The sequence below is a fragment of the Clostridium sp. 1001283B150225_161107_B6 genome (genome assembly GCF_015556325.1).
In the GTDB taxonomy this organism is placed as follows: domain Bacteria; phylum Bacillota; class Clostridia; order Lachnospirales; family Lachnospiraceae; genus Enterocloster.
Window position 1 is genome coordinate 115,343 of sequence record NZ_JADNMD010000014.1, and the last position, 57,671, is coordinate 173,013.

General features: G+C 52.7%; 49 protein-coding genes (2 of these 49 running past the window's edge). 2 read left to right on the forward strand and 47 right to left on the reverse strand.

The features are described from left to right. The 6 genes from clpB to I2H39_RS24550 all read right to left on the reverse strand — a co-directional run. Positions 1-1,070 carry the start of an ATP-dependent chaperone ClpB gene (gene clpB / locus I2H39_RS24525; RefSeq protein ID WP_138306300.1) on the reverse strand. It extends 1,522 nt beyond the left edge of the window, so 1,070 of the gene's 2,592 nt are visible here — the first part of the coding sequence; it begins with the start codon at positions 1,068-1,070; its stop codon lies off the left edge, out of view. Positions 1,071-1,317: 247 nt separating this feature from the next. Then, on the reverse strand, positions 1,318-2,151 hold the full coding sequence (locus I2H39_RS24530; RefSeq protein WP_195627740.1) for a hypothetical protein: 834 nt from the start codon (positions 2,149-2,151) through the stop codon (positions 1,318-1,320). Between the two features lie 143 nt (positions 2,152-2,294). Beyond that, a complete protein-coding gene (locus I2H39_RS24535) occupies positions 2,295-3,128 on the reverse strand; it encodes a purine-nucleoside phosphorylase (protein WP_195627741.1) in 834 nt (277 codons plus the stop codon). A gap of 74 nt (positions 3,129-3,202) precedes the next feature. After that, a complete protein-coding gene (locus I2H39_RS24540; RefSeq protein WP_138306297.1) occupies positions 3,203-4,225 on the reverse strand; it encodes a hypothetical protein in 1,023 nt (340 codons plus the stop codon). Positions 4,226-4,589: 364 nt separating this feature from the next. Continuing rightward, on the reverse strand, positions 4,590-5,975 hold the full coding sequence (locus I2H39_RS24545) for a polysaccharide deacetylase family protein (protein ID WP_138306296.1): 1,386 nt from the start codon (positions 5,973-5,975) through the stop codon (positions 4,590-4,592). Beyond that, a complete protein-coding gene (locus tag I2H39_RS24550) occupies positions 5,972-6,550 on the reverse strand; it encodes an HD domain-containing protein (RefSeq protein WP_138306295.1) in 579 nt (192 codons plus the stop codon). The genes I2H39_RS24545 and I2H39_RS24550 overlap by 4 nt, the downstream gene beginning before the upstream one ends. 210 nt (positions 6,551-6,760) lie before the next feature. On the opposite strand from I2H39_RS24550, the gene I2H39_RS24555 reads away from it, so the two are divergent. After that, positions 6,761-7,915 carry a hypothetical protein gene (locus I2H39_RS24555; RefSeq protein WP_195627742.1) on the forward strand — a complete coding sequence of 385 codons (1,155 nt, stop codon included), beginning with the start codon at positions 6,761-6,763 and terminating at the stop codon, positions 7,913-7,915. 128 nt (positions 7,916-8,043) lie between these two features. Here the strand turns inward: I2H39_RS24555 and I2H39_RS24560 are convergent, their stop codons facing one another. From I2H39_RS24560 to I2H39_RS24740, 37 genes are all read right to left on the reverse strand, one after another. Further along, positions 8,044-9,063 (reverse strand): TRAP transporter substrate-binding protein, encoded by a 1,020-nt coding sequence (locus I2H39_RS24560; protein ID WP_138306293.1) that lies wholly within the window; start codon positions 9,061-9,063, stop codon positions 8,044-8,046. A 72-nt stretch (positions 9,064-9,135) separates the two neighbouring features. Further along, entirely contained in the window at positions 9,136-9,621 is a 486-nt protein-coding gene (locus tag I2H39_RS24565; RefSeq protein WP_195627743.1) for a YcxB family protein, read from the reverse strand. Between the two features lie 105 nt (positions 9,622-9,726). Continuing rightward, positions 9,727-11,022 (reverse strand): TRAP transporter large permease, encoded by a 1,296-nt coding sequence (locus I2H39_RS24570; RefSeq protein WP_138306291.1) that lies wholly within the window; start codon positions 11,020-11,022, stop codon positions 9,727-9,729. After that, entirely contained in the window at positions 11,022-11,546 is a 525-nt protein-coding gene (locus I2H39_RS24575) for a TRAP transporter small permease (protein WP_138306290.1), read from the reverse strand. Before I2H39_RS24575 ends, I2H39_RS24570 begins: the two co-directional genes overlap by 1 nt. Before the next feature lie 72 nt (positions 11,547-11,618). Further along, complete coding sequence (locus tag I2H39_RS24580; protein WP_138306289.1) at positions 11,619-12,740, reverse strand: TRAP transporter substrate-binding protein; 1,122 nt, start codon at positions 12,738-12,740, stop codon at positions 11,619-11,621. Positions 12,741-12,930: 190 nt separating this feature from the next. Next, a complete protein-coding gene (locus tag I2H39_RS24585) occupies positions 12,931-13,722 on the reverse strand; it encodes a response regulator (protein WP_138306288.1) in 792 nt (263 codons plus the stop codon). 11 nt (positions 13,723-13,733) lie between these two features. Continuing rightward, positions 13,734-15,236 (reverse strand): sensor histidine kinase, encoded by a 1,503-nt coding sequence (locus I2H39_RS24590; protein WP_138306287.1) that lies wholly within the window; start codon positions 15,234-15,236, stop codon positions 13,734-13,736. Positions 15,237-15,444: 208 nt separating this feature from the next. Next, positions 15,445-18,546, reverse strand: a complete 3,102-nt coding sequence (gene glgB / locus I2H39_RS24595) for a 1,4-alpha-glucan branching protein GlgB (protein WP_195627744.1) — start codon at positions 18,544-18,546, stop codon at positions 15,445-15,447. A 69-nt stretch (positions 18,547-18,615) separates the two neighbouring features. Continuing rightward, positions 18,616-19,080: a methylglyoxal synthase gene (locus I2H39_RS24600; RefSeq protein ID WP_138306285.1), complete on the reverse strand. Its 465-nt coding sequence runs from the start codon at positions 19,078-19,080 to the stop codon at positions 18,616-18,618. Between the two features lie 16 nt (positions 19,081-19,096). After that, positions 19,097-19,993, reverse strand: coding sequence for a fumarylacetoacetate hydrolase family protein (locus I2H39_RS24605; protein ID WP_138306284.1), 897 nt, complete (start codon positions 19,991-19,993; stop codon positions 19,097-19,099). A gap of 122 nt (positions 19,994-20,115) precedes the next feature. Further along, positions 20,116-22,854 carry a cation-translocating P-type ATPase gene (locus I2H39_RS24610; RefSeq protein ID WP_195627745.1) on the reverse strand — a complete coding sequence of 913 codons (2,739 nt, stop codon included), beginning with the start codon at positions 22,852-22,854 and terminating at the stop codon, positions 20,116-20,118. Between the two features lie 210 nt (positions 22,855-23,064). Next, the gene (locus I2H39_RS24615; RefSeq protein WP_330641117.1) at positions 23,065-24,225 is read right to left on the reverse strand and encodes a M20/M25/M40 family metallo-hydrolase; all 1,161 of its coding nucleotides are present in this window, start codon (positions 24,223-24,225) and stop codon (positions 23,065-23,067) included. After that, a complete protein-coding gene (locus I2H39_RS24620; protein ID WP_195627746.1) occupies positions 24,122-26,149 on the reverse strand; it encodes an alpha-amylase in 2,028 nt (675 codons plus the stop codon). Before I2H39_RS24620 ends, I2H39_RS24615 begins: the two co-directional genes overlap by 104 nt. A 187-nt stretch (positions 26,150-26,336) precedes the next feature. Next, positions 26,337-28,184, reverse strand: coding sequence for an ABC-F family ATP-binding cassette domain-containing protein (locus tag I2H39_RS24625; RefSeq protein WP_195627747.1), 1,848 nt, complete (start codon positions 28,182-28,184; stop codon positions 26,337-26,339). A 12-nt stretch (positions 28,185-28,196) separates the two neighbouring features. After that, positions 28,197-28,952 carry an exodeoxyribonuclease III gene (locus tag I2H39_RS24630; RefSeq protein WP_138306280.1) on the reverse strand — a complete coding sequence of 252 codons (756 nt, stop codon included), beginning with the start codon at positions 28,950-28,952 and terminating at the stop codon, positions 28,197-28,199. Positions 28,953-29,029: 77 nt separating this feature from the next. After that, entirely contained in the window at positions 29,030-29,515 is a 486-nt protein-coding gene (locus tag I2H39_RS24635; protein WP_195627748.1) for an S-ribosylhomocysteine lyase, read from the reverse strand. A gap of 13 nt (positions 29,516-29,528) precedes the next feature. Then, a complete protein-coding gene (locus I2H39_RS24640; RefSeq protein WP_227147394.1) occupies positions 29,529-31,661 on the reverse strand; it encodes a YARHG domain-containing protein in 2,133 nt (710 codons plus the stop codon). Positions 31,662-31,744: 83 nt separating this feature from the next. Beyond that, a complete protein-coding gene (locus I2H39_RS24645) occupies positions 31,745-33,382 on the reverse strand; it encodes an ATP-binding cassette domain-containing protein (RefSeq protein WP_138306277.1) in 1,638 nt (545 codons plus the stop codon). Positions 33,383-33,596: 214 nt separating this feature from the next. Then, entirely contained in the window at positions 33,597-34,232 is a 636-nt protein-coding gene (locus I2H39_RS24650; RefSeq protein WP_138306276.1) for a hypothetical protein, read from the reverse strand. A 28-nt stretch (positions 34,233-34,260) separates the two neighbouring features. Further along, positions 34,261-34,410, reverse strand: a complete 150-nt coding sequence (locus I2H39_RS24655; protein WP_171042534.1) for a hypothetical protein — start codon at positions 34,408-34,410, stop codon at positions 34,261-34,263. Positions 34,411-34,547: 137 nt separating this feature from the next. Further along, positions 34,548-35,222, reverse strand: coding sequence for an AroM family protein (locus I2H39_RS24660; protein WP_171042533.1), 675 nt, complete (start codon positions 35,220-35,222; stop codon positions 34,548-34,550). A gap of 5 nt (positions 35,223-35,227) precedes the next feature. Next, positions 35,228-36,160, reverse strand: a complete 933-nt coding sequence (locus tag I2H39_RS24665; RefSeq protein WP_138306274.1) for a DUF1177 domain-containing protein — start codon at positions 36,158-36,160, stop codon at positions 35,228-35,230. Positions 36,161-36,177: 17 nt separating this feature from the next. Next, complete coding sequence (locus I2H39_RS24670; protein WP_138306273.1) at positions 36,178-36,834, reverse strand: aspartate/glutamate racemase family protein; 657 nt, start codon at positions 36,832-36,834, stop codon at positions 36,178-36,180. 5 nt (positions 36,835-36,839) lie between these two features. Then, positions 36,840-38,090 (reverse strand): ArgE/DapE family deacylase, encoded by a 1,251-nt coding sequence (locus tag I2H39_RS24675; RefSeq protein ID WP_171042532.1) that lies wholly within the window; start codon positions 38,088-38,090, stop codon positions 36,840-36,842. A gap of 20 nt (positions 38,091-38,110) precedes the next feature. Beyond that, on the reverse strand, positions 38,111-38,680 hold the full coding sequence (locus I2H39_RS24680; RefSeq protein WP_138306271.1) for a hypothetical protein: 570 nt from the start codon (positions 38,678-38,680) through the stop codon (positions 38,111-38,113). Between the two features lie 22 nt (positions 38,681-38,702). Beyond that, positions 38,703-38,891, reverse strand: coding sequence for a hypothetical protein (locus I2H39_RS24685; RefSeq protein WP_021892764.1), 189 nt, complete (start codon positions 38,889-38,891; stop codon positions 38,703-38,705). A gap of 23 nt (positions 38,892-38,914) precedes the next feature. Continuing rightward, a complete protein-coding gene (locus I2H39_RS24690) occupies positions 38,915-39,742 on the reverse strand; it encodes an energy-coupling factor transporter transmembrane component T (protein ID WP_138306269.1) in 828 nt (275 codons plus the stop codon). Then, positions 39,739-41,484, reverse strand: a complete 1,746-nt coding sequence (locus I2H39_RS24695) for an energy-coupling factor transporter ATPase (protein WP_195627750.1) — start codon at positions 41,482-41,484, stop codon at positions 39,739-39,741. Before I2H39_RS24695 ends, I2H39_RS24690 begins: the two co-directional genes overlap by 4 nt. A gap of 222 nt (positions 41,485-41,706) precedes the next feature. Next, positions 41,707-43,320 carry a PucR family transcriptional regulator gene (locus I2H39_RS24700; protein ID WP_195627751.1) on the reverse strand — a complete coding sequence of 538 codons (1,614 nt, stop codon included), beginning with the start codon at positions 43,318-43,320 and terminating at the stop codon, positions 41,707-41,709. A gap of 241 nt (positions 43,321-43,561) precedes the next feature. Beyond that, entirely contained in the window at positions 43,562-44,326 is a 765-nt protein-coding gene (locus tag I2H39_RS24705; protein WP_138306266.1) for an amino acid ABC transporter ATP-binding protein, read from the reverse strand. Positions 44,327-44,357: 31 nt separating this feature from the next. Continuing rightward, entirely contained in the window at positions 44,358-45,008 is a 651-nt protein-coding gene (locus I2H39_RS24710) for an amino acid ABC transporter permease (RefSeq protein WP_347563788.1), read from the reverse strand. A 109-nt stretch (positions 45,009-45,117) separates the two neighbouring features. Beyond that, positions 45,118-46,008 (reverse strand): amino acid ABC transporter substrate-binding protein, encoded by an 891-nt coding sequence (locus tag I2H39_RS24715; protein ID WP_138306264.1) that lies wholly within the window; start codon positions 46,006-46,008, stop codon positions 45,118-45,120. 173 nt (positions 46,009-46,181) lie between these two features. Beyond that, positions 46,182-46,877 carry a YjjG family noncanonical pyrimidine nucleotidase gene (locus I2H39_RS24720; RefSeq protein WP_138306263.1) on the reverse strand — a complete coding sequence of 232 codons (696 nt, stop codon included), beginning with the start codon at positions 46,875-46,877 and terminating at the stop codon, positions 46,182-46,184. After that, positions 46,852-48,168 carry a dihydroorotase gene (locus I2H39_RS24725; RefSeq protein ID WP_138306262.1) on the reverse strand — a complete coding sequence of 439 codons (1,317 nt, stop codon included), beginning with the start codon at positions 48,166-48,168 and terminating at the stop codon, positions 46,852-46,854. Before I2H39_RS24725 ends, I2H39_RS24720 begins: the two co-directional genes overlap by 26 nt. Positions 48,169-48,212: 44 nt before the next feature. Continuing rightward, positions 48,213-48,923 (reverse strand): MBL fold metallo-hydrolase, encoded by a 711-nt coding sequence (locus I2H39_RS24730; protein WP_138306261.1) that lies wholly within the window; start codon positions 48,921-48,923, stop codon positions 48,213-48,215. Between the two features lie 171 nt (positions 48,924-49,094). Next, positions 49,095-50,444, reverse strand: coding sequence for an MATE family efflux transporter (locus I2H39_RS24735; RefSeq protein WP_347563778.1), 1,350 nt, complete (start codon positions 50,442-50,444; stop codon positions 49,095-49,097). 175 nt (positions 50,445-50,619) lie between these two features. Then, entirely contained in the window at positions 50,620-52,170 is a 1,551-nt protein-coding gene (locus tag I2H39_RS24740; RefSeq protein WP_330641123.1) for an AbgT family transporter, read from the reverse strand. A gap of 322 nt (positions 52,171-52,492) precedes the next feature. Here I2H39_RS24740 and I2H39_RS24745 point away from each other — a divergent pair, with 322 nt between their 5' ends. Continuing rightward, positions 52,493-53,764 carry a dicarboxylate/amino acid:cation symporter gene (locus tag I2H39_RS24745; protein ID WP_347708605.1) on the forward strand — a complete coding sequence of 424 codons (1,272 nt, stop codon included), beginning with the start codon at positions 52,493-52,495 and terminating at the stop codon, positions 53,762-53,764. Between the two features lie 131 nt (positions 53,765-53,895). On the opposite strand, the gene I2H39_RS24750 is transcribed toward I2H39_RS24745, so the two are convergent. The 4 genes from I2H39_RS24750 to dtd form a co-directional block, all read right to left on the reverse strand. Next, positions 53,896-55,413: an AAA family ATPase gene (locus tag I2H39_RS24750; protein ID WP_195627753.1), complete on the reverse strand. Its 1,518-nt coding sequence runs from the start codon at positions 55,411-55,413 to the stop codon at positions 53,896-53,898. Between the two features lie 26 nt (positions 55,414-55,439). Further along, positions 55,440-56,840, reverse strand: a complete 1,401-nt coding sequence (locus I2H39_RS24755) for a VWA-like domain-containing protein (RefSeq protein WP_138306257.1) — start codon at positions 56,838-56,840, stop codon at positions 55,440-55,442. Then, positions 56,837-57,295, reverse strand: coding sequence for a DUF3783 domain-containing protein (locus I2H39_RS24760; RefSeq protein WP_195627754.1), 459 nt, complete (start codon positions 57,293-57,295; stop codon positions 56,837-56,839). The genes I2H39_RS24755 and I2H39_RS24760 overlap by 4 nt, the downstream gene beginning before the upstream one ends. 66 nt (positions 57,296-57,361) lie before the next feature. Further along, on the reverse strand, positions 57,362-57,671 hold the 3' portion of the coding sequence (gene dtd, locus I2H39_RS24765) for a D-aminoacyl-tRNA deacylase (protein WP_138306255.1). It continues 146 nt past the right edge of the window; 310 of the gene's 456 nt are visible here — the last part of the coding sequence; its start codon lies beyond the right edge, outside the window; it ends in the stop codon at positions 57,362-57,364.

The following is a 57,671-nucleotide window of genomic DNA, read 5'->3' on the forward strand; positions in this document are numbered from 1 at the left end:
TAGCGCTCCTTAAGCCCCCTCAGTATGGATATGGTATCCTCTACCGTTGGTTCGTCTACCATCACCGGCTGGAACCTTCTCTCCAGCGCCGCATCCTTTTCTATATACTGGCGGTACTCATTGAGGGTTGTGGCTCCGATACAGTGGAGTTCTCCCCTGGCCAGCATGGGCTTTAACATATTGCCTGCGTCCATGGAGCCCTCTGTCTTGCCCGCCCCCACAATGGTATGCAGCTCATCAATGAACAGGATAATCTGTCCGTCGCTCTTTTTCACCTCTTCCAGCACAGCCTTCAGTCGTTCCTCAAATTCACCCCTGTACTTGGCGCCTGCCACCAGAGCGCCCATATCCAGGGCAAACAGCTTCTTATCCTTTAATCCGTCCGGAACATCCCCGCGCACAATCCGCTGCGCCAGGCCTTCCACCACTGCCGTCTTACCCACGCCGGGCTCTCCGATAAGCACCGGATTGTTCTTCGTCTTACGGGACAGGATACGTATGACATTCCGGATCTCGCTGTCACGCCCAATTACCGGGTCCAGCTTCTGGTCCCTGGCCCGCTCCACCAGGTCATATCCGTATTTGGCTAACGTATCATAGGTCGCCTCCGGGTTATCGCTGACCACCCTCTGGTTTCCCCTTACAGTGGAAAGGGCCTGCAGGAATGTCTCACGGGTTATGTTATATAACTTGAATAACGCCTTGATATCCTTATTAGGATGCTTTAAAAGAGACAGGAAAAGGTGCTCCACAGATACATACTCGTCACCCATGGCCTTTGCCTCGTCCTCGCCGCTGATAAGCACCTTATTCAAATCGCTGCTGATGTAAAGCTGGCCGCCGCCGCTTACCTTGGGCAGGCGTTCCACTGTCTGCTTTGCCTCATTGGAAAACATATCTCCCTGAATCCCCATCTTGGTTATCAGCTTAAGAATCAGGCTGTCCTCCAGGGTCAGCAGGCTGTACAGAAGGTGCTGCTCATCAATCTGCTGGTTTCCATATTCATACGCCAGCTTCTCACAGTTCTGTACTGCTTCCATTGACTTCTGAGTAAATTTATTAATATTCATTACCCATTCCCCTTTCTTCTCTGCCGCTTCTGACCGGAATGCCTGTATGAATCCTCCGGGTACAGGGGCTTACGGAATTGTGCTTTGTCATCTTTGTTCTAGTCGTACTATAACACATGTTGTTAGCACTGTCAAGGGTCGAGTGCTAATTTTTTAAAGAAAAAAGAGCGCGCAAAATGGCGGGATAAAGAAGAAAAACCGCGGCACAGACTTCATTTGTCTGTGGCCGCGGCCATACGCATATTCTTTACTTCACGCCGGTTGCTGTGATTGTCTTGTCAGTAAGGGTTCCCTTGTAGATAATGGTTGCTGTATCCCCTATCTTCAGTTTATCAAACATGCCTTCCTTTCCCAGGAAAGTAAACAGGGTGTTTGCAGGGTCGGTTGTATCAATGACCACATAGTCCGCCCCAACTTCCGCCACCTTGCCGGAAAGAGTGTTGATTTTTGCGTCTTCTGAATCCATGGCATCCTCAGTCACAATTTTGGTTGCCACCGGCTTGTCGGTCTCATCTTCCAGGTCGCCGTAATAGGTAACATCGGCCTGTACGCCGGACTTGATGCCGTCCTTGGATACCTTCTGTGCAATCTTGGTATTAAATGTAAATGTTCCCTCGTCTGCAGCCAGGGTCAGGGTGTCATCGTCTGCCTTCTCAATGGTTCCGGTGATAATGGTATCCTCTTCAGCAGCTGCCTCTTCCGCTGCCTCTGCGGCGGCAGATGTGACGATGTCCACTGATTTTGCCTTCGTTGTATCTGCGGAAAGCTCTCCTGCATATGCCACCTCTACCTCATCGCCTTCTCCAATGGCATCCGCGCCTTCAACCTTGGCCTCAGATACATCAAACTTCACTTCCTTGCCTTCGTCATCCTTGACGGTAACCACGTTGTCTGTCACCTCTCCCACGAAGCCATAGAAGTACTGCAGTTCCATATCATCCTCTGCCTCTGCAGATTTTTCCGTTTCAGTCTGTGCTGCTGTAGTCGTTGGGGCTGCTGTGGTTTCTTTATTGCCGGAAGAACAGGCCGTCATCCCCAGTGCAAGCGCCAGGACTGCAACTGCTAAATAGTGTCTCTTCATAATAATCTCCTCTTTTCTGAATCATGCTATGTCATAAGATATGCCGGGACTGGCAGCATATTCCCCCTGCCGTCGTCCACGATACATATTACTACGAAAAACACTATTTTACTATGTCTTTTTCTTTAATTTTTCATAAAAGTTTAAAAAATCCCCATTTTTCCGATAGACTGGGATACCAGTTTTTTAAAGAGGGGGGCCATTTTATCCGATACCTCCTGGACCTCCTGATGGGACAGCGGGGCATCTGTCATGCCGCAGGCCAGATTGGATATACAGGAAATACCGCATATCTTCATGCCCATATGATTGGCAGCCAATGCCTCGCAGGCCGTGCTCATGCCCACTGCATCCCCTCCCAGTATCCTGCACATCTTTACCTCGTACGGGCTTTCGTAGGCAGGTCCTGTCAGCTGCACGTAGACTCCCTCCTGTATCCTGATTCCAAGCCCGGAAGCCGTGGAACGGATAATATCCCTCAGGTCTTCATCGTATATATGGCTCATATCCGGGAACCTTGGTCCCAGCTCCTCCAGGTTTGGTCCGATGAGCGGGGAGGGGACAAAGCAGGATATCTGGTCCTTGATGAGCATGAAATCCCCTGCCCCATAATCATAATTGATACCGCCTGCCGCATTGGTCAGAAAAAGGACCTTCGCACCCATAAGCTTCATCAGGCGGACAGGCAGGACCACATCTGACATGGGATATCCTTCGTAATAATGGACCCGTCCCTGCATCAGCACTGCCGGAACCCCATTTATGCAGGCGAACACAAACCTGCCCTTATGGCCGGGTACCGTGGATACAGGAAATCCCTCAATATCGCGGTAATCAATGGTTCCCTGGATTTCCAACTGCTCTGCGTAGTCCCCAAGGCCGGAGCCCAGCACCAGGGCCACCTTAGGTTCAAAGGGAATCTTAGCCTTTATGCTGTCATAGCAGTTTCTCAGCTTGTCATACACAGGATTTGTCATATCTGTTCTCCTTTTCTTGCGGGAGCTTAACCCTCCCTTGTTATGTGAAGTATATCATACCTGAACCATATGGCTCAACCTTTTATGCGGGGCAGGCACCTTCTTCTGTGCTCCCTCCGGTTCTGCCTGTACCACACTGCCAAAAGGGCCAGCAGACCCACGGTTATCCCTAAAAGCCCTGCTCCCACTGTTATGACAAAACCGCTTCGTACCCAATACCAGAGATTTCCTTCCCGGCCCTCATCCTGAGGCTCCGGTGCAGGTACATGGTCTGCTGCGGGTGACGCTGCCTGGGAAACTAGGGACACCGGCCTGTACACCATCTCCAGTTCTTGGGACCCGGGCTCTGTCCAGCCGACTTCCCCCTCGTATACAGCCTCATAATCCCTGAGAAGCTTTTGCCCTGATACAATGGCCTGGCGGCACACTCTTCCTGCCTCGTCCTCATAGGATTCCCCTGACCAGTCCGCTGTAAGAATACGGTAATCCAGCGGGGACAGGTCCATAAACTCCAGCAGCTGCCCTCCCATGGACACGCAGGTCTCCAGGACCGCATCCCCTGGTATAACCAGGGAACCCCCATGGTATTCGTCTGCCCCATAGGCGTGGAAGGTGACAGGCGCCAGGAAGCCCTCCTGCCATTCCTCCCCTATAATCCGGCTTTCCCTCAGAAAAAGGGTTCCCTCTGCCGGACTTCCCGATACATCCTCTTCCAGGAAAATGGACACAGGAATTCCTTCCGCCCCTTCCACGCCATTATATACTATCTTCCGTTCCATACTCCGGCTGACATACTGTCCCGGAACCGTTACTGTCTCCCAGTAATCCAGCAGGTACTCCTTTCCATCTCCGTCCCAATACCGTTCAGGCGGTTTTTGGATTTCTCCGTCTTCAGCTGTCTCCGCTGTTCTGGTAATCCGAAGTTCTGCACCATAATGGCCCCCTGCCGCCGGCTTCTGTGACGGCATGGCCCGTACACTGTCTGCCTGCCAGAAAACAGCTGCCGTCATTGCCGTCACTGCCAACACGGTCCTGCCTGCTTTTCCCCTTATACCTATCCGTCTGCTAAACGGTAATCCATTCCATCTGTCTGTCATAAGCATTCCTCCCGGCTATCCGCCATTTTACAAACTGCAGGAGAACAGAATACAAATCATATAAATATGTCAAGGTACATCAATTAAAACTGCCTGTTAAAATGGGAATCACGGGTTTCAGAAAGAAACCCCGTCTCTGTGCGGTGCACAGCCAGATGTCTGAAGAAAACAATCTGTGGTCTTATTATACATAACCTTAAGATAAGAATCAAGGGCATTTCCGATATTATTACACCTGTGCCAAGTCTCTCACCCCTAATCGGCCCCGTGCCTACACCACTGCAGCCGGATAAAAAGACGGCATCCCTTTTACTTAAGAAGGGATACCGTCTCAAACTTATCTGTCAATGCATCGTCAGCTGAATCATGGTCTGAACTGGCTGTACTTATGGCCGGGTGCGATTCCTCCCCTGTAGGCTGCAAGCTCGCTGACCGTCACCAGCTGATATCCCCGCGCTGTCAGCTCCGGAATCAGCACAACCGCTGCATCCGCTGTGGTGCTGTAGATATCATGCATCAGTATGACGTCCCCGTCCTTTACCTGGCTCAGCACCGTGTCAATGGTCCTCTGCGCGTTCCTGTGCTGCCAGTCCCTGGTATCAATGGACCACATGATGGCCGGCATGCCCATGGACCCCAGCACATTAAGGGATGCCGCATCAATATACCCGCCCGGCGGGCGCATAAGGACAGGTGATACGCCGCAGACAGCCTGAATCTTCTGGTTGGTGGAGCCAACCTGGCTTACGATTCCGTCTGCTCCGATTTTAGTCAGATACTTATGGTCATGAGTGTGGTTTGCAACCTCACAGCCCTGGTCCACCATTCTCCTGATAACGCCTGCATTGGCATTAACATTGGAGCCCAGCATGAAGAAGGTAGCCCTTCCGCCATTGGCCTGCAGGCTGTCCAGTATCCGGCTGGTCACGGATGTCTTAGGTCCGTCGTCAAATGTAAGTGCAATCATGGGCCTGGATGGGTCAATTCCATGGGATGCAGCCAGGTCCGCAGGAACTCCCGCCCCCTTTGCCGTGATGGAAGCCCGTATGCCGTCCACCCTGAGGCCGGCCCCCTCCTGTCCGGCTGCCGCACCGTTGGCTGCCCAGTCCGTCCAGGAACCGTTTTGGAGTACCTTGTAATATAAATCATATGCGGCTGCTCCGCTGCCGGTCAGTTCCATGCGTACGGACTCCAGGGGCATAACGCCTTCTGTACCGCCTGTTTCCGCTCCGTCCTCCGCCCATGGGAGCCAGCCGGAACCGCTCAGATTCACCTGATAGCGTATTCCTACCTGTGTACCGGCCGGAATGTTAATCAGATTAGCCCTTATAGCTGTAAGCCATGTGTTGACCGGCGCCGAACAATTATTGTTATCAGCTGTGGCTGCGCTCCATCCCTGCTGCAATATAAAGGCACTGTAGTTTACCTCCAGGGATTCCTGGCCCTGCGCTGGCTGTGCCGCCTGGTCCTGGCTGGCTGCGGGCTGTCCCTCCGGCTGGGGTGTCTGGTCCTGGCCCGCTGCCCCCTGTCCCTCCGGCTGGGGTGTCTGGTCCTGGCCCGCTGTCTCCTGGCCTCCGGTCTGGTCTGACTGGTCCTCTGTAAGGGACGCCGCTCCCGGCCCGGTCTGGGCGGATTTTGCTGCGCCCACCCCTGTGCTGCCGGCCAATGCCGTCATTCCCTGCATACTTAAAACAATTCCGGCTGCCAGAACAGCAGCCAGAATCTTCCGCTTTTTCCCACGTCTAATCATTCACATTCTCCTTGTATCATGTCTTTATTTGAGGAAATGACATCCTCACCGAACACAGTCCTGCATAACATCACATATTCCTTAAAATACAGGTGGTCCTCCAAATCCTTCAAAGCATGGGCTATCCCCCAGTAATACCGGGCATGCTTCTTTTTATCTTTCTCGTTGAACCGCTGCCATATGGCATCGCCCACCACCAGATAATCCCTGGCTGTACAGCGCATATTGCTGAGCTTGTCCCCCAGCGCCAGTATCTTAATCTCCCTGGAAGCCGTACAGAGATGCATGACCGTACGGGTCTTGCGCTCCTGCCAGCTGCGGCTTTTATCCTCGCTCTCATCCACTACCAGCTCTGCCACCCTGGGACCAAATGCCTCCTCAAGTTCTTCCCTGGTAACTCCTGCATCTTCCATGACATCATGGAGCAGGGCCGCCGCAATGATTTCCTCATCATCCGTAAAAGCGGACACAATCACTGCCGTCTCCATTGGATGCGTGATATACGGAATCATCGTGCCCTTTCTGAAAGCTCCCTTGTGGGCTTTATCTGCAAATGCAGCTGCTTCTCCAATCATAGGTTTTACTCCTTCTGTGATAGCACAATTTATATTCCTTATGTACCTCTCCCTTTGATGTCAGGAATCATACCTATCATAACATATTCGTCCGGCATTTTGAAGGGTATTGTGGAATCTTTGCCATTTTCCAAGTTAAACTTGTAAGAAAAGAAAATTTCTGATATGCTATAGAAGTATTTTTTCCGTATTACTTAAGGAGGATAATTAATGGACCGTCATTCATCATATTCGGCTCCCCGCAGCGAACGCTCTTCCGGTTCTTACGGCGGCAACCGCGGCAGGAGCAGCAAACGCAACACCTATAATAAGCGTTCATGGAACGACAACCGAAAACTGCATACCCTGGTATTCTACATACTTCCCTTCCTATTGCTCAATCTGGTCATATTCATTCTGGCCACCTCCACACCCAAGATAGAGTATGATGCATCTGATACCAAGGATTACCGCACTGTGGATATATCCATCCGCATACGCTCCCTTCTCCCTGTACGTGAGATGAGCGTCACCATGGAATCCCAGCCTCTTGAGCTGGAAAGGGAAAAGGGGGTTTACACCGCTACCCTGACCAACAACGGAACCCTCCAGATATATGTAAAGGGCTGGAACGGAATGGCTGCCAGGCTGTCCGACACCATTGCGGCCCTGGACGATATGGCCCCCTCAATCCAGGAAGAATATGTGATGGAAAATGGCATCCTTACCATAACGGCAGAAGACAGCCAGTCAGGTATTAACTTTGACGCAGTCTATGCTACGGATGAGGATGAAAAAACAGTCAAACCCACCCACATCAATAAAGAAACCGGAGAAATCACCTTCCCCATGGACACAAAAACCCTTGTGGTATATGTTGAGGATTACGCGGGCAATACCATAAAGGGCTCCTACACCACCATAAAGGAAGGGGTAGACCTGAGCAGCCGGGACACAGAATTCCCCTCGGACGGCACCAACGGCACCAACGGCAGCAGTTCCAGCGGCTCCGGCACGGCTAAGGAATCCACTAAGGCTAAGGAATCCACCAAAGCCAAGGAAACCACGAAAGCCAAGGAAACCACCAAGGCTAAGGAATCCACCAAAGCCAAGGAAACCACGAAAGCCAAGGAAACCACCAAGGCCAAGGAATCCACCAAGGCCAAGGAAACCACCAAGGCCAAGGAAACCACCAAAGCCAAGGAAACCACCAAGGCCGCTGAAACCACCAAGGCCGCTGAAACCACTGCAGCCACAACTGCCGCTCCAACTTCTGCCGCCCCGTCTTCTCCCGGACAGCAGACACCATCTCCTACCCAGGCCTCCCAGGCCCCGTCACCGGACGCCGGCTCGGATGATAACATCACCATTGTCCCCCTGGGCTGAAACGTTTCTGAATATTTATATAAATATCCGTATTAAAACCAAAGGCCATGGCTCCCTTGATTGGAACCATGGTCTTATTATTCATACATATCCGATTACACGGTTATAATAATTGAATCCAAATCCTGTCACTGTCTTCCTGCATCCATAATATCATCAATGATATCCACATATTCAGAACAGTACTTTTCATACATAGGAGCAGCGGCTTCCTGGAACCGTTCTTTTTCCCGGGCATCCAGCTCCGTCACCACGCACCCCGCTTTCCTGACCCTTTCTTCCGAGGTTTTCTCACGCTCAGCCCACAGTTTACGCTCATACAGGGCTGATTCCTGGGCACAGCTGCGAATGATGCTCCTGTAATCCTCTGGCAGCTTATCCCAGGTGGACTGGGCTGCCAGCTGAAGCTCCGGAACCCTGGTGTGCTCATCCAGGGTAAAATATTTGGCCACCTCATAATGCCGTGTGGATTCATAAGAAGGCCAGTTATTCTCGGCACCGTCTATCTCGCCTGTCTGCAGTCCTGAATAAACCTCCCCAAAGGCCATGGGTACCGGCGTTGCTCCCAGAGCCTCAATGGTATCCATCATCAGAGCAGATTCCTGGACCCTGATTTTAAGTCCCTTCATATCGTCCAGGGACTCAATAGGCCTGGACGTACTGTAAAAGCTGCGGGCGCCGGCATCATACCAGGACAGCGGCACCAGACTGGAACCGCCGAAGGAATTCATGAAATCCATGCCAATAGGCCCTTCCAGAACCTTCCACATGTGTTCCCGCCCCGTATACAGGTAGGGCATCTGAAGCACATTCAGCTTGGGAACAAACCCAGCCAGAGGGGACAGGGATACCCTGGCAAAATCCACCCCGCCGAACTGCAGCTGTTCAATGACCGTCTTTTCATCTCCAAGAATGCCGCCGGCATTGACCTGTATCTCAACCCTGCCGCCGGTCCTCTCATATACCAGCTCCGCAAATTTATACGCTCCCTGGGTGGTGGGATAATCCTCGGCCTGATTCTCAGCATATGTCAGGACGAACTCCGGAACCGTCTTCTGCCCCGTACCTTCCTTACTGTTGCCTGCACAGGATGCAGCCAGAATCATGACAGCCGCACAGGCCATCAGGTAAATTACATTTTTTCTCAAGCAGCCGTCCCTCCCTTCGGATATATCATACCCCAGTTGCCGGGCCCGGTCAAGGCGGGCCTTTGTATACCTTTACTTGGTTCCTGTCCTGACTTCCATCTTAGAAACCACATAGCGGTAAAAATCTTCTTTCTCATTTCCAAGCACACGGTTTGTAAAAACAAATCCATGGGTGGTGTCACAGAATATAATAATCATGGTGGGCTTCCTGGATATACGTTTGACCGACTTCCACTGCAATTCTGATGTGTCATCTCCCACCTGGATGTAAAGCCCGCTGTCACCAATGGAAACCTGGGTATCCCGTGTGATGCCCGCCGCCTGTTTTTTTGCCTTGGCGTATATTATCAGCGGCTGGATGATTGTAAAAAGACAGCATCCCAGCACAATGAGGCACCTCATGAATCCATGGGCCTGGTCCCATTTGGAGAATCCCAGAACAAAAACAGCCGCTGTAAATATGATATTGCAAAGTCCTGCCATGGAACCGTAAATATAATACATGGAAAGCTGCCATAAATCCCACGCCGTTGTCCTGTATGTGTATCTGTATCTCATTCATATGCTCCTTGTACGGATGTTCTGAATCCTAACAGAGTGGCGACAGGGCCGCCACTCTGAAATTTCATTATACATGATAAACCATTTTCCCGTATCCATTCATCAATGAGCCAGTACGGATGGCAGCCACAAGCTGACAGCCGGAATAAAGGTAATCAGCAACAGGGTTATAATCATACACAGGTAGAATGGCAGTGTAGCCTTGACCACCCGTTCCATGGGCACCTTGGAAACCGCAGAGCCAATGAACAGAACAGCTCCAACAGGAGGTGTCAGAAGTCCGATACCGCAGTTGAGCACTACCATGATACCAAACTGAATCGGGTCCAGACCAATGGATGTTGCAATGGGAAGCAGAATGGGCGTTGCAATCAGAATGATTGGCGCCATATCCATGATACATCCCAGCACCAGAAGAATCAGGTTCAGCAGCAGGGCCAGAAGAATGGGGTTATTGGTCATGCCTGTAATTGCGCTGGCAGCCAGAACAGGCACATGCAGCTGGGTCAGACAGAATCCGAAAATATTGGATGTGGCAATCAGAATCATGACGATGGACAGGGTGTCCACGCTGTCTCCCAATACTCTCCATACTCCCTTCCAGTCCAGTCCCTTGTAAATGAACACGCTGACTATCAGGCTGTAGATAACAGCAACGGCTGCAGACTCTGTGGCTGTAAACACGCCGCCTACAACGCCGAACACAACTATCAGTACGGCTGCCAGCGCCCAGAAGGAAACGCTCAGCTGCTTAATCAGATTGATGATGCTGAACTTGTCGCCCTTGGGGTAATTGCGCTTAACGGAAATGATATAGGAACCTATCATCAGCGTTACAGCCAGCAGCGCTCCCGGAATATATCCTGCCAGGAAAAGGCTTCCCACGGAGATACCGCCTGCTGTGGTGGCATAGATTACCATGTTGTGGCTGGGAGGCACCAGAAGTCCCTCACAGGATGAGGTGATGGTTACTGCTGTTGAGAAATCGTCGTCATATCCCTGGTCAACCATCATGGGAATCAGAATGGAACCAAGGGAAGCCGTATCCGCGGATGCGGAACCGGAAATACCGCCGAAGAAATAGGATGCAACGATATTAACCATTGCCATGCCGCCCCGCATCCAGCCAACACACGCATTGGCCAGTGCAATCAGCTTTTCAGAAATACCGCCGGAACCCATCAGGCATCCCATGGTGATGAAGAACGGAACCGCCATCAGGCTGAAGGAACTGATGCCCTTTACCATCTGCTGGCAGATGGTGGTCAGATTGTGTCCCTGAAACAGAAGACAGAACACAGATGAAAGCGCCACCGCATAGGCGATGGGGAAACGTAAAAATACCATCAGGAAGAAACTCCCCAGCAAAACCAGAATTGCCATGCTATTTGCATCCATTACTCCATCCCCTCCTTTACAAAGAAACTCTTTACATGATTATATAAGGCCTCTACTTCAAAAACCAGCATAGCCACTCCGGCCAGAGGCACCGGGAAATACATCCAGAACCTGGAAACCTTGGGCATGCTTACATATGTACCCTTAGAGCCGATTCCCGTGGCATACTTCCAGCCAACCGTAATCATGATGACTGCCAGTGCAAGCACGGCCAGGTCAGCGATGATGTCCAGACTTTTTACCAGATTGGAGGGCAGATACCTGTCAAATGCGGTCATGCGTATATGGGCGCCCCGTCTGATGGCAAGGGCGGCCGAAAGCACTGCCATATAGGACATACAGGTCAGGACTACCTCTTCGCTCCACGCGGGGTCCGGAATAAACGATATATATCTTCCCGCCACAGCCATGCTTGTTATAAGGATATCCACCACAAGAAGCAGCTTGCAAAGCAGCAGCACGACCCTGTATGTCATATCATATGCAGGCTTGATTTTGTCAATCTTTTGAAATATTGCTGGCATATTGATTCCCCTTTCAAAAACTACAGGCACAGAGTTGATTCATTTGCCCTGTGCCTGTCTGATTGCCGCTTATTATTTGTTCATGTCAAGAATCTGCTGATACAGTTCAGCCTGGTCCTTTGTAGAAGACTCAATGATGTCCTTACAAGCATCCTGCCATGGCTGGATATCAGGAACCTCAACCACGTTAATGCCATCGGCCTTCAGTTCATCAAGCACCTTATTCTCAGCTTCCTCAGAGATGGTTCTGTTAAACTGGGATGCAACCTTGCCGGCTTCTACCAGGATGTTCTGCTGCTCTTCTGTCAGCTTATCCCAGGCTTCATCTGTGATGATGACCTGGATTGCGCCCAGTGTATGGCCGTCCAGAATCAGGTTTGGAGCAACCTCCTGGAATGCATTGGACTTGTAGTTAGCAATTGGCTGCTCAGCACCATCCACAACACCGGTCTGAAGTGCGGAGTACAGCTCGTTGAAGGAAACAACCGTTGGGCTTGCGCCAAGGCCTTCCACCATGCCGTTCATAATCGGGTCATTGGACACACGCAGCTTCATGCCCTTTAAGTCCTCTAAGCCCTTAACTTCCTTGACTGTGAAGAAGTGACGGAAACCTTCCTCGCCGTAGTACAGACCTCTTACGCCCAGTCCGTTGTCGTGGGGTTCCATGAGGAATTCAGGAGCCAGCTCGCTGTCAGCAAACTTCCAGAAATGGTCACGGTTTGCAAATGTATAAGGGATAGACAGAAGCACGGACTTTTCAGCGCCGTAGCTTGTCAGGGCAAATGCGGAAATACGGGAAATATCAATGGTTCCGCCGCCGCCCAGCATGGTATCCAGAACATCGTTCTCTGAACCAAGTACACCGCTGGCCTGCAGGTCAATCTTAATCTTGCCGCCGGACATTTCCTCAACTGTCTCCTTGAACTTGGAATCAGTCTGCCCAACAATGGTATCCAGCGGGTTAACCTCTGCCATAACCAGAGTAACCTCCGGCATGTCGCTGGTATCAGCTGCTGCTTCGGTCTTAGCCTCCTCAGTGGTATCTCCCTCTGCCTTTGCTGCCTCTGTAGGCGCCTCTGTTGCTGCGGGAGCTGCTGTTGTGGCTGCTGTATCAGGACTCTTTAATCCACAGCCTGCCAGGGAACCAGCTACCATTGCTGCACACAATGCAGTACTAATCCATCTTTTTTTCATGAAACATTCCTCCTCTTAATACTTTTTTTATGCTTTCGCATATTTTTTTTATGTTTCTTTAACACTGACTTTATTATAAGAGTATTTCACGTTTCTGAATATAGTAAATTTTTGTGAATCATAGTAGGATTTTAACCTGTTTCGCTCTTCCATTTATGCAAATATTACATATTTTATCTTTATACAATCTTTATCCCTTTTGGAAAACAGACAATCTGTATTCCGTGGGACTCTGGCCCGTTATGCGCTTGAACACCTTTGCAAAGTAATTGGAGTCACCGTATCCCACTGCCCTTCCGATTTCCTTTACATTGACGGTTGGCTGTCCCAGCATCTTCTTGGCTTCCTTTATACGGTACTGTGTCAGGTAGGAGGTAAAATTCTGGTCAAAGCACTGCTTGAACAGCTTGCAGAAATATGCTTCTGAATAATTCATGGCTCTTGCAGCATCCTGCATGGAAATATCAAACATATAATTCTCATGTATGTACTGGCTGATTAAGGAGGTAACCTTTGAAAGACGGGCGTGTCCCCCGTCCTCCGGCTCCTCTGTGTCCCCAGGCCCCGGAATCTCAGCTTCCGTTTCAACCCTTTCATCCTGACGGTGCTCCCCTGCAATATGCATGGCCTCCTCCACCACCAGCATCAGTTCCTCCTCGTCGTAAGGCTTCAGAAGATAATCCAGAGCTCTAACCGTAATAGCCTTTTTTGCATAGGAGAACTCGTCAAAGGCTGTCAGGAATATGATGCAGCAGTCCTTGTCCGTCTGCCGAATCTGCTGGGCAGCCTCTATTCCATTTATACCGGGCATCTCAATATCCAGGATGGCAATCTGTATCTTTTCCTCCTCATAGATTTTAAGGGCTTCCCTGCCGTTAGCTGCCTGGAATATACGGCACCTGTCCCCCAGGTTCTTCTGCAGCGTCTTGTACAGAACCTGCCTCTCAATCATCTCATCATCTGCAATCAGTAAACGTAACATTGATTCCCCCCTTATATCTTCCGATAGTCCTTTTCCTGCTCAGCAGGCAGGATAATCTGTACCACAGTCCCTTTGCCCGCCTTGCTGTAGATTTTTAAATCCCCATCCTCGTACATGGATTTAATTCTCTGGTAAATATTTCCCAGCCCAATGCCCACCCTGGCAGTCCGGTGTCCCTTAAGGGCATCCATAAGCCGCTCCAGGGTCCCGTCATCCATACCCACACCAGTGTCTGCCAGGGAAATGACTATCTTATCCTCCTGTTTCCAGATTCTTAAAAATATCCTTCCCCCTTCCTCCTTCCTGGCTATACCGTGTATGATTGCATTTTCCACAAGGGGCTGAAGGGTAAAGGCCGGAATCATGGTTTCGCTGCCGTCCACCTCCAGCCGGAAGTCATGGCTGATACGGCTGCCAAAGCGCATCTGCTGTATGTACATATAGTCCTGCACCACCTTAAGCTCCTGGTCCAGAGGCACAATCTGCTCTGAAGTCTTAAGGTTATAGCGGAAAAGATTCCCCAGGCTGGATATCATCCGCTCCGTGGTCTGGGCTTCCTCCAGTTTGGCCATGCAGGAAATCATATTCAGGGTATTAAACAGGAAATGGGGATTAATCTGGCTCTTAAGCAGCTCCAGGCGGGCCGCATCCAGACGCTTTTCCATCTCAATACGCTCCACCTCCTCCTTGTGAAGACGCTCCGCCATCTCATTTTTCTCCTTCAGGGTATTGATATACCCCTCTGTGGCATGTTTCATTTTATTAAATGCATGGACCAGCTCTCCCATCTCATCCCGGTTATCCACCACCAGGTCCTCGCCTCCGAAATCATTTCTGGCAATTTCCCTGGAGCTGTGGGCCAGCTTTACCATAGGAACAATCAGGGTTTTGGACAAAATCCTGGTCAGGCAGATGACTGTAATAATCATCAGTACAGAACAGGCCATTATCATATAGGGAAGGTCATAGAGAAGAGGCACCTTTTCCTGGTAACTGCGCTTCCCCTCCTTCAGGGTGGACTGCATCAGCCTTCTGGCATAGGTCTGCAGATAGTTCTGCATTCCATATACCCGGTACAGCTGCTCCACGAATCCGTCATCCGACTGGTCCATGTGAAGTACCTGGTCCCGGAAGGACTGGTAGCTCTCATATCCATTCTTAATATTCCACGTTCTGGCATACCGCTCCGGTCCAATGACATCATAGTCAAAGGGAAGGGCCTCTATGCTGTTCTCTGACTTAAAGCATGCCAGCCTGTATTGTTTTGCATTCTCCCAGGTCCGCTCCCTTACATAGAGTTCAAAGGCATCCGCTTCCTGCTCCATGGACTCCTGTACATCATAGCAGAGGGAATTGTCATTGAGTATCACGTTAAAACTGTCCAGGGAAAAATTCATGACCAGCATATTAAAAGCAATGGACAGACCCATTACCAGAATGACAATAACGGAAAATGCACCCAGTTTCTTTTTCAATGAGATTGAAAGCCACTGATTTTTAATATAAGAAAACATACCCCACCCCAATCGCACCAAAATGCATCTGAAATCTGCTTTTTTCAGACTGTTTATACGGCTTGTACCCTTTGTAACCGTATCATATGCCCTTGCCGCCCATCCCTCCGGGGATACACAGGGTCCGGCCAATGTCTTTCGACATTATACCATATAATAACAGGGAGCGCAAAGCCCCCGGCCTTGCGCTCCATTTATTCCCAATTGCCTATTCTGTTTCGGTGCCATCCGGCTTTGCAGCCTCTTTCCCCGGTGCTGTCCGGCCCTGTTTCTTCCTGGCTGCGGAGGGCTTCTTCCGCTCCCCTCCCTGGTCTTTCGTTGCAGAGGCTGCCCGCTTCGGTGCTGTCTTGGATGTGCTTATCTGCTCCTGCTTCGTCCTGGACGTGCCTATCTGCTTCTGCTCTTCCTTAGCCGTGCCTATCTGCTTCTGCTGCTTCTTGGACGTGCCTATCTGCTTCTGCTCTTCCTTGGCCGTGCCTATCTGCTCCTGCTTCTTCTTAGACGTGCCTATCTGCTCCTGCTTCGTCCTGGACGTGCCTATCTGCTTCTGCGCTTCCTTGGACGTGCCTATCTGCTTCTGTTCTTCCTTGGACGTGCCTATCTGCCCCTGCTTCGTCCTGGACGTGCCTATCTGCTTCTGCGCTTCCTTGGACGTACCTATCTGCTTCTGCTCTTCCTTGGTCGTGCCTATCTGCTTCTGCTCTTCCTTGGTCGTGCTTATCTGCTTCTGCTCTTCCTTGGACGTACTTATCTGTTTCTGGACCGCCTTGGATGTGGCAATCCGTTTCTGGCCTTCTTTTGCAGCTGCAGTGCTCCCTGTTTCCTGAGTCCCGGCACCTGCCTCATTAACCGCCGCCCCGGCCTCAGCCGTACCGGCCTTATCTGTTCCGGCAGCAGCTGTACCGGCCACAACTGTTTCAGCCACAACTGCTTCCGTTTCTGCCTGTTCCCTTTTACCGGCGCTCTTCTTCACCCCGGCCTTCTTGTCAGCAGCCTTTTTAACCCCAGGCTTTTTCTCCGCCGCCTTTTTTACCGGCGGCTTCTTCGGGTCCGGTTTCACCGTATCTTCCACCTGCGTGCATGTATAAATGCTGACGCTCATAGGCGGTATATAGACTTCAATGGAATCATCCTTCTCATCCCATTCCAGCTTCTTAGATGTCTTAACCCGTCCGTTTATCCTGCCTTCCCCGCCAAAATCCCTGGCATCGGTATTGAATATCTCCTTATACTTGCCGTGGAAGGGAACTCCCACGCGGAACTTCTCATGCTCTATATTATCAAAATTACAGATGAAGAGAAGAGTCTCCTCATTCTTCCTGCTCCTGCGCAGGAATATAATCATACTCTCATTTTGATAGCTGCAGTTAATCCACTCAAAGCCATCCGGGTCATAATCCATCTCATACAGGGCCGGGTGCTCACAATACAGCTTATTAAGCACCTTTACATAATTCTGCATATTCTTGTGGACAGGTTCTTCCAGCAGCTCCCACTGCAGGGAGGCGCCCTCATTCCACTCGTTCACCTGGGCGTATTCCTGGCCCATGAACAGCAGCTTCTTTCCTGGATGGCCCATCATGAAGGCATATGCGGCCCTCAGGTTCTCCGCCTTCTTTTCCAGGGTTCCGCCCGGCATTTTTCCAATCATGGAACCCTTGCCGTGTACCACCTCATCATGCGAGAACACCAGCACAAAATCCTCGCTGTAGGCGTACAGCATGGAGAACGTCAGCTCCCCGTAGTTATTCTTCCTGAAAAATGGGTCGCATCTCATGTAGTTGGTAAAGTCATTCATCCAGCCCATGTTCCACTTATAGTCAAAGCCCAGGCCCCCCTCTTTGGGGTCGCCTGTAATCATGGGCCACGCCGTGGACTCCTCCGCAATGATGACCACGCCGTCCTTGCGGCCCTTAAACACGGAATTAAGATGCTTCAGGAATTCCATTGCCTCCAGGTTCTCATTGCCCCCATAGAGGTTGGGAACCCATTCGCCGTCATTCTTCCCATAGTCCAGATAGAGCATGGAAGCAACTGCGTCCATCCTGATTCCGTCTGCATGGTACTTGTCCGCCCAGAACAGTGCGTTGGCAATCAGGAAATTGGTCACGCCGGGACGTCCGTAATTGTAAATCAGAGTTCCCCAATGGGGATGGGAACCCTTTCTGGGGTCCATGTGCTCATAGACGCAGGTGCCGTCAAATGCGGCCATGCCATATGCATCCCTGGGAAAATGGGCCGGTACCCAGTCCAGTATGACGCCGATTCCCTGACCATGCATATAATCCATAAAATACATGAAATCCTCAGGAGCGCCATAGCGGCTGGTAGGGGCGTAATATCCGGTGACCTGATAGCCCCAGGATTCATCCAGGGGATGCTCCATCACAGGCATAAGCTCCACATGGGTATATCCCATGTCCTTTACGTATTCCGCCAGCCTTGCCGCCAGCTCGCGGTAATTATAGAATTCCGAACCCGTCAGGTCCTGTCCGTTTTCATCCCTGGCGGTTTCCCTGCGGAGCCAGGAACCCAGATGAACCTCGTATATGTTCATGGGCTTGTCCTTTGTATCTGTCTTTGCCCTCTGAGCCATCCATGACCTGTCGTTCCATTTGTATTTACCGATATCCCACACAATAGATGCATTGTTGGGACGCAGCTCCGCATAATTGGCATAGGGGTCTGCCTTCAGCATGGGCTCCCCTGCCTTTGTCTTTATCTCGTACTTATAGATTTCACCCTCATACAGACCGGGAATAAACAGCTCAAACACACTGCCGTCCCCTTCTCCCAGACGGCGCATCTGATGGCGCCTTCCATCCCACAGGTTGAAATCCCCCACCACGCTGACACGCATGGCGCATGGCGCCCACACGGAAAAGTATACGCCGGATACACCGTCGATGGTCATGGGATGGGCCCCCATCTTCTCGTAAATTGTGTAGTGGATGCCCGCTGCAAACTTCTTTAAATCCTCTTCCCGGTACTGGGGAGCAAATGAATAGGGGTCATAGAGTTCCTCCGTCACCCCGTTGTCATACGTAACCACCAGGGTGTAGGGTGTTATGCTCTTGCGTGGTATCAGCGCTGCAAAAAAACCAGCCTCATCTGCCAGCTCCATGGGAAACTTCTTCCCGGTTGTGGAAATCTTTACACTGATTTCAGCTGCAGTGGGTATCAGCGCCTGAATCAGAAGTCCCTCCTCTGTCAGATGGGGTCCCAGCATGGCATGGGGATTGGATGACTCAGAATATACCAGTTCTTCAATCCCTGCCCAATCCATCAAATCATATAATTTCTGTTCCATATTATTGCCCCCTTGTAAGTTTATTCATTCTTCGGTCTGATATCAGCACGGCTGCCGTATGTCCGACTCCTAAAGGGTGTTTGCCCTGTCAGCAATATTCTGTCTGAAATTAACCACATCATGCTCGTATTCTTCATCCATAAGGGGAGAAGTAATCATGAAATCCGCGCTGGCCTTGTTGTTCGCAATGGGAATGTCGTAGACCTGGGCGATTCTCAACAAAGCCTTAACGTCCGGGTCGTGGGGCTGTGCCGTCAGCGGGTCGGAAAAGAAAATCACAAAATCAATCTTCCCCTCCACAATCTTGGCCCCTATCTGCTGGTCGCCGCCCAGGGGACCGCTGTTGTACCCCTTCACAGGCAGGTTGGTGGCATCCGTAATCATGCGGGCCGTTGTGCCGGTGCCGCACAGGAAATGCCTGGACAGTATATCCTTATGCTCCCCGCACCACTGTATCAGTTCCCTCTTTTTCTGGTCGTGGGCAATAAGGGCAATGTTCTTCTGTTTTCGTATGGTCATTGGTAAATAATCCATTTTCATCTGTCTCCTTTCAGTCCGTCACTTTGTTCGCAATGGTTCCTATCCCTTCTATGGTGCACTCCACCACATCCCCGGGAGCCAGGAATTTGGGCGGGTCAAAGCCCATGCCCACACCTGCCGGAGTACCTGTGGCAATGATGGTTCCGGGCTGCAGTGTCATGCCCTGGGACAGTTCGCTTACAATGTGGCTGATATCAAATATGAGCAGTTCCGTATTGCTGTCCTGGCGAAGCTCACCGTTCACCCTGGACTGTACCTGTACCTTGGGCGGATAAGACAATTCATCCACGGTCGCAATGCATGGGCCCATGGGCAGAAAGCCGTCCAGCCCCTTGCCGAAATACCACTGCTTATGCCGTGTCTGCAGGGTCCTGGCGCTTACATCATTGATAATGGTATATCCGAATATATAGTCCTTTACATCTTCCTCCCTGACATGGGATGCCTCACGGCCGATGATAACTGCCAGCTCTGCCTCGTAATCCAAATCCGCCACAATATCCCTGTGGCTGGGAATGCCTGCGCCGGGGTCCGTGGCCCGGTTCACCCGCTTGGAAAAATAGATGGCATAGGGTCTTTCCCCGTTAAATGCTTCCTTCTTAAATCTGGCTGACTCCTCTGCATGAGCCATGTAATTGATTCCCAGGCAGATAACATCCTGCCGAGGATGGGGAATGGGCGCCAAAAGCCTTACCTCCCCAATCGGGGCAGCTCCCCTGATTTTATATGGGTCCTGGCCGGACGCATACTCCAGCAGCTGCTTCTCCGAATCACTGATGTTCTCTATCAGCTCCTGCATGGTCTTATAATCCATATCCAGGGAAGCAAGGGGATAGACCCAGCTTCCGTCCCTGCTGATGACTCCAAGTCCGGATTTGTGTTCGATTTCATATGTAACTAGTCTCATAATGCCCTCCTGCTCATACCATTACGTGTATCTCATGTTTACTCTACCACATTTTTCCGAATTTTTCTACGATTTTGCCATTATTTCAGAAATCGCCCTTCCCCTGACAGAAGACGTACTGTCTAGTAAATGGACTCCCGGAGAATCTTATGTATCTGGATTACCAGGGTGGGCAGAAAGGCTGCCGCTGCCAGGGTGGTGAGCTGGCTCAGGCTTAAATCGGCGGCCGCGAACATGATTTGCAGGCCCGGCACAAAGAGCACGGCAGCCAGCAGGACCACTCCCAGCTGAAACGCCATAACACTGTACAGGTTGCTTCCCAGCCCCAGACGTATGATGGAATGGCTGCTGCGGCAGTTAAATCCGTGGAACAGGCGGGCCAGGGTAAGGGTGGAAAATGCCATGGTGCAGGCCCTTCCGGCGCCGCCCTCATGAAGCCCGGTGGTATAGGCCCACATGGTGGCTGCTGCAATCAGGGCTCCCTGGACCAGGATATCCCGTATAAAGGAAGCGGTGAGGATACCCTCTTTTGGGTTTCTGGGCGGCTCCTTTAACAGTCCCTCCTCCGGCGGCTCCATACCTATGGCAATGGCCGGAAGGGAATCCGTTATAAGGTTGATGAACAGCAGGTGCACCGGTTTAAAGGGCAGCGGCAGGGACAGCAGGGATGTATATAGTACGCAGAGTATTCCGGCCATGTTTCCGGACAAGAGGAACTGGATGGAATTCTTTATGTTCCTGTATACATTCCTGCCGTTGGACACTGCCTTTATAATGGTGGCAAAGTTGTCGTCCGCCAGTATCATGGATGCCGCGTCCTTGGATACCTCAGTTCCCGTGATTCCCATAGCCACGCCGATGTCGGCCTTCTTAAGGGCCGGGGCGTCATTGACGCCGTCCCCTGTCATGGCCACGATGTGCCCCCGGTTCTGCCATGCCTTTACAATGCGTATCTTGTGCTCCGGCGACACCCTGGCATAGACCGAGATATGCTCCAGGCTCCGGTTTAAATCCTCCTCTTCCATGCGGTCCAGCTCCGCCCCTGTCACCGCCATGTTTCCGGGCGTAAAGATGCCGATTCGCTCCGCTATGGACATGGCAGTTACCTTGTGGTCCCCTGTAATCATCACAGGACGGATGCCTGCCTGCCTGGCGCTGGCCACTGCCTGGCGTGACTCCGGCCTGGGCGGGTCCATCATGGCGGTCAGGCCCAGAAACACCAGGTTATCCTCCAGCCTGCCTGACAGGGATGAACGGTCCTGGCTGTTTCCCGCCTTTGTCCCTGCAAAGCCGGAATTGCCCCGCTCCTTTCCCTCATCATTCAAAGGGCGGCATGCAAAGGCCAGTACCCTGAGCCCTCTGGCAGACCAGCGGCTGTTCTGGTCCAGTATTCTCTGGCGGTCTGACGAGGATAAGGTACGGCTTGGTACGGCTGCCCCGTTCAATCCGGCTTCCCCGGCCAATCCGGCTGTCCCGGCCTTCCGGCTGGTTTCCATGGCGGCCGGATTGGCCAGGCGGGTGCATTTTTTAAGCAGCACATCCACGGCGCCCTTGACAAAGACAACATCGCATCCCTCTATCTCGTTTACAGTGGTCATGAGCTTGCGGCGGGAGTCAAAGGGAATTTCTCCTTTTCTCGGGCTTTGGAGCCGTACCTGCTCCGGGATAAGCCCCGCCTCCCTGGCCATGTTAAAGAGCGCAGTCTCCATGGGGTCCCCGTCCTGGCCGGACGCATTGTTATTTAAGACAGCCCCCATGAGAAGGAGCCTGACATCGCTCCGTCCCCTTGCATGTTCCAGCCAGTCCGGCGGCTGCTCCGTATGGTTGACGTACACATGCTCCACATCCATGCGGTTCTGGGTCAGGGTCCCCGTCTTATCGGAACAGATAACAGAAACACATCCCAGACTCTCCACTGCCTTCAGGTCTTTTATGATGGCCTGCTCCTTGGCCATCTTCTGGGTGCCCATGGCCTGGACAATGGTGACAATGGAACTCAATGCCTCGGGTATGGCCGCCACTGCCAGGGCCACTGCAAACATCAGGGCATCCAGCACCGGCTCCCTGCGGTACAGGCTGAGCAGAAACACCAGGCCGCATATGGCAATGATGGCAATGGCCAGGTGGCCGGAAAACCGGTCCAGGCTCACCTGAAGGGGGGTCTTTTGTTCCTTGGTGTCGTTCATCAGGACAGCTATCTTTCCGATTTCCGTGTTCATACCAGTGGCTGTCACCACTGCCACGGCACGGCCTGAGGTCACCAGGGAGCCGGAAAATACCATGTTGGTCCTGTCGGCCAGTGCCACGGCCCCATCCTTTGCCCTCACTGCCCCGGTGTGCTTCTCCACTCCCAGGGACTCCCCTGTAAGGGAGCTTTCATTGACGGTCAGCCCGTACACTTCCAGCAGCCGCCCGTCTGCAGCCACCATATCCCCCGTCTCCAGAAGCAGGATATCCCCCGGCACTACCAGGGCAGACGGTATGGTCATGCTGCGCCCGTCCCGCAGCACCCTGGCTTCAGGCGAGGAAAGGCGTTTTAAGCTGTCCAGGGATTTTTCCGCCTTCTGATGCTGGACAGTTCCCAGCACTGCATTTAGCAGCAGAACTGCAAATATAACCATGGCGCTCTCCGGGTCCCCTGTAAGCATGGACACGGCTGCCGCTCCAATGAGAATGATGACCAGCAGGTCCTTAAACTGCGCAAGGAATACCTGCCACCACTGGAGCCGCCCGGTCTCCTCCAATACATTCTCACCATATTCCTTAAGACGCTGCTCCGCTTCCCCGCTGTCTATTCCCTGCCTGCCGGAGTCCAGTCCGGCCAGCACATCTGCCTCCGGCTGTTCAAACCAATCTGCCATCTGTCTCTCCCCTCTTCCCAGATTCATGTACTTTATGGAACTGTCCGCCGCTGCATGAACAGATATAAAAATGCTCCCGGAAGCGCATACACACGCTGGTTCCGGGAGCACTCCATAAGAGTACCCACTCTAAATCTATGAATCGAAAAGAATCATTATGACCCGCCGGTACCCGGCCGGGTGAGAAAGCTTCGCAGGCAGTCACCGTAATCAGTCCCTTTTGCCGAACATCATACCGAACGCCACTTTATAGCCTTCTTCCAGGGAATCTATCTCCACATATTCCTCCCTGGTATGGGCGCCTGCGCCACGGAAGCTCCCCACGCAGACACTGGGAATTCCCATGGACAGAGGAATGTTGCAGTCCGTGGAACCGGCGCTGTGCTCCGGCTCCTGTCCGGTTATCTCCGCCACCACTCTGTGGGCCCGGTCTGTCAGGGCCTGTTTCCGTTCCCTGTCAACCTCCCCCTCGCAGGGTCTGACCCCCATAACCTCAACGGACACATCCAATCCCTCTGCCTTTGCCTGGTCCACTGCCTCCTGGAACCGCTGTTCCATATATTCCAGGTTCTCTTTCCGGTCGGAACGGAACTCATACAGCATCTCAGCCTCCTGGGCAATGGTGTTGACCGAGGTCCCTCCGGATATCGTGCCTGCATTATAGGTGGTCTTCCCGCCCTCCGGCAGCCGGATACCATACAGCTTTACCACCAGGGATGCCAGGCCGGCAATGGCATTCTCATTTCCAAAGTCATTGTAGGAATGGCCGCCCCGGGTGCGTACCCTTATCCGGAACCGCCTGGACCCCACCGCCCTGTCCACGATGCTGGAAAGGGTGCTGTCAAAGGTGCAGAAGCTCTCCATCCGGTCCCCGTAGTCACGGCAGATATTCCGCACTCCCTTCAGGTTTCCCAGCCCCTCCTCCCCTGCATTGCACACCAGCAGAAGTCCAGGGGCATCCCCGCCTCGGATTTCCCTCCAGCCAGGGGTATCCACATGTTCTGCTATATATTTTCCTGCCAGCAAAAGGCATACCAGACATGCTGTGTCGTCCCCCGCGCCGGGGCAGCAGATGCGTCCGTCCTCCACCCTGAGGGGAAGTTCCGTTTCATCGGGAAATACCACATCCATATGGGCCATGAATACCTCCACCGGCCCATCCTGCCTTACATCCGCCGGGTATACCACATTGAGGGCCTGGTCCACATATACGCCCCTGGCGCCCTGGGCCTTAAGCCAGTCCGAACAGAATTCCGCCCGCCTTTCCTCATGGTTGGAGGGCGCCGGTATCCTGGCCAGCTCCAGAAGCAGGTTGTATGCCTCCTGTCTGTGGTTCTCTATATACTGTATCATTTCCTCTGTCAGTATCATCTGCCTCTTCTTCCTTTCCGGCTGCTTTTCCTGCTGTCCTTGCCCTGGAGGGCTTCTTCCCAGCCGGAACCGCCTTTCCCATCAGCACCACAATGGTCCTTGCCATAATCATCGTGGACTTCTGGTTCTCCAGAACAGGTTCGCTGCCCCGGTCATACATGCCGTTCACCTGGTCCTCGTCCGTATTAAAGGCAGTGTGCCATTTATAGTCCTTCGGCAGATTGGGCAGGGCGAACTCATGGGGCTCCCAGTGCATGTTAAAGGCCACGTAGAAGTAGTCGTCCTCCCTTCCGTCCGGCTTCCTGCCGTATTTCCCGCAGTATAGGATGCCCAGCTGGCGGCAGAAGCGGTCAAACATGGGGCACCAGGTCTTAAGGCCGTGGTAGGACACGTCCGGCAGTCCCACGGAACGGTAATCCATCAGGGCCGGCTCCTTGTCCATGTGGAACACGGAGTGCTCCTTTCTGAACTGAATCACGTGCTTTACAAATTCATGGATACTGCTGTTGGACTTTAACAGCGTCCAGTTAAGCCATGATATATCGTTGTCCTGGCAGTAGGAGTTGTTATTTCCCTTTTTGGTCCGGCCAAACTCATCCCCCATCATGAGAAGGGGCGTTCCCTGGCTTAAAAACAGCATGAGCAGGGCATTGCGTATCTGTTTCCTGCGCATCTGCATAATCCGTTTCTTCCTGCAGGGGCCTTCCACGCCGCAGTTCCAGGACTGGTTATAGTCTGTCCCGTCCCGGTTATCCTCACCGTTGGCCTCATTGTGCTTTGTGTCATAGGATACCATGTCCATCATGGTAAAGCCATTTGTATTGGCCATGTAATTGATGACGCCCACCTGCTCCGGATTCCGCCGGATGTGGTACGCCAGCCGGTTAAGCTGGTCCTCATCCCCCTTTAACAGGCTGCGCATATCCATCATAAAACCGTCGTTATACTCTGCCAGATGCTTTGTCCGCCCCGGCTCCACTCCGTCCCAGCCAGGGGCAAACAGTTTAAGCCTGCTGAGATAGGGGTCCTCCCCCAGAAGCTTAACCGGCGCATACCCCACCAGACGGATGCCGTCCACATGGTATTCCTGTGCCCAGAAACGGACCACATCCAGCACATAGGATGGTGCTTCCTTTCCATCGAAGAAAAGCTCCAGGACCAGTTCCAGTCCAGCCCTGTGCAGGGCCTTAACCATATCCTTGAACTCCCGGTCAGGCTGTCTCACCGGTCCGCTGCTGTAGGAGCATTTAGGCGCAAAATAATATCCGCCGGTATATCCCCAGTAATTGAGCCTGCCGTCCGGCTTTTCAGCTGCAAAGGGGCTTCCGTCCACACGCTCCGGTATGATTAGCTCCTCAAACTCCACCGGAGGCATCATCTCCAGGGTAGTGATTCCCAGGTCCTTCAGATAAGGAATCTTGTCCGCCACTCCCTTAAAGGTTCCGCGGCTGGCCCCTTCCACACCGGAGGAGACATGTTTGGTAAATCCCCTGGGATGGATGTGGTAAATCACACACTGGTCATAGGGAATGCATGGAAGGACGTCGTCCTCCCAGTCATACGCTCCCCCCTCTTCATCCAGAGGCGTGCGCACCGGTTTATCCAGGCGTTCCAGGCTTCCCCAGCGCTCCATCCCGGTAAACTGCCTTCCGTAAGGGTCCGGCACCAGCTGTCCGTCCGCCTCGTACACATATTCCAGGCCGGAAAAATCTCCCAGCACAGTCATGCTCCACACATCGCCGGTCCTGGAATGTTCCGGAAAAACGATTCTTTCCCTGGGGCTTTTCGCCCCTTTCCTATATAAAATAACGGCACAGGCCTCTCCCTTAGAGGAGAAGGAAAAATGCACCCCTCCAGAGACAGCAGTCACTCCCATCGCATATATTCTTCCATCATTCCTGTCTATCTGGAATCCCTTCTTCATCTCTGTTACCGCCTTTCCTAAGACAATAAATCTCTAAATACAAATTTAAATATGATAAGAAAAGTATATAGTTAGTTGGATACTTTGTCAATAAATCAACACTTTTTGCCAGCAATCGTCATCCTATTCCAAACAAAAAGAACTGGTTTCAGAAAAATACAATTTCTCTGATAACCAGTTCCCGGACCTACTTCTGGGCCTCTATCTGCTCCACCAGCTCATTGAGATACATCCAGCGCTCCATCTTTTCCTCCAGCTGTGCTTCCCTGGCGGACTTTTCCTCCATCAGCTCATTCAGCCTGGTATAGTTGGTGGCGGATTTTCCAATCTCCTGTTCCAAATCCTCTATGGACTGCTCCAGGTCTGCAATATCCGTCTCAATGGTCTCCCATTCACGCTGTTCCTTGAAGGAAAGCTTGCGCTTCTTTTCAGCGCCTGCCGCCTGTTTCCAGTTATTCCGGTTTACAGACAGGCTGTCCCCGCTTTTATCACTGTCAGCGCCTTTTCCGCCATTCTGGCTTCCCGCCTCCTGGGGATGTCTGGCGGCCCAGGCCATCTGGTAATCCGTGAACCCTCCCTCGTACTGGCTCACCTTTCCCTGACCCTCAAAGGCAAAGATACGGTTCACCACGCGGTCCAGAAAATACCGGTCATGGGACACGGCTATGACAATGCCCGGAAATGTATCCAGATAGTCCTCCAGTATGGTCAGTGTCTGTATGTCCAGGTCATTGGTGGGCTCGTCCAGCAAAATCACATTGGGCGCTTCCATGAGGATGCGCAGCAGGTAGAGCCTGCGCCTCTCCCCGCCTGACAGGCGGCCTATGGTGGTATACTGCATACCGGACGGGAACAGGAACCGCTCCAGCATCTGGCTGGCGCTGATGCTGCCGTCCTTTGTCTTTATATACTCCGCAGCATTCTTAATATAATCAATGACCTTAAGACTTTCATCCATGGCCTCGTTTTCCTGGGAAAAATAACCCATCTTCACGGTCTGTCCAATCTGGATGGTGCCCGAATCCGGCTCCACCCAGCCTGCCAGCATTTTCATCAGGGTAGACTTCCCGCTTCCGTTGGGTCCAATGATGCCCACACGGTCATTTTTCAGGAAGATATAGGTGAAATCCTTCATCAACACCTTGTCTGCGTATGCCTTGCAAAGGTCCTTCACCTCCACCGTGGTCCTGCCCAAACGGCTGGCTATGGATTCCAGCTCCACGTTGCGGTCATACTCAGGTCCCTTCTGGTCCCGCAGCTCCTCATAGCGCTGTATATGAGCCTTCTGTTTGGTGGAACGGGCCCTGGCCCCCCGCTGCATCCAGGCAATCTCATTGCGCAGGATGGTCTGGCGTTTGCGCTCTGTTGCCTCAGCCATTTCCAGGCGTTCCGCTTTCAGGGACAGGAAGCCCTCATAATTTGCCTGATAGCTGTAAAGCTTTCCCTTATCCAGCTCCACAATGCGGCCCACCACGCTGTCCAGAAAGTACCGGTCATGGGTAATCATCAGCAGGGCGCCCCGGAAGGATTTCAGATATTCCTCCAGCCAGTCAGCCATGCCGCTGTCCAGATGGTTGGTCGGCTCGTCCAGAATCAGCAGGTCAGCCGTACTCATAAGCACACTGGCCAGAGCCACCCTTTTTCTCTGGCCCCCCGACAGGGTGGAGGTCAGGGCATCGTGGTCCATGATACCCAGCTTGTTAAGCATGCTCTTGGCCGTGGCCTGCATTTCGTCAGGGGAACTGTAATGGGACCCGTCTGCATTTTCCCGCATAACGCTTTCCAGCACCGTATCTCCCTCTGCAAATTCCGGAATCTGGGACAGATAGCGTATGTAGAGGCTGCGCCCCCTTACCACGCTTCCGCTGTCCGGCTCTTCCAGACCAGCCACAATCTTAAGGAGCGTGGACTTGCCTGTGCCGTTGACGCCAATCAGTCCAATCTTCTCCCCCTCGTTGATGGAGAAGGAGGTGTCGTCAAACAGCAGCCTCTCCGTATATGATTTTGTCAAATGTTCAATGGTAACCAGATTCATCGTCTTTTCCTCTTATTCAATCACCAGCTCCACCGGACAATGGTCTGAACCCATGACCGTACTGTGGATGGATGCGCTTACCAGCCTGTCCTTAAGGCTTTCTGATACACAAAAATAGTCAATACGCCACCCGGCATTCTTGGCCCTGGCGCTGAAACGGTAGGACCACCAGGAGTATATTCCCTCCAAATCCGGATAGAAATAGCGGAAGGTATCCACAAAGCCGGCTGCCAGAAGGTCTGTGAACTTTCCCCTCTCCTCATCGGTGAAACCTGCATTTTTCCTGTTTGTCTTAGGATTCTTAAGGTCAATCTCCCTGTGGGCCACATTCAGGTCCCCGCAGAATATCACGGGCTTGCTCTCCTCCAGTTTTTTAAGGTATGTCCTGAAATCATCCTCCCATTTCATCCTGTAATCCAGTCTTGCCAGACCGTCCTGGGAATTAGGGGTATAGCAGGTGACCACATAATACGCAGGAAACTCTGCCGTAATCACCCGGCCCTCTGTGTCGTGTTCCTCCATGCCGATGCCATAGGACACGGACAGGGGTTCTTCCTTTGTAAACATGGCTGTGCCGGAATATCCCTTTTTTCTGGCATAGTTCCAGTACTGGTGATAGCCGGGCAGGTCCAGGTCAATCTGGCCCTCCTGAAGCTTGCTTTCCTGTATACAGAATACATCTGCGTCCGCTTCCCTGAAAAAATCCAGGAAGCCCTTACCCACACAGGCCCTGAGGCCGTTCACATTCCACGAAATCAACTTTGTCATTTTTTATGGCTCCTCTCCGGAACATGCTCCGGTTATGACTTTCCCGGTACGTCCCTGTCTTATATTTCAATGACTGCTTACTCCGGATATACCAGCCTGGATTCCGGGAATTCGTCCACATGGTACAACACATCCAGGTACTTTTTGGCCAGGAATCTGGCCATACCCAGATTCATATCCAGATAATTGCCGCAGTCCTTTGGGGATGCCCCCGGCACCTCACCGTCAAAATCACGGATGAACTCATACATTTCCACCATCAGGGGCAGGATATCCCCTGACTCATGGTCCCCTGCCAGCAGCAGATAGAACCCGGTCCTGCATCCCATGGGTCCGAAATAGATGCATTTTTTCCCAAAGGTCCCGTGATTCCTTAAAAAGGTTGCCCCCAGATGCTCGATGGTATGCATTTCCGCCGTATTCATCACCGGCTCCTGGTTGGGCGAGGTCATCCGCAGGTCAAAGGTGGTCACAACCGCGCCCTCCACCTGGTCTTTCCTGGATACATAGACCCCTGGCTGCAGCTTATTGTGGTCAATGGTAAAACTGGTGATTTTTTCCATGTCTTTTCTCCTCTCAATCCATTCCATAATATCCGTTCAGGAATTTGGCACATGCCTCGTCCTTGTAATTGTAAAAATAACAGTAAGGGCCGTTCCATCTTGTGTAAAAATACTGTCCAATGGTGCTCACATCTCCCTTTTCATTGGAGACAAGCTCCTTCACCGGTTTCCCGTCCCGGCAGATGATGTACCGGGACCGGTACGAATCCTGGTCCGTGATGCAGATGTATGCTGTGCCGCCTCCCACCTGGACCACATAGCGGTAGGGCAGCTCATCCTCTGTCTTTCCCTCTGTGTCGTAATCCAGCAGATGGTTTCCATATACGTCATAGTAGTGTTCCAGATTTCCCTGCCTCATCAGGATAACCGGAAGCCCGCTGTCTGAGTAATATCTGGTTTCCACATCCTCCCCGGTTATGCCGTACATCTGAAGAAGGTCCTGGTGGTCCTCCCTAAAGGACTCCTCCAGCCGGTATGCTTTCTCCCATGTGTCATCCCCGGACCAGTCCACCCACCGGTTCTCTGCAATGGAATAATGCCCGTATTTCCCTGTCAGGGTATCCATGGCCGGGATGACTGTTTCCCTGCTGCACTCCAGGTAAGGAGACACGCTGCTGCCCTCCACATGGCTGATAAACTGAAGCAGGCGCATGCTGGAGTCGAACACGCCGATTCCCGCCTCACCGTAAAGGGCAGGCCCGGAGGCCAGAATCACATAGCCCTCAGGAAGTGGCACAGAGCCCTCAAATGCCTCATCCAAACCAGTCAGCTCCCCTGGCAGTTCCTTTTCCCCTTTTCCAACGCCCACATACCCCAGGCCGTTAATCAGGGACTGTCCATCCTCAGTGGTAAGCCACTCAAAGAGCTGGTATGCCTTTGAATCCTTTGGCTCATCAGCCCGGACAGCAGCGTAAAAATCGTTGACAAAGGGATAGCTTTTGTCCCGGATGGTATCGCTGTCCGGCATCACGCCGTCCACTGCCATAAAGGCCAGCTCCGGTTTCCGGTACATATTCCTGGCATAGTAGTACACCGAATATCCCAGGGCGTCCCCGGTTCCGTCATAGGCCGATACTTTCTCAATCAGCTCCCCCATATCCCCGGACACCAGCTCCTTTGGCGCGTCTGCCATGGCGGTTCCCTTCATGACCAGCTTCTCCATCAGGTTCTGGCTGCCGGAATCCCCGGTCCTCTGGAATGCCTGAATGGCTCTGTTCCTGCCGCCCACATCCTTCCAGTTGCGGATGGCGCCGGAATAGATGTCCGCTATCTGTCTGCCGGTAAGGGACTTAACCGGATTGGAACGGTTGGCCAGGAATACCAGGGCGTCCCTGCCGATTGGCTTCATAAGGATTTCCCTGCCGGACTCCTGCATTGCCTTTTCCACCTGCTCCCCCGGTTCATAGGCAATCACCAGGTCGGCTTTTCCGTACCACCCCCCATCCCCCTGAATCAGGGACAGCCACGCACCTGTGGTCTTATGGTGGTTCACCGCTGCCTCCGCCTCCATGGCCGTGGCTCCCGTGGTCATGCGGTACAGGGCATGCATAAGGGGCAGGGCAGCCGTGGAGCCGTCTATCACCGGGAAATCCTCCACCCCGATTCTGGGCGCAGTGCAGACACTCCGTCCTTCCTCCAGCTGCTTAATGATTTTAAGATTGTCCCGCTCATTCCGGTTCAGCACACTGCTGTCAAAGGCATCCGGCTCCACCGATGGTTCGTACCAGGATTTCTTCCGGAAATACCGGTTCAGGTCCTCGCTCTTAAACCATCTTCCATGCCTTGCATAAATCTCATTCCTGGCTATCCTCAGTTCCTCCGCAGTCAGCCCGGCCAGTTCCCCGGCCGTGTACGCGTGTTCCGCTCCATGGGGAAGAATGTAGTCATCTCCCAGCTTTCCTGCCTTATAAGGGCTGTCCTCTCCCTCCCCCGGCACGGACTCTGTATCCTCCTGTCCGGCATTATCTCCTGTCTGCCCGGACTTATCTCCTGTCTGTCCGGCCTTGTCTCCGGCCTGTCCGGCCTGCTGTGCCGGACGGTCTGCGGCAGCGCCCCCTGCCTGCTCCAGCCGGTTGTTCCCTGCCGCGCACCCTGACAGGGCCAGGGCCAGACAGGCTGCCAGTGCCTGGATATATGCTTTTCTCAACGGTTCATCCCCTTTCGGAATCCCAGCCTCTACTGAAAAGGGGCAGGATTCATCCATCCTGCCGCCCTGTCACTGCCACTATATTAATCGTCTGCCTCTTCACTTTCAGTCAATGTGAAGGTAAATCTCTTACGAGCCATCTCATCACTTTCAAGGTACTCATCGTAGGTGGTAATCTTATCTACCAGCTTGCCGTTGATGATTTCCATGATGCGGTTTGCAGTGGTCTGCACAATCTGGTGGTCACGGGAGGAGAAAATCATCACGCCCGGGAACTTAATCATACCGCGGTTCAGCGCGTCAATGGACTCCATGTCCAGATGGTCCGTCGGCTCATCCAGCATCAGCACATTGGCCCCTGATATCATCATCTTGGACAGCATACAGCGCACCTTCTCGCCCCCGGAAAGGACCTTCACCTTCTTCACGCCGTCCTCCCCGGCAAACAGCATACGTCCCAGGAAGCCGCGGACATAGGTTACGTCCTTCTCAGGCGAATACTGGGTCAGCCACTCCACGATGGTATCATCGTTGTCAAACTCGGCGCTGTTGTCCTTGGGGAAGTAGGCCTGGGAGGTGGTAAGCCCCCACTTATAGCTTCCCTCATCCGGCTCCATCTCGCCGGACAGAATCTTAAAGAGCACGGTCTTGGCCCGCTCATTTGGTCCCACCAGGGCCACCTTGTCCTCGCGGCCCAGGATGAAGGAGATATCGTCCAGTATCTTCTCGCCGTCAATGGTCTTGCTTAAGTGCTCCACGGTAAGGACCTCGTTGCCAATCTCGCGGAAAGGACGGAAATCAATGTATGGATACTTACGGCTGGAAGGACGGATGTCGTCCAGTTCAATCTTCTCCAGGGCGCGCTTACGGGAAGTAGCCTGCTTGGACTTGGAAGCATTGGCGGAGAAGCGCTGGATGAATTCCTGCAGTTCCTTAATCTTCTCTTCCTTCTTGCGGTTGGCTTCCTTCATCTGCTTGACAATCAGCTGGCTGGACTCCACCCAGAAGTCATAGTTTCCTGCATACAGCTGGATTTTGCCATAGTCAATGTCCGCTATCTGGGTGCAGACCTTATTCAGGAAATAACGGTCATGGGATACCACGATAACCGTGTTCTCAAAGTTAATCAAAAACTCCTCCAGCCACGCAATGGCGTCCAAATCCAGGTGGTTGGTAGGCTCATCCAGAAGCAGGATGTCCGGGTTGCCGAACAGGGCCTGGGCCAGCAGCACCTTTACCTTCTGGGCGCCCAGAAGCGAGGCCATCTGCACATAGTGCAGGTCCGGCTCAATGCCAAGTCCGTTTAACAGGCTTTCAGCATCCGACTCTGCCTCCCATCCGTTCATGTTGGCGAATTCACCCTCTAACTCAGCGGCCTTGATGCCGTCCTCGTCCGTGAAGTCCTCCTTCATGTAGATGGCTTCCTTTTCCTTCATTATCTCATACAGCCTCTTGTTGCCCATGATAACCGTATCCAGAACCGTGTACTGGTCATACTTAAAGTGGTCCTGCTGCAGGAAGGACAGCCTCTGTCCGGGGGTGATGATGACATCGCCGCTGGTAGGCTCCAGCTGGCCTGACAGGATTTTAAGGAATGTGGACTTTCCGGCGCCGTTCGCACCGATAAGTCCATAGCAGTTGCCCTCGGTGAATTTGATATTCACATCCTCAAACAATGCCTTCTTGCCCACGCGAAGGGATATGTTGCTTGTACTAATCATGTTCGTTACCTTTCTCTTAATCTGTTCTGTTATTATACTCAAGGGCCTGTTTGAAAATCCGCTGCCGCCATCTGACGGAAAGCCATTTTCAAACACACCCTAGTAAAAGAGGGGTCATATACGGCCCCTCTCACGCTGTTTACTCAATATCAGATTGTACAGGGAAAATACTTATTTTGCAAGGGTTTTTCACAAAATTGTGGCCTCAGTCCTTCTATTTTGTACCTTTAATCTCCACCGGGTAGTTCACTCCCTGGGAATTCACATAGGTCACGGTTACCTTATCCCCGCTGTCGCCTGCCAGGGCCCCGTCCTCTATGGGGCAGTTATCCTTTAAAAAGCTTAACTCCTGGCCGTCGTCTGTCTTCATGGTAAAGCTGCTCATGGCGTTGGCCGTGGTCGTGCCTTTCTCCGTAAGGATGCTCCATTCCTCCTGCTCCGGAAGGGCCACCACCAGGGTCACATCCTCCAGCCTGCCCAGAGGCTCTCCTATATACGCAACGGCAATCTGTACATCCTCCTCAATCTCCACTTCCACATCCCGGATATCTGACTGCCTGATATCATAATCTCTGCCGTCGTCCGCCTGAAGGGTGAACACAGAGCCGTCCTCCGTCACCTTTGTGACGGTTCCCTGAAGCATATGGTATACTTCCTTTGCCTCAGCCGCCTGCTCCGTGGTTTCCAGGACCTGGGCCGTTGTCTCCGGCGCCTTGGCGGTTTCCCCAGCCGAAGCCTGGCTGGCGGCTGTCTCCGATGTCTCCACCGCCGGTTTCCTGGCGCAGCCGGTTCCCAGTACCATGGCCGCTGCCAGTGCAGCCGCCGCTATAATCAATGAATGTCTCTTCATATTGCAATTCCTCCCATCTTATATCAGATTACCTATGAAGCTTACCATCATATCCTGTTAATTTCAATAAAGATTCCCTTAATTTTAAACGCGCCCCAATCTCCATGCCCAGGATACCCGGCATATGCCGCAGATACAGCAGCCGGAGCAGGCGTCCGGCCTTAGGTGACAGTTCCATGGCAGTCCCTTCCTTTTTTCTATAAGTATGGGCTGAATCCGCAAAAATAAGCATCTGCCCAAGGACAAATGCTTATTTTAAAACATCACTATGGTATTTCTGCAAATCACTGCGCTGCTGACCAGCCAGGCTGTAAATCAGCCGCACCACTCCCTGATAACGCCTGCCAGAAAGCCTCTGGGCAGGATAACCGGCTTTCCGGTGAGCTGCTCCATTTTCTGTTTCATTTCTTTGTTATAGCCAATGCAGTCCAGCACAATGAAATCAGGGTCGGCGTTTCTCATGTCCATGGCTGCCTGCTCCAGGCTGCAGTCCCTGTCGTATGGGTTGCACACGGTCACTGCCACATGCTTCATGACAGGGGACCACTTCCCCATGCACAGTTCCTTCTGCTTCTCATCCGGCGTCACGATTCCCACCCTGCCCCGGACTGAAAAGCAGGGAAACACAGTCTCCATCAGCCGGAAAGGGTAAATGACCGGAATCCCTCCCGACCCCAGCCGTGGAAAGGGACCGGTACACAGCAGTACCGCAAGTCCCGCTCCCTGCTCCTCCAGCCGGCTGATTCTCTCCTCCAAAAGCGGCAGCAGCTTTTTCTCATCCATAGTAACCCATGAACCGTCCCTCAGCCTTGACACCAGTACGTTTTCACAGCCCTGTTCCGGGCCCAGGGCCTCTATCTCCGCCCGGTCCAGCCCATCCAGGGCGCCTGCCTCCAGAATTTGGACATCCCGGCCCAGTATCTCTCTTATCTCAGGCACCACATCCGTGCGCGGCGACTGACCGATGGTAATAAACCCGATTTTCCCCACCGCCGTCACCGCCCCATTGTCTGGATATGGGCCATGGAGCCGTATTTTTCAATCAGCATCCGGTACTCATCCTCATCGTAGAAACGGCATTTACCCTTGCCAAATGCCTTTGCTGTCTCCAGTGCAAACCTGGCTGCCTCCTCCACATCATTCAGATGGGTGGCCCCTGTGGCACAGCCCGGCACCATGCTCTCACTGGTAATTGCAACCCCCACCACCGGGGCCCTGGTTGCCGTGGACGGCTGCAGTACGCTGTTCAGGTGGTACAGTGAATTCCCATACGGCGTGATATCCTGTATGGTAATGGGGAAGGTATAGGGCAGTTCCCCTGTGGTCATCTGCATGATATCCAGCAAATCGTCGCTGATGCGCAGGATGTACCCTTCCTTTACCGTGGGTGATATGGCAAACCCCCTGTGGTTGATGATTCTGTTTCCCTTGGTAGTGTCCACGGAAAGGATGGCATCCATATCCCCGTCCACCTCCGCCTCATTCATCACAGCCATGTCCACCGGGGAGCCCATGAAGGGCACCGGCTCATGGGGCATGGTGGGAGCGGACGGGCAGATGTGGGTGGCCACAATCACATCCCCATCCAGCTCATCCCCGTTGCGTTTCATGGTAAACAGTTTGGACGCAACCGCCAGCACTGCCAGGGCCCCGTCCCCATCGGAGACAAAACCAGTGGCATCCGGCCTGGCGCCCAGTCCGCCCAGGCGCCCCAGTATTCCCAGAGTGGGGGCTGCGCCGCCCGAAGTCTTTCCATACCGTCCCGGAATCCTGATTTTCACGAAATCAGTGGCATGTCCCTGCTGGGACATGGTGCGCACTTCCACCTGATTGGCGCCAAACTGTTCAAAGTATGTCTTTATGGCCTTTCCGGAAACAAAGCTGCTGTCCAGTATATCGTATAATTCTAAAATTGGTCGCATTAACATCCTTGTAAGCCCTCTCTCTATTTTTTCGTCCTCAGGCACTCAAAATATGTGCAGACGCTTTCTGCCAGCACCGGGTCAATAACAGGAATCCCGCATTTTCTCATGAGCAGGTCCGAAATACCGATGGTGCTCATTCCTGTGCAGGAAAGGGCGATGGAGGAGGCGCCCGCAGCCCTTAACTCCAGCGCCTTCCTGATTACACTCTCCCTCCCCTTATCCGTCATCAAATCAAGGGTGCCGTTCACTCCCTCCGGCGTTCCCAGGTTAATCAGCCTGTCTCCAAATATTCTGGCATACGGCTCCGGCGCATAGTCCGTGATACCCAGTATGCCCGGATGCGCCCCGTACCGTCCGGCCATGGCTGCCACGGAGCTGCCTGCCCCGATGACCGGAATATCCAGTTCCTCTCTCAGTTCCTCCACAGCCGGGTCGTCGGCACAGCTGACTACAACGGCGTCCGCATCCTCAAACGCCCTGGCTGCTTTTATGATTTTCGGCACTGCCTGCACCTTTAATTCCAGGCTGTGTATTCCCTCTGGCTGGTCCGGGATGCAGACCGTAAAGGTTTTAAGCGCCGGTACATACTGCTCCATCAGCCTGCCGTGGATTTCCGCCTGGGCCTGGTCCGGGAGAGTAATGACGCGGATGACTCCCACCCGGAATGTCTGATTCATATCCATCACTCCTGTCCCAGATAATCCGTAATGGCCCCGATATACACCTTGGCCGCATTGACCACATCCTGTACGTCCACTGTCTCATTGTAGGCATGGACCCCCTCCAGGTTGGCAGGTCCGTACTGCAGCGTGGGGATTCCGGCGTAGCGGAAAAATCTGGCGTCGCTGCTGGCCCACTGGTAGGTCCTGTTCAGCGGTTCCTTCCACACGTCCTCCACGTTCCTGGCAACCGCCTCCACGATTTGTGCATTCTGGGGCGTACTGTTGGGTTCGGACTTCCATCCGAAATCATAGGTCACGCCATCTGCGCCCGCTTCCCGGATAATCAGGTCCACCGCATCCTCCACCATGGCGGTGGTGACGCCCAGAGGAATCCGGATATCCACCTCCGCCTCAGCATGGTCCGGGACCATGTTGACCTTTGTGCCGCCGTTTATTTTTCCGATATTGACCGTACAATGGTTCAGCACATGGCGCGCCCCCTTTGCCTCCAGCAGCCGCTCCGCCATTGCCCTGGATTCCTCCATGACCCTTGCTGTCTCCTCATCGTACCTGGGAACAATATCCCTGATTTTTTCCATACGCTCCAGGACCCGCATCAGCTTTACGATGGCATTGTCGCCCACAAAGGGTGAAAGACTTCCATGGGCCGGGGTCCCGCTTACGGACAGCTTAATCCAGCAGCTACCCTTCTGGCCGATTTCACAGTTAAAATACCCGGTGGGCTCTGCAATCAGGCAGGCATCCCCTTTTACGGTTCCGCTCTCCACCAGCCACTTGCTGCCCCAGGCCCCGCTGACCTCCTCATCCGGAACAACGGTCAGTACAATCTGTCCGCCCAGGTCAACCTTTTCGTCCGACAGGATTCCCATGACAAAGAGCAGCCCCCCAAGACCTGTCTTCATATCAGATGTACCCCGTCCCAGTATCTTCCCGTCCCGTATCTCACCGCAGAACGGGTCAAAATCCCACTTGTCCGGATTTCCCGGAGGCACTACGTCGCAGTGCCCGTTCAGGACCAGCACCCTTCCTTCCGGATTACCCATCTTTGCCACAATATTGGGCGTATCCGGCGTGGGACGGATGATTTCCCAGGAAATTCCATGCTTTTCAAGATAATCGCAGATAAAGCGTACGATTTCCTCCACCTCTCCCGGCGGGTTCACGCTGGGAATCTGAATCATGCGGCAGCATAAATCCAGCAGCTCCTCTTTCCTCTCCTCCACCAGTTCCTTTAGCCTTTTGTTATCCATGGTTCTGTGCTCCCTTCTCCCTATTTCGTCTTCTTTCCTGTCTTCCATCCGAACAATCCGGGAAATGCCTTAATCAGGGCTGCAAAGATTACAAACTGGAATACGGAATACAGCACTGCATACCAGGCCAGGGTAAATGGCCATGTGGGATAGAATGGGTACAGCTTCAGCAGATACGCATTTCCCGCTGTGAACATGGGCTGCTCAACAAAGAACTGAAGCAGGAAAGTCAGAATGCCAAACACCAGCCAGCGTTTTTTAGGGTCCTCTATTTTAAGAATCACAAACTTCCAGATAAAGGCCCAGTAAATACCTTTTATGGGCTGGGCCCAGATATCCACAATGGGTGTGCCTGATGGAATTCCCCTTGCAATGCCCACAATGGCTCCCACCACCGGTCCGCCTGCCATACCGGCCAGGCAGGGCATCAGCGCGCCTGGGTCCATGACAAGCGGCGGCACCAGGGGTACCGAAATGCCCAGGGCACGGAAGGCAAATGCTGCGCCTCCGAATGCCGCGGCAATGCCAATCTGATTTGATGTCAGGAACGGTTTTCTCTCTTTTACGTCCAGTCTTTTTTCTTCCGCCATATTACCATCCTCCTGTCTTTCCTTATTTCTTCTTTGTAAGTTTGTAAGCAAAAATCCCCAGCAGCACCAATATCACCACCAGCGCCACCCAGTTCCAGGGATACAGCCCGTCCAGCAGCTTGGCCCCCTTCTGGTAAAATACGCGGAACAGAATGAAGAATACAAATAGTGCAACCAACCCCAGCAAACCCAGCTTCGTCTTTTTGTCCATACTCATTACCTCTCTTCCTTCATTTATCGGTTAAACAACAGGTCATAGATAAATCTAGTGTTAAACCACCCCTTTCCCACATTGAAGTAAGCGATAACGCCGAATACTGCAACCAGCCCGGCGATGACCACATAGTCCCTGTTTCTCCACTTAATTTCATGACGGTATGTGCGCTCCACCGGGTCATAGGTAAATCCCCTGGCCTCAATGGCCCTGGCAATGTCCCGCCCCTTCATGATGGAAATAAACAGGCCCGGAACTATGACCGGTATATATGCCTTAACCTTGACAAACAGGTTCTTGCTCTCAAAGCTGGCCCCCCTGGATTTCTGGGCCTCAATGACCGTGGAGAACTCCTTCTTTAACACCGGGATATAGGAAAATGCAATTCCGATGGCAATGGATGCCTCCGGCGGCACATGGCCCTTATTCAATGCCAGGACAATATCGCTGGTGGGCGTTGCCTGGGTTATAAGGTCTGAAATCCAGATAAACATAATGAACCTGAGTCCGTTTCCCAGGCCGGTAAGAATGCCGGTCATGGTCACGGGTATCTTATTCATGGGCAGAAGGTAGAAAAATACCCGTTCCCCCTCTAAAGGCGTTGCAAAGGGGAAATTCAGCAGGAAGAACAGCACAAAGGCCAGAATCAGAGGCTTTGTGGTCCTCCACACCTGATTCGCGGACACGCCTGAGCCCCGGTACAGGAGATAAATCAGCAGCATCATAACAACGGTGAGGAAGGGGTCCATTATCATGACACCCATAAGAATCAGCATCAGAAGCATCAGCATCTTGGTACGCGGGTCCAGTGAATATAAAAATGATTGTTCTATGGAATTGACCTTCATGCATTTCCCTCCTTAAATGTAATCAGAGACAGAAGCTCAAAGGCTTCCTGTACATCAATAACCACCGGCTCCTTGATTCCGGCCTGCTGCAAAAGCCGAGTAATCTGCGGGGATTCCAGGTTGGAAGAATTCAGAAGCTCCTCCCGGGCAAACACCTCCCTGGGGATTCCCTGGGCAATAACCTGCCCGCTGTGCATCACCACAATACGGTCCGAGTACTCCGCCGCAATGCTCATGTCATGGGTGATAACCACAATGGTCTTGTGCAGTTCCGTGTTCAGCCATTTTACCATATCCATCATTTCATGGCTCTGACGCGGGTCCTGTCCCGTGGTTGGCTCATCCACCACCAGCACATCGGGCTTCATGGCAAGAATGGCGGCCACTGCAATCTGCTGGCGCTGTCCCTTGCTCAGGTTATAGGGGTTCTGGTCAAACAAATCCTCTATTTTCAGGAAACGTCCCACCTCGCTGACCGACTCTTCTATTTCCTGCTGGGGCCACCTTAAGTTCTTTGGGCCGTAACACAGCTCATCCTTTACCACCGATGAGAAAATCTGGTGGTCCGGGTTCTGGAAGCAGTAGCCCACGCTCTGGGAGAGCTTTGCCACCGTACTGTCCGAGGTAGCCACCCCCTTTACCCGGACCGTGCCGGAGGTAGGTTTATGGAGCCCGTTAAAATGCTTTACAATGGTGGTCTTTCCGGAACCGTTCTGGCCCACAATGGAAAGAAACTCCCCCTCATACACATCCAGGCTGACCCCGTGAAGCACTTCCACCTCTGGGGTATATCCAAAATGCAGGTCCCTGACTTCAATGATGGGCTTGTCATAGGACGGAGGATTGGTAAAACGGGCGGCTGTCTCCTTCATCTTCTCCAGCGGCAGCTGAGAGGGGAGCGCTTCCTTTAACTCCCTGACCGCTTCTTCAAAGCAGGTAGTGGGAAACAGCTCCGCCATGCCATGGTCCGACAGCAAATTGATGATTTGGTTCATCTGGGGGGCCACCACCCCGATTTCCTTTAACTCCTGATAGTGGTGCAGCACCTCCACCGGCTTTCCGTTAAAGGCAATCCCTCCTTTGTCCATTACAATAATCCGGTCCACCAGGCCGATGATTTTCTCCAGCTTATGCTCCACGATAATGGCTGTTTTGTTCATATCCCCCGCCACCCTCTCCATCAGCCGGAACACCAGGTCGCTTCCCAGGGGGTCCAGATTGGAGGTGGGTTCGTCCAGCACATAGATTTCAGGCTCCATAGCAAGGACGGAGGCATAGGCCACTGACTGCTGCTGTCCGCCGGACAATGCCTGGGGCGGCCTGCGCATCAGCTTTTCCATACCCACGTATCCGGCATACTTGTCCACCAGGGCATTGATGGTATCCACGGGAAGTCCCTTGTTCTCAGGCCCAAAGGCTATCTCGTCCTCCACCGTTGCGCAGGTCAGCTGGCCGCTTGGGTCCTGGAACAGCATCCCGGATATGAATGCCATCTGTCCGATGGTGTACTTGGATATGTCGGCTCCCTTTATGTAAATCTTTCCTTCAATGCCGCCGCCGTAGGATTCCGGTATTATCCGGTTGAGCATGGAGCACAATGTGGTCTTTCCTGCTCCGGAAGGTCCTGTTATAAGAACGATTTCCCCTTCCTCAATGCTGAATGAGACGTCCTTCACCGCAGGTATATCCGCTCCCGGGTAAGTGTAGGACACATGCTCAAATCGGATGATTTCTTCTGCCATATTGATTCCTCCTTATTGTATTAAAAAAGAGCCCGTGCAAAATCAGATAATTCTGCCCCTCCATATCATTCGGACTCTACTTCTTCGCAAAGTGCTGTATATTTTCTGTCTATAATTATAAAATTTTTATAAAATCATATCTATGTGCACCACGTATGAAAGCACAAATTGCCAGTTGTGCAACTAGCACAACTGGCAATCTGCTGTCTGCCGGTCCGTGACCTATGGTTTAAAAAACGGAGCCATCCGCAGGGCGATTCCCAGCTCCAGCAGCTTATCCCTGCGGGACAGGTCGTATCCTGTGATTGTCTCTATTTTCTTGATTCTGTATGCCAGGGTATTGCGGTGCAGGAACAGGGCATCCGCTGTCTGTGTCCTGATTCCCATATTGTGCACCAGCTCGCTCAGGGTCTTCAGAAGCTCTGTCTGGTTCTCCCGGTCATAGGCCTGGAGCTTTCCCACGGTTTCCTCAATGTATCCCCGTATATATTCCTGGTTTGCCCCCCGAATCAACGCGTGCTCAAAGTTTACATCCTTAATAAAAACCACCGGCTTGTCCAGGATTTCCCCTATCCTGATGGCATCGCGGGCATCCTCATAAGCATTTTTAAGTCCCAGATAATGGTCTGTGTTCTTGGATATACCGGCTGTCAGACGGAATCCCATGGCCTGTATGCCCCATGTCTGTATCTGGTCCAGTATCGGCGGGACCTGGCTCCGGCACTTGGACGGGATAATGCAGGAAAAGCTGTCGCTTTTGGGTATCACCAGACACTCCACATTGTAATACCAGAAGGTTTTCTGTATGAGATGGCAGGTCCTCTGCTTGACCTGAATCACATCCTCCTCCGTCTTTTTCTGGATATACTTTTCAAAGTTATAAATGTCCAGCACCACGATGAATACAGGCAGCTTGGGCCAGTTCAGATAATCGGAGCGCAGGACAGCCTCCTCCTCGCTCTTGATGTTGCCCATGATAATGTCCAGGAAAAAACTGGTCCCCATCATGTTCTGGTGCTGGTAAATCACCTCCAGCTTGGAAAACTCCAGGGCAAATGCAGTAACCGCCTGGTCCAGGACAATCCTGTCCCTGTCCTCCAGCTGGTCTGTCTCTATTTCAGCGAAAATGTAACCGCAGGGCCTGCTTTTTAAATATATCTTGCGTATCTCAACCACATGGTCATCAAACCGTATGCACAGTTCCTCCTGGTTGTAGGGCATCTTGCCCACGGCCTTCATCAGCTGGTCCCACACATCCTCCCCCAGGGTACTGCTGAAATAGCCCCCGGAGGGGAATTCCAGCTTCTTATTCATGCTATCGTCAAACAGGGTAATGGGCTTTTCCAGAAGGCTGTACAGAACCTTTCCCACCCGGTCCAGGCCTCCGCCGTTAAGCTCCAAATCCGTGAATTTTTTGTAGATTTCGTTCCTGTAATCCAAAAGCATGTTCTGCTCGTCCACAATCACCCGCATCAGGGCGTTAATCAGCTCGATAAAAGGCTTTGCGTCCGGTATCTCAATCAGCGGGACTTTAAGCTGCTCCGCCAGCACCAGGCACTCGTCCGGGAGCGAGCCGATGAACCTGGTCTTAATCATGATTCCCGCTGCCTGGGCCTTATGAAGGCTGGTGATGAGGTGCGATAAAAACTTCTTATCACTTTTTATGGAGTATCCCGTGGTAATCAGCAGTTCATTCTTCTTCAGCCACAGGGTTATGTCCGGTATTTCCATGGTGTCTATGCATGTTATGGGATTGCCGGTTCCCCCGGCGCCTGCAACCAGCTTACAGTCCCTGAGGCAGTCCAGCTCCAGCGCATCTTTAATCGTAAAGGACATGTGCGTCATCCCCTTATCTTTTGTCCAAGTTTTTGCCAACGTTAACCTGCTCCGTACCTGTTTTTCCAGCATATCATAAAGTGGACCAAATAGCAAAATATGATTCTTTTTAAACAGGCTTCATGACAAAAGGCCGCAGGATGAAAGGAATGTCCGCCTCATGTTTATGGGCATCCCGTTCATCCTGCAGCCTTTTATATGACCGTCATCCGCATACCTGTCTCCCCGGTGCTTTGCTGCATTAATTCAGCAAAGCTCCATACCGCCCCAGAAAGCTCTGGGTCCTCTCGTTATCCGACGCAAATACCTGCTCCGGCGTACCCTCCTCCACAATGACGCCGTCTGCCATAAACACCACCCGGTCTGATATATCCCTTGCAAAGGCCATCTCATGGGTGACAATCACCATGGCGATATCCAGGTCCGCCAGGGATTTGATGACCTTAAGCACCTCCCCGGTCAGTTCCGGGTCCAGGGCTGAGGTAGGTTCGTCAAAGAACAGTATCTTGGGATTCAGGGCCAATGCCCTGGCAATGGCCACGCGCTGGCACTGGCCGCCGGACAGCTGGCAGGGGTATGCGTTCTCCTTGTCCTCCAGGCCCATTTTCTTAAGCAGGGCCCTGGCTTCCTCATACACCTCATCCCTGTCCCTTTTCTGCACATGGATGGGGGCGTCCGTGATGTTCTTCATGACAGAGTAATGGGGAAACAGGTTGAAATTCTGGAATACCAGGCCGTACTGGCTCTGGATTTCCTTCAAATCCTTCTTTGAGGCATACACAGCCTTCCCGCCTTCTGTCCAGGCGGCCCGCTTTCCCAGGTACACAACTTCCCCGCTGTCCATGGTTTCCAGCATGGTGGCGCACCGCAGCAGGGTGGATTTGCCTGAACCGGAGGGACCGATGACAGACACGATTTCCCCCTCCTCCACACGGAGGGATATATCCTTTATAACTCCCAGCCCGTCGAAGGACTTTTCCACATGATTTAATTCCAGCAGCTTCATAATCCACAATCCTCCTGTTTTCAGACACACTCTAACGGTAATAATCCATCTTCTTCTCAGCCCACTCCATGCCGACCGCCACGACCAGGTTAAAAATGTAATAGAACAGCCCTGCCGCCACAAAGGGAATCATGTTGGTCTGGGACGCTGCCAGGGCCTTGGCTATGGAAAACATCTCCGCCACGCTGAGCGTAAAGGCCAGGGAGGTATCCTTGACCAGGGTGATAACCTCGTTGGTCACAGACGGAAGAATCCGTTTGATGACCTGGGGAAGTATGATTTTGAAAAAGGTCTGGAACCGGCTGTAGCCCAGAATCCGGGCCGCCTCATATTGGCCCACAGGCATGGACTGGATGCCGCTTCTGTAGATTTCAGCGAAATAGGCAGCATAGTTGATTACGAATCCGATGAAGGTGGCCCACAGGCGGTAGCCGCTGCCCACCTTGATGCGGAACAGGTAATAGGGTCCGAAATACACCACCATGAGCTGCAGCATCAGGGGTGTGCCTCTCATGATGGATATGTACACCTTGACAATGGCCTGAAGCACCCGGTTCCCGGACATGCGTCCAAAGGCCACCAAAAGGCCCAGCGGAAGGGAAAATATAAGCGTCACCAGGAATATCTGGATACTGGTTCCCATACCTCCTGCCAACTGAATCAACATCTGTTCAATTGTCATCTTACCCATAACTTCGTACCTGCCTTTAACATTTATGCCGTATAAAGCCGCTGCAGACCAGCCGGTCCGGACAGCGGCTTTTATGCTAACAATTCAAACAACGCGTCTGTTACTTACCAATCGTGGTAACGTCCTCGCCAAACCATTTCTCAGATACGGACTTAAGTGTTCCGTCGGCAGCCATCTCCTCCAGGGCAGCCTGCACCTTGTCCCGGAGCTCCGTATTGCCCTTCTTAAATCCAACGCCGTACTCCTCTGCGGACAGGCTGTCCTCCAGAATAATGAAGTCTGCATTTCTCTGCTGGATCTGATATCCGGCCACAATTACGTCCATGGCAATGGCATCCACTGCACCCTGTTCCAAATCCATGAAAGCTGAGTTATAGTCAGCCGTGGTAAGCAGCTGCTTGAAGGTAGCTGTCAGGTCAGGCGCTTCCTTTAACGCTGCCTCTGCGGAGGAGTCTACCTGGCACTCCACAATCTTGCCTGCCAGGTCTGCCTGGCCGGCAATCCCGGAATCCTTAGCCACAACAAATACCTGGGTATTGGCCATGTACGGCTCAGACCATGTATAGGCGTCCTCACGCCCTGTCATGGTAAATCCGTTCCAGATACAGTCGATGTTGCCTGCCTCCAGCTCCATATCCTTGGAATCCCATGCAATGGGCTGCGCCTTGTACTCCAGTCCCAGACGCTTTGCCACTTCCTGGGCCAGCTCCAGGTCAAATCCTGTATATTCACCGTCATCTCCCATGAATCCCATAGGCGGGAAATCCTGGTCAAATCCTACTATCAATGTTCCTCCGGCACTCTCTGCCGCTGCCTCTGACGCGGCCTCGCTCTCTGTCTCTTCAGATGCGCCCTCAGCCTTGGCGGTGTCTGCCGCTGCCTCAGTTGTCTCTGCCTTTGTCTCTGTGGCTGCTCCCTTTGAGCCGCCGCATCCTGCCAGGGATAATACCATCACCGATGCAAGGGCCAGGCTAAATAGTCTCTTTTTCATAATAAACGTCCTCCTCTTATTCCGCTGTTTCTGTCCAGCGGCTCCTTACGGTCTTTTGACACGCTATCATATTAGCACACTAAAGCGCCTGTGTAAAGGACATTTTATATGGCAAAACTGACAAATCTTCACCCCGCCGTCCCCCTCCCTGAAAATCAGGGCAGGACCGGGGCTTACAGAAACTTCTTAAGCTCCTCCAGGCTCCTCACCTCATAATCCGCCTTTATGCCCTCAGGCAGCATCTGCCCGCCGGGGTTATACCAGCACGTATAGGTACCAGCTGCCATTCCTCCCCTGATATCCGATGCAGGGGAATCACCTATGAGCAGCATACGCCGGGGATTTGCATTGGGTATCCTGGAAAAACAGTAATCAAAATATTCCTTCCGGGGTTTCTGGCTTCCCGCATCCTCAGACACAAAAATATCCTTCATGAAACCGTCCAGCCCCGAGGCGGACAGCCGTTTATACTGGGTGGATGACGTGCCATTGGTGACCACATATAAATCATATCTGTCTCTCAGGTAAGCGCACAGGTCCAGGGCCCCGTCAATTAAGAAGGCCGACCCGTCCAGCTGGCTCCGGTACAGCTTCTCCGCCTCACGGCCGTCCACCCTCCTGCCCAGACGGCCGAAAAACGCCTCAAAACGCTGCCATACCAAATCCTCCTTGGTCACTTCCCCCCGTTCAAAGGCAGACCAGAATCCTTCATTGATTTCATGGTATAATTGAAGCCGTTCCTCCGAAGGCTCAAACCCATACTGCTCAAGCACCACCTTCATGCCCTGCTTCTCCGACATGCCGAAATCCAGCAGCGTTCCGTCCACGTCCAGAAGAATCACATCAAACTTCCGTTCCCTGCTCTCCATAAACCACATTTCCTCCGCAAACCGTATATATTACCCTGCCTGTCAATGTCCTGCCCAGGAAGGGACTGTTGGACGACTTGGACTCAAACCCTTCCACGGTCCACTGCCTGTCCTCATCAAAGAGCACCAAATCCGCCGGTGCACCTGCCTCCATACGCCCGCAGTCCAGCTTATACAGCCTGGCCGGATTCAGGCTCATCTTTTCCATGAGTTCCATCAGCGTGAGATGGCCCGCCTTCACCAGATTGGTAATGCCCAGTGCCAGGGCAGTCTCCAGTCCCAGTATGCCGCTGGGCGCCTGTGTCAGAGGCCGTTCCTTCTCCTCCCTGCTGTGGGGCGCATGGTCCGTTGCAATCATGTCTATGGTCCCGTCCTTAAGCCCCTCAATCAGCATCTGCCTGTCTGCCTCTGTTCTTAAAGGCGGGTTCATCTTAGCCAGGGTTCCGTACTTTAACACGGCTTCCTCTGTCAGGGAGAAATGGTGGGGCGTCACCTCGGCCCACACCTTTGCCCCCAGCTTCTTGGCCAGGCGTACCATCTCCACGGAATGTCCTGAGCTGATGTGCTGGATGTCCACGGTGGCGCCTGTATCCAGGGCAATCATACAGTCCCTGGCCACCAGGGAGTCCTCTGCCAGGGCCGGTGAGCCGTAGATACCCAGCTCTTCGGAAATCCGTCCGTGGTTGATTCCGTTTTCCCTGATGAAATGCTTGTCCTCCTCATGGAAACTGAGAACCGTATCCAATCTGGCCGCCTCCTCCATAGCGGCTCTGACAAAGGTTCCCTCCATCAGGGGAATTCCGTCGTCCGTAAATCCCGCTGCCCCGGCTGCCAGAAGCCCTTCCATATCGGTCAGCTCCCTGCCTGCAAATCCCTTTGACACAGCGGCGCAGCTTAACACATGGATGCCTGTCTTCTTCCCCTCTTCCAGCACATAGCGCAGCGTCTCCCTGTTGTCCACAATGGGATTGGTGTTGGCCATGCACACCACCGTGGTAAAACCGCCCTTTGCAGCCGCCCTTGCCCCGGTATGGATGTCCTCCTTGTACGTGGGACCGGGATCCCGGAAATGCACATGGACATCCACCAGGCCAGGCGCCACCACCAGGCCCTCCGCCTCAATCACCTGCTCGTAATCCCGTTCCCCGGGGCCAAAACCCGCTGCTTTGGCTGCCCCGCCCTGGTCAGCCGGAAATATCCCTGCTATCCTGTCTCCGTCCAAAACCACATCCGCCTTTATATCCAGCCCTTCTGCGGGTCCCATAACCCGTCCTGCGCGAATCAAAATCATAATCTTTCCCTCTCTTTATTCCAATCATTTACGGGTACTGCCTGCTACACCAGGAATTCCTCTCCCCGCCTGTGTATTTCACGTATCCTGTCCTTGTAAGCCCCGGCGCAGGGCAGGGCCCTGAACCTGGCCGCCGCCTGATAATCCTCCCAGAAATGCATGGGAAACACCACGTCCGCCCCCACCATTCTCATGAAGTCATCCATCCCCAGAAAGAAATCCTTTTCCTGCCTGGGGTCAATAAGCATAAAGGCCACATCAATATGGCGGCCGGCCAGCCGGTCCATTTCCCGGTGGAACCGCTGGCTCATCCTGATATTGTCGGCCTCCGGTTCCCCCTCCCATACCCAGTTGTTTAAATCCCCTGCGTGGTAAAGGGTCCTGCCCTCCAGGCTGACCAGAAACGCAACCCCTTCATCCGTGGACTTAAACGCCTGGATGTCCACCGGATGTCCGGCTTTGTCCTTCAGGCTCACTTCCTCCCCCGGTCCCAGGAATACGGTCCTGCCCAGGAGGTCCTCCGGCACCTGCCTGGTCCAGATATCGTCAGACAGCACATAGGTCACGTTCCCGCGGCTTTCCTCCAAATCAAATATGGAACGGGAAAAATGGTCCCCATGCCGGTGGCTGGCAAACACAAACAGCGGCTTTTCCCTGTCCGTCTCCGGAATACTGCCCTCAAAATAGTCAAACAGAAGTACGGCATGGTCAAGCTCCGCCATAAAACTGCTGTGATGGATATAAGTTATTTTCATATCGGTCATCTCCCATCCCTTCTAATATGTTTAATAGTAACATAAACCGCAATTCCCGTATAGTTATTTTATCCGGTTTTCCATTTATATACAGAAACAGGCAGCACCCGCCGGTTATCATGAACCAGCCGGGCGCTGCCCGCCGGACAACGCATCCCTGCATTCTTTTAGTTACACTGCATGGTAAAAGGTCTTCCATTTACCGCTGGCAAACCTCCGCCCAAACAGGGCGGAACGGACCGTCCAGTCCGCAATCATGGCCCACCACACGCCCACAGCCCCCATGCCGAGCCCCACTGCCAGCACATAGCTGAACCCGATACGGAATATAACCATGGACAGGATGGACACGCACATGGGAAACTTCACATCGCTGGCCGCCCTCAGCACATTGGCCAGGCAGAAGGAGGAGGGCCATAAAAATACGGCGCAGCCGTCATGAATCAGCACCAGCACGGCTCCCAGCTCCAATGCTTCTCTGGACAGTCCATATAGGCTGAGAGAAAGCGGCATAGTCAATATAACGGCTATACAGCAAAGCCCGTTGACGATATATGTAATTTTCATCATTTTCTTTGCATAGTATCCGGCCTGGTCAAAATCGCCTGCTCCCACACAGCGTCCCACCACCGTAATCATGGCCAGATTCATGGCCTGGCCCGGCAGCACGCCCATTCCGTCCAGGTTATTGGCAATGGCGTTGGCAGCTATCTGGGTGGTGCCGAACATGGCAATGATTCCCACCACCAGAACCCTGCCCAGCTGGAAGATGCTGTTCTCAATCCCATTGGGTATGCCTATGCCCAGTATCTGCTTTACCATCCTGAAATTAAATTTCCATTTTCCTCCGATAAAGATATCCAGATTCTGGCTGCCCAGCCGCACCAGAAGGATGAAGCAGGCAGTCATACGGGAAATCAGGGAAGCAGCAGCAGCGCCTGCCACGCCCCAATGGAACACAAAAATGAACAGGGAATCCCCAATAACATTGATAATGTTCATAATAATGGACGCCTGCATGGATATCTTGGAATTCCCCATGGACCGGAACAGGGCTGCGCAGGAATTATAAACAGCCAGGAAGGGGTAAGACAATGCGGATATGGTCAGATAAACCAGCGCATTGGCCATCACATCCTCCGCCACCCCGCCGTAGAGCAGCACCAGCACGCCCCTGCGCAGCAAAATGCAGAGTCCCATGATGATAAGAGATAAGGTTCCGGTTATTAAAATCAGCTGATTTGCTGACTGACAGGCCCTGTCCCTCCGCCTCTGCCCCAGATACTGGGAGGATACCACGGCGCCGCCGGTTGCCACAGCTGCAAATATATTGATAAACAGGGTGTTGACCATGTCCACCAGGGATACTCCGGAGGTAGCGGCCTCCCCTGCGCTGGATACCATCATGGTATCCACCATTCCTACGGATACAGCCAGTATCTGCTCCACAATAAGGGGCAGTATCAGCCGTTTTAAATCTTGGTTGGAGAACATCCGGGCTCCGGCTTCATTTTGTTCCATCAGCAGCATACCATCCTTTGTGTCCCGCTTTTTTTCCTGAATAATCCGCGGGATGCTTTCTTAAAAAAGCCTACTCCAACCGCCATTTCCCGTCAATCTGTAATTTACCCAAAAATATGGGGCAATCAAATGGCCTCCCCGTCCGCTTTCCACAAATCCGGCAATTTCCGTAAAACTACAGCCCGTAAAACAAGGGTGAGCCCGGCCCCAGAGGCAGTCCGGACATATACCAGACAGAAAACATCGCAATCCATCCCAGGAGAAAGGCCCCTGAATAGGGCAGCATGGTGGAAATGACGCTTCCGATGCCTGCCTCCTTATCGTATTTTTGGAAAAATGCAACTGTCAGCACGAAAAAGGGCATCAGGGGCGCAATGATATTGGTGCTGGAATCCCCTATCCGGTATGCGGCCTGGGTCAGCTCCGGCGAAAGACCCAGGCGCATGAACATGGGGACAAAGACAGGCGCCATAATGGCCCATTTAGCTGAATCCACTGCTATAAAGATATTGATGCCTGCTGTCAGCACAATGAAGCAGATTACCAGGGGAAGTCCTGTAAATCCCACTGACTGGAGGAAGCCAGCCCCTTTGACGGAAATAATGGTACCCAGGTTGGAATAATTAAAGCAGGCTGTAAACTGCGACGCAAAGAAAATCAGCACCATGAAACCGGCCAGGCCGCTTATGGAATGATTCATAAGGGCCACCGCATCCCTGCTGTTCTTCACGGTGCCGGCTCCAATGCCGTATGCCAGACCGGGAAGCAGGAACAGGAGCATCATGAAAAAAATAATGCTGTCCATAAAGGGGGAGTTGAGGAAGGAATGGGTTACGGGGTCCCTAAGCAGTCCGCCGGACGGCACCGCCAGGACAGCTATGAAAACCCCATACACCAGGGCCGTGATGCCGGCCCAGGCCATGCCTCTCTTCTCATTTTCCCCGATATCTTCCACGTTTCCTGTCTCTTCAGGCACCCATGGACCCAGCCGTGGCTCCACCAGCCTGTCCGTCACAAGGGTACCCAGAACCGTGATTAGGACTGTGGATGCCACCATGAAATACCAGTTGCAGACAGGAAGTACTGTATACACGGGGTCAATCATGCGGGCTGCCTGGGTGGACATTCCTGCAAACATGGGGTCATTGGTGCCAATCAGAAGATTGGCGCTCCATCCGCCTGACACGCCTGCAAATGCCGCCGCCAGCCCGGCCGCGGGATGGCGGCCAAAGGCCATAAAAAGCACTGCCCCCAGGGGGACCAGGACCACATACCCGGTGGATGAAGCAATGTTGGACATGATACCCAGAAACACAACCACCGCAGTAGCAAGGGGTTTTGGCGTGGAGGCAGCTACCCTGCGCAGCAGGGCGGACATAAACCCGGTACCGTCTGCCACCCCCACCCCAATCATGATGGTAAAAACAGTTCCCAGTGCAAAAAAGCCTGTAAAGTTAGACACCACCGCGGTGACCATATACCGGATGCTGTCCGGTGCCAGAAGGCTCACCGCCTCCACTGTCTTCTCTGTAATCTCTCCGTTTGTGCGGTCCAGAAAATCGTATGTGACGGACAATCCCAGGAATCCGCACAGGGCGGACAAAAGGATTACAAGCCCTGTCAGTATCAGGAATATCACTGCCGGGTCAGGCAGCCTGTTCCCCACCCGCTCCACGGTATCCAGAGCGTTTAAAACAACGCCTTTTTTCTGCCCTTTATCTGCCAAAACAGTTCCTCCAATCATGCAGTAATTATGTGTTGGGTTTATCTTTCCCCTCTTTACCGTCTTATATTACACGGTCCTGTTAATTGCAGGAACCTGGCGGCGGGAAAGAGCGCCTGGGCAGTGATTTGTTATTTTGTCAGATAGTTTTTGTATGGCCGCCAATTTTATTGGCCTATAACACAACGCCGTTCCAGTTATTTCCCCCTCCGCATTATACACTTTAGATAAAAAAACCAAAAAATCTTCCCAATTTGCCGTCATTGTTTCAGAAGGCATTGTGAATTAAAATACAAGCATACAAGACATGGGAACGTGAAACGAAATGTTAGTAAAAGAAAAGGGGAAAACAATGGAGGGGAAGAAAAAAGGATTATCTCTAACAACACAGATACTGATTGCCACGGCAGGCGGTATTGTCTTCGGGTCTTTGATTGGGCCATGGGCTTCAAATTTAAAATTTATCGGCGATATTTTCATCCGGCTTATCCAGATGTCGGTCGTACTTCTGGTAATGACCGCGGTTGCAGGCGCAGTCGGAAGCGGCGACGGGCAGGATGTGGGAAAGATGGGATTTCACACCTTTAAGTGGATTATCTTTTTCACCATATTATCCGCGGGACTGGGCGTTGTACTGTCCACAGTCATTAAGCCCGGCCTTGGTATTGAGATTGCCAACGCTGAGGCCATTGCCAATGCAACAGCGGAAACAGCCTCTCTTCAGGACACACTGTTAGGCTTTGTATCCACAAATATCATTGGCTCCATGGCTGACAGCGCCATGGTTCCATGCATCGTTTTCGCATTGTTCTTCGGCACAGGCATGGGTACCTATACACGCCAGAGCGGCAACCGGAACATGGTTGAGTGGGTAACTGGTTTTAATACCATTATCACCAATATCATTAAGGCAGTCATGCATGTCGCGCCAATCGGAATCTTCTGCCTGCTGGCAAATGTGGCTGGCTCCACTGGTTTTAAGGTCATCATTCCCATGATTAAGTTCCTGGGAGTACTGCTCATAGGCGACGCAATCCAATTCCTTATTTATGGCCCGCTGACAGCCGCGCTCTGCAAGGTAAATCCGGCTAAGATGCCTAAGAAATTCGCTAAAATGTCCATGATGGCCGTGACAACCACCTCCGGCGCAATCTGCCTTCCAACCAAGATGGAGGATGCGGTTGTAAAGTTCGGCGTAAGCCGTAAAGTCGCTGATTTTACCGGACCCATTACCATGTCCATGAACAGCTGCGGCGCAGCGCTGTGTTATGTGGCTGCTATCTTCTTCATGGCGCAGTCCACCGGTATCCAGCTGACCACCTATCAGATGGGAATGGCAATTCTGCTGTCATGTCTGATGTGCATGGGGACCATCGTTGTGCCGGGCGGTTCCGTCATCGTATATACCTTCCTTGCATCCTCCCTGGGACTGCCGCTGGAAAGTATTGCTATCCTCATTGGCATTGACTGGTTCTCCGGAATGTTCAGAACGCTTATGAATGTTGATGTCGATGTCATGGTAGGCATGCTTGTATCCAGCAAGCTGGGGGACCTGGACAGGGATGTGTTTAATGAGGTAAAAACAGTTCAGTATTAATGCTTAATCATCTGCTGCAAATAAGATAAAACAAAACGCGTGTCTGAAGCTCACTCCCCGCCATACTGCATGGACGGGGAGTGAAGCTGCAGGCACGCTTCTGTATATTTGGGGCTTATTTGCATGTTCAGTTACATCAATCTTTCTCTTATGGCCTGTTCCTGTTCGTCAAAGAGCAAATCCTTATTATACTGGTAATAGCGTTCGCACTCATATTCATCCAGGAACCGCACACACGCCTCGCTGGTATTCAGTTCCGTGACAAATATAACCATTTCCTGGCCATTTCCAAAGGCCGCCTCCATAAAGTCAAAGGCGTGTTCCAGGCAGCTGCCGCAGTCCTCCTTCATTGTCTCATAGCAGTCGCTCTGCTCCATAAATTTTTTGCGCACCCATTCCCAGGCCTGCTCCCTGTTCTCCACGGATTCCATTCTCATCTGCCGGGCATATTCCTCCAGCGTGATACGCACGCCCAGGCACAGGCGGTCCTCCCGCCTTCCTGCGAGCCCGCTTTTCTTCCTGCGGAGGCGCTCCCTTTCCAGCTCCCGGGCCAGACACCCAAGAATTCCGTCAGGCGCTGCGCCATCTGCAGACTTCCCTGTCCCGCCCATCATCTCCTGGCGGTATCTCTTAAGCTGCTCCATCAGAAGTTCCATGGTTTCATTCTTCTCCCACAGCTTCTTAAACCCTTGCGTCAGTTTAGATAAAAGCAGGCCCGCAACACTGAGGCGTTCATCAAAGGGCGCTCTGGCCACCCGGTCACACAGCTCCTGTCGTATGGTGCCCTGTAAAATCTCATCCACCTGATACTCATTCTGGTATTTATAATACAGCTCCAGGTAATTTGCGAAATCCTTTGCAATTTGGGGATGCTGGATGTACTGGCTGACCACATCCCGGTCAGCCCTTTTGTCCAGGCTTTCATATACCAGAATCAGCTGGGACAAATCTTCCCAGCCCCTTGGCGTGGCGAACAGCTTTCCGTCCACCGTTGTCTCAATCCGGCAGAAATTCTGCCCCTTGATGCTGAGGTAGGAGATAATGGCCGGGTGGATGTTCTCCCGGTACGCATACTCCTTCCACACCCCCAAATCCGGCTCCACGTCAATCCGCTTAATCCGGTCCAGGGTGACCACATCAAATTCCCTCACCGACTTGTTATATTCCGGGGGATTGCCCGCAGCAGCGATTATCCATCCCTCCGGTATCTTATGGTTTCCAAAGGTCTTGCACTGGAGGAATTGCAGCATGGTGGGAGCCAGGGTCTCGGATACACAGTTGATTTCATCGATAAAGAGAATCCCTTCCTCCAGTCCGGTTTCTTCCATCCGGTCATAGATGGAAGCCACAATTTCGCTCATGGTGTACTCCGTCACCGCATACTCTTTTTGGCCATAGGTCTTTTTTTCAATAAAGGGAAGGCCCACCGCACTCTGTCTGGTGTGATGGGTGATGGTATAGGATACCAGCCCAATCCGGCATTCCCTGGATATCTGTTCCATAATCTGTGTCTTTCCCACTCCGGGCGGACCGATGAGCAGCACCGGCCTCTGCCGGATGGACGGTATGACATACTCCCCATTCTCATCCTTTAACAGGTATGCTTCTATGGTATCCTTTATCTCTTCCTTAGCCCGCTTAATATTCATGTCCTGTTCTCCTGCTCTGCGGGATACTAAAATGCATCCCTGTTCTGTTTTCCCGGCCTGTACTCCATGAGCTGTTCCTCCTCCAGCACCACCTTCATGGCCCAGGGCGGCACGGACTCATCGGAAAACATGTTTTCGATAAACACAAAGGCCGCGTCATAGGCGGGGGCCTGCACCGGATAGATTCCCTTGCCGTCCGTGAAATAAATAAGCCCCTTAAGGGAGGCTGCCTGACGGCTTTTCTTAAGCCCGTTCACATACTCAAATGCCGGTCTGAAATCCGTTCCGCCGCTTCCTGCAATCGCAAAATCATCCATATATGCCTTCAGCTCATCCTGACTGGTTACCAGCACATCGGACTGCACCGCGTCATCGCACTGTATGATGTGTATATGGACCTTCTTAAAATAACTCTCAGTCTCCGACAGCACATCGTAAGTCTCTTCCAGAAACCGCTTCACCAGTTCTCCGGAGCAGGACATGGAGGTGTCGATGACAATGGCAAAATCTTCTACCCGGTAAATCTCCCTGGACTCCAGCGGCTCAATCAGAGGCATGTTGCCGTAGAGGGAAAGGCCGTAGGTGTAAAACGCATAGTCAAAGGAGTCCGGGTCCACCTGCATCTCTTCCTTCAGAACCGCAAACTTCCGAAGGAACCGGCTGTAGTCGTACCGCTCCCGGTTCTCCACCCGCACTTCCTCCAGCAGGCTCCGGTTGTCCTCCGATGCGTCCTTTGAGCCTGTTTCCAGTTCTGTCTGCATCCTATCCCGGTTATCATTCCACTGGTTCTGCCTGGACCGGGCGATTTTCGGACGGCTCTCCTGTTCCCACAGGTCATGGCTGTCCACGAAAAATTCAGCTCTCAGCATATCCAGACGGCGTTCAGGAAGCTCCATCTCCAAAAGAACCCTGTAAACCCGCTCCGCAGTCAGTACCGGCGTCACAGCCCGCCCGCCGCCGCCCTTCTTTCCCGCCCTGCTTTTTTCCGCCAGGGCCTTCTCCAGCCTGAGATACATTTCCCGCCTCAGGGCACTCCTTGGCACATGGACACATTTCTGGTATAGTCCGTCAATGACGTACTCCATGGCAATATCGCAGGACAGGTCCCAGTATCCCTTATCCCTGTCCCTTCGCGTATACATATGGCAGAACAGGCAGTGGAACAGCATATGGAGGTAACCCCGGTTCACCAGCGTCCTCCCCCTTTTGTACAGCCCCAGCAGATAATCCGGCCCGTAGTAAATCAGATGCCCGTCCGTCCCCAGGCCGTCCCGTCCCCAGTCAGCCTCAAAGCCCAGGCTGCTGAGGGACACGTCCAGAAACTTCATATTCACATACAGCTCGCTTCTGGCCTGGTAGAGAATCCTGGTACACAGGGTAACCTGGTCCAGCTCCTCCAGCTGCCGTTTCCTGACAGGGTCTGTCATGACTGCCGCCCTGCTGTCATGGTCGCATGCTCTTCCTTTAATTCCTGGTACAGATGGTAAAAGGTCCACTCGCTGTTATGCTCTGTCAGCACTGCCTTAAGGGCAATCCTGGGCACGCCGGCCCTGCGCAGTCCGGCCAGCAGCATGTCCAGTCTCTGGCTTGAAAACTGTTTTAATACCATGACCTCCTCCGGTATGACCGGGAGCTCATCCGGTCCGGCTTTGATTTCCGCTGTCCCAGTTTCCGCTGCCTCAGTTTCCGCTGTCCCGGTTTCCGCTGCCTCAAAGCCTTCCATCCCGGCCAGGTATCCCACCTTTTCCAGAACCTGTTCCGGTCCTATATTCTTTATGCGCACGCCCATGCGGACCAGTACGCTCTTCATCATGGCCACATGCTTCATTGTCTCCGGTCTGCCCGGATTATAGTACAGCACTGTCTCCATCATCTTTGCCATGTTCTGCCATCTCCTTTCAACAGGGCCTGTCCGCCCCCCAATCCCGGCATTTCCTTCTCCCTGCGCCTACTGGCCAAACAGCTCCTGGCTGTCAAGCATCAGGGTAAAAGGCCCGTCATTGAGAAGCTCCACCTTCATGTCTGCTCCAAACCGTCCCTTTTCCACCACATCCACATGGGTTCTGCACCGTTCCATAAAGTGCTTATACAGGGACTCCGCCATCTGGGGAGCGCCCGCCTTGATAAAGCTGGGCCTGTTACCCTTGCGGCAGTCCGCATACAGGGTAAACTGGCTCACCACCAGAAGCTCTCCCTCCACATCTTCCAATGAGAGGTTAGTTTTTCCATTTTCGTCCTCAAATATCCGCAGGCGGCAA

Bases quoted from the DNA above. Each gene is read 5' to 3' on its own strand.
- I2H39_RS24530 (WP_195627740.1), bottom strand. From the start codon at position 2,151: ATGAAGAGACACTATTTAGCAGTTGCAGTCCTGGCGCTTGCACTGGGG.
- I2H39_RS24535 (WP_195627741.1), bottom strand. From the start codon at position 3,128: ATGACAAATCCTGTGTATGACAAGCTGAGAAACTGCTATGACAGCATA.
- I2H39_RS24540 (WP_138306297.1), bottom strand. From the start codon at position 4,225: ATGACAGACAGATGGAATGGATTACCGTTTAGCAGACGGATAGGTATA.
- I2H39_RS24545 (WP_138306296.1), bottom strand. From the start codon at position 5,975: ATGATTAGACGTGGGAAAAAGCGGAAGATTCTGGCTGCTGTTCTGGCA.
- I2H39_RS24550 (WP_138306295.1), bottom strand. From the start codon at position 6,550: ATGATTGGAGAAGCAGCTGCATTTGCAGATAAAGCCCACAAGGGAGCT.
- I2H39_RS24555 (WP_195627742.1), top strand. From the start codon at position 6,761: ATGGACCGTCATTCATCATATTCGGCTCCCCGCAGCGAACGCTCTTCC.
- I2H39_RS24565 (WP_195627743.1), bottom strand. From the start codon at position 9,621: ATGAGATACAGATACACATACAGGACAACGGCGTGGGATTTATGGCAG.
- I2H39_RS24570 (WP_138306291.1), bottom strand. From the start codon at position 11,022: ATGGATGCAAATAGCATGGCAATTCTGGTTTTGCTGGGGAGTTTCTTC.
- I2H39_RS24575 (WP_138306290.1), bottom strand. From the start codon at position 11,546: ATGCCAGCAATATTTCAAAAGATTGACAAAATCAAGCCTGCATATGAT.
- I2H39_RS24580 (WP_138306289.1), bottom strand. From the start codon at position 12,740: ATGAAAAAAAGATGGATTAGTACTGCATTGTGTGCAGCAATGGTAGCT.
- I2H39_RS24585 (WP_138306288.1), bottom strand. From the start codon at position 13,722: ATGTTACGTTTACTGATTGCAGATGATGAGATGATTGAGAGGCAGGTT.
- I2H39_RS24590 (WP_138306287.1), bottom strand. From the start codon at position 15,236: ATGTTTTCTTATATTAAAAATCAGTGGCTTTCAATCTCATTGAAAAAG.
- glgB (WP_195627744.1), bottom strand. From the start codon at position 18,546: ATGGAACAGAAATTATATGATTTGATGGATTGGGCAGGGATTGAAGAA.
- I2H39_RS24600 (WP_138306285.1), bottom strand. From the start codon at position 19,080: ATGGATTATTTACCAATGACCATACGAAAACAGAAGAACATTGCCCTT.
- I2H39_RS24605 (WP_138306284.1), bottom strand. From the start codon at position 19,993: ATGAGACTAGTTACATATGAAATCGAACACAAATCCGGACTTGGAGTC.
- I2H39_RS24610 (WP_195627745.1), bottom strand. From the start codon at position 22,854: ATGGCAGATTGGTTTGAACAGCCGGAGGCAGATGTGCTGGCCGGACTG.
- I2H39_RS24615 (WP_330641117.1), bottom strand. From the start codon at position 24,225: ATGATACTGACAGAGGAAATGATACAGTATATAGAGAACCACAGACAG.
- I2H39_RS24620 (WP_195627746.1), bottom strand. From the start codon at position 26,149: ATGAAGAAGGGATTCCAGATAGACAGGAATGATGGAAGAATATATGCG.
- I2H39_RS24625 (WP_195627747.1), bottom strand. From the start codon at position 28,184: ATGAATCTGGTTACCATTGAACATTTGACAAAATCATATACGGAGAGG.
- I2H39_RS24630 (WP_138306280.1), bottom strand. From the start codon at position 28,952: ATGACAAAGTTGATTTCGTGGAATGTGAACGGCCTCAGGGCCTGTGTG.
- I2H39_RS24635 (WP_195627748.1), bottom strand. From the start codon at position 29,515: ATGGAAAAAATCACCAGTTTTACCATTGACCACAATAAGCTGCAGCCA.
- I2H39_RS24645 (WP_138306277.1), bottom strand. From the start codon at position 33,382: ATGATTAGTACAAGCAACATATCCCTTCGCGTGGGCAAGAAGGCATTG.
- I2H39_RS24650 (WP_138306276.1), bottom strand. From the start codon at position 34,232: ATGAAGAGACATTCATTGATTATAGCGGCGGCTGCACTGGCAGCGGCC.
- I2H39_RS24655 (WP_171042534.1), bottom strand. From the start codon at position 34,410: ATGGAACTGTCACCTAAGGCCGGACGCCTGCTCCGGCTGCTGTATCTG.
- I2H39_RS24665 (WP_138306274.1), bottom strand. From the start codon at position 36,160: ATGTTAATGCGACCAATTTTAGAATTATACGATATACTGGACAGCAGC.
- I2H39_RS24670 (WP_138306273.1), bottom strand. From the start codon at position 36,834: ATGAATCAGACATTCCGGGTGGGAGTCATCCGCGTCATTACTCTCCCG.
- I2H39_RS24675 (WP_171042532.1), bottom strand. From the start codon at position 38,090: ATGGATAACAAAAGGCTAAAGGAACTGGTGGAGGAGAGGAAAGAGGAG.
- I2H39_RS24680 (WP_138306271.1), bottom strand. From the start codon at position 38,680: ATGGCGGAAGAAAAAAGACTGGACGTAAAAGAGAGAAAACCGTTCCTG.
- I2H39_RS24685 (WP_021892764.1), bottom strand. From the start codon at position 38,891: ATGGACAAAAAGACGAAGCTGGGTTTGCTGGGGTTGGTTGCACTATTT.
- I2H39_RS24690 (WP_138306269.1), bottom strand. From the start codon at position 39,742: ATGAAGGTCAATTCCATAGAACAATCATTTTTATATTCACTGGACCCG.
- I2H39_RS24695 (WP_195627750.1), bottom strand. From the start codon at position 41,484: ATGGCAGAAGAAATCATCCGATTTGAGCATGTGTCCTACACTTACCCG.
- I2H39_RS24700 (WP_195627751.1), bottom strand. From the start codon at position 43,320: ATGTCCTTTACGATTAAAGATGCGCTGGAGCTGGACTGCCTCAGGGAC.
- I2H39_RS24705 (WP_138306266.1), bottom strand. From the start codon at position 44,326: ATGAAGCTGCTGGAATTAAATCATGTGGAAAAGTCCTTCGACGGGCTG.
- I2H39_RS24710 (WP_347563788.1), bottom strand. From the start codon at position 45,008: ATGACAATTGAACAGATGTTGATTCAGTTGGCAGGAGGTATGGGAACC.
- I2H39_RS24715 (WP_138306264.1), bottom strand. From the start codon at position 46,008: ATGAAAAAGAGACTATTTAGCCTGGCCCTTGCATCGGTGATGGTATTA.
- I2H39_RS24720 (WP_138306263.1), bottom strand. From the start codon at position 46,877: ATGGAGAGCAGGGAACGGAAGTTTGATGTGATTCTTCTGGACGTGGAC.
- I2H39_RS24725 (WP_138306262.1), bottom strand. From the start codon at position 48,168: ATGATTTTGATTCGCGCAGGACGGGTTATGGGACCCGCAGAAGGGCTG.
- I2H39_RS24730 (WP_138306261.1), bottom strand. From the start codon at position 48,923: ATGAAAATAACTTATATCCATCACAGCAGTTTTATGGCGGAGCTTGAC.
- I2H39_RS24735 (WP_347563778.1), bottom strand. From the start codon at position 50,444: ATGGAACAAAATGAAGCCGGAGCCCGGATGTTCTCCAACCAAGATTTA.
- I2H39_RS24745 (WP_347708605.1), top strand. From the start codon at position 52,493: ATGTTAGTAAAAGAAAAGGGGAAAACAATGGAGGGGAAGAAAAAAGGA.
- I2H39_RS24750 (WP_195627753.1), bottom strand. From the start codon at position 55,413: ATGAATATTAAGCGGGCTAAGGAAGAGATAAAGGATACCATAGAAGCA.
- I2H39_RS24755 (WP_138306257.1), bottom strand. From the start codon at position 56,840: ATGACAGACCCTGTCAGGAAACGGCAGCTGGAGGAGCTGGACCAGGTT.
- I2H39_RS24760 (WP_195627754.1), bottom strand. From the start codon at position 57,295: ATGGCAAAGATGATGGAGACAGTGCTGTACTATAATCCGGGCAGACCG.